Annotated in this window: 57 protein-coding genes and 2 pseudogenes (1 of these 59 only partly in view); 21 read left to right on the top strand and 38 right to left on the bottom strand. The window is 71.2% G+C overall.

Annotated elements, in window-relative coordinates; translation table 11 throughout:
- Positions 1-106: 106 nt before the first annotated feature.
- Together phoP and phoR are read right to left on the bottom strand one after the other, a co-directional pair.
- Positions 107-778 carry a two-component system response regulator PhoP gene (gene phoP / locus ABT288_RS02130; protein ID WP_467163958.1) on the bottom strand — a complete coding sequence of 224 codons (672 nt, stop codon included), beginning with the start codon at positions 776-778 and terminating at the stop codon, positions 107-109.
- 5 nt (positions 779-783) lie between these two features.
- Entirely contained in the window at positions 784-2043 is a 1260-nt protein-coding gene (phoR, locus tag ABT288_RS02135) for a two-component system sensor histidine kinase PhoR (RefSeq protein ID WP_351601663.1), read from the bottom strand.
- Positions 2044-2223: 180 nt separating this feature from the next.
- Here phoR and phoU point away from each other — a divergent pair, with 180 nt between their 5' ends.
- Both phoU and ABT288_RS02145 read left to right on the top strand, forming a co-directional pair.
- Entirely contained in the window at positions 2224-2913 is a 690-nt protein-coding gene (gene phoU, locus ABT288_RS02140) for a phosphate signaling complex protein PhoU (protein WP_055706922.1), read from the top strand.
- A 117-nt stretch (positions 2914-3030) separates the two neighbouring features.
- The gene (locus ABT288_RS02145) at positions 3031-3186 is read left to right on the top strand and encodes a hypothetical protein (protein ID WP_351601667.1); all 156 of its coding nucleotides are present in this window, start codon (positions 3031-3033) and stop codon (positions 3184-3186) included.
- 137 nt (positions 3187-3323) lie between these two features.
- Here the strand turns inward: ABT288_RS02145 and ABT288_RS02150 are convergent, their stop codons facing one another.
- The 3 genes from ABT288_RS02150 to ABT288_RS02160 all read right to left on the bottom strand — a co-directional run bounded on the left by ABT288_RS02150 (position 3324) and on the right by ABT288_RS02160 (position 6338).
- Positions 3324-4490 (bottom strand): GAF and ANTAR domain-containing protein, encoded by a 1167-nt coding sequence (locus tag ABT288_RS02150; RefSeq protein WP_351601670.1) that lies wholly within the window; start codon positions 4488-4490, stop codon positions 3324-3326.
- Between the two features lie 115 nt (positions 4491-4605).
- The gene (locus tag ABT288_RS02155) at positions 4606-5439 is read right to left on the bottom strand and encodes a GAF domain-containing protein (protein ID WP_351601672.1); all 834 of its coding nucleotides are present in this window, start codon (positions 5437-5439) and stop codon (positions 4606-4608) included.
- Positions 5439-6338 carry a GAF and ANTAR domain-containing protein gene (locus ABT288_RS02160; RefSeq protein ID WP_351601674.1) on the bottom strand — a complete coding sequence of 300 codons (900 nt, stop codon included), beginning with the start codon at positions 6336-6338 and terminating at the stop codon, positions 5439-5441. Before ABT288_RS02160 ends, ABT288_RS02155 begins: the two co-directional genes overlap by 1 nt.
- Before the next feature lie 239 nt (positions 6339-6577).
- On the opposite strand from ABT288_RS02160, the gene ABT288_RS02165 reads away from it, so the two are divergent.
- Positions 6578-7189: a response regulator transcription factor gene (locus ABT288_RS02165; protein ID WP_351601676.1), complete on the top strand. Its 612-nt coding sequence runs from the start codon at positions 6578-6580 to the stop codon at positions 7187-7189.
- Between the two features lie 280 nt (positions 7190-7469).
- Here the strand turns inward: ABT288_RS02165 and ABT288_RS02170 are convergent, their stop codons facing one another.
- The 6 genes and pseudogenes from ABT288_RS02170 to ABT288_RS02195 form a co-directional block, all read right to left on the bottom strand.
- Positions 7470-7856 (bottom strand): hypothetical protein, encoded by a 387-nt coding sequence (locus ABT288_RS02170; RefSeq protein ID WP_351601679.1) that lies wholly within the window; start codon positions 7854-7856, stop codon positions 7470-7472.
- A gap of 415 nt (positions 7857-8271) precedes the next feature.
- Complete coding sequence (locus tag ABT288_RS02175) at positions 8272-8493, bottom strand: hypothetical protein (protein WP_351601681.1); 222 nt, start codon at positions 8491-8493, stop codon at positions 8272-8274.
- Between the two features lie 219 nt (positions 8494-8712).
- Positions 8713-9927, bottom strand: a complete 1215-nt coding sequence (locus ABT288_RS02180; RefSeq protein ID WP_351601683.1) for a hypothetical protein — start codon at positions 9925-9927, stop codon at positions 8713-8715.
- A gap of 336 nt (positions 9928-10263) precedes the next feature.
- Positions 10264-10524 (bottom strand): annotated as a pseudogene (locus tag ABT288_RS02185) (sigma factor-like helix-turn-helix DNA-binding protein); the annotation flags it as partial.
- The gene (locus ABT288_RS02190; RefSeq protein WP_351601685.1) at positions 10521-10787 is read right to left on the bottom strand and encodes a hypothetical protein; all 267 of its coding nucleotides are present in this window, start codon (positions 10785-10787) and stop codon (positions 10521-10523) included. The gene ABT288_RS02190 and the pseudogene ABT288_RS02185, both read right to left, overlap by 4 nt.
- 441 nt (positions 10788-11228) lie before the next feature.
- The gene (locus ABT288_RS02195) at positions 11229-11990 is read right to left on the bottom strand and encodes a phosphoglyceromutase (protein WP_351601688.1); all 762 of its coding nucleotides are present in this window, start codon (positions 11988-11990) and stop codon (positions 11229-11231) included.
- Positions 11991-12140: 150 nt separating this feature from the next.
- On the opposite strand from ABT288_RS02195, the gene ABT288_RS02200 reads away from it, so the two are divergent.
- Entirely contained in the window at positions 12141-13397 is a 1257-nt protein-coding gene (locus tag ABT288_RS02200; RefSeq protein ID WP_351601691.1) for an MDR family MFS transporter, read from the top strand.
- 218 nt (positions 13398-13615) lie between these two features.
- Here the strand turns inward: ABT288_RS02200 and ABT288_RS02205 are convergent, their stop codons facing one another.
- A complete protein-coding gene (locus tag ABT288_RS02205; RefSeq protein WP_351601694.1) occupies positions 13616-13861 on the bottom strand; it encodes a hypothetical protein in 246 nt (81 codons plus the stop codon).
- Between the two features lie 227 nt (positions 13862-14088).
- A complete protein-coding gene (locus ABT288_RS02210) occupies positions 14089-14298 on the bottom strand; it encodes a hypothetical protein (protein ID WP_351601697.1) in 210 nt (69 codons plus the stop codon).
- 529 nt (positions 14299-14827) lie between these two features.
- Between ABT288_RS02210 and ABT288_RS02215 the strand changes: the two genes are divergently transcribed.
- Positions 14828-15301: a carboxymuconolactone decarboxylase family protein gene (locus tag ABT288_RS02215; protein ID WP_351601699.1), complete on the top strand. Its 474-nt coding sequence runs from the start codon at positions 14828-14830 to the stop codon at positions 15299-15301.
- 15 nt (positions 15302-15316) lie between these two features.
- Here the strand turns inward: ABT288_RS02215 and ABT288_RS02220 are convergent, their stop codons facing one another.
- Complete coding sequence (locus ABT288_RS02220; RefSeq protein WP_351601702.1) at positions 15317-15793, bottom strand: DUF2000 family protein; 477 nt, start codon at positions 15791-15793, stop codon at positions 15317-15319.
- On the opposite strand from ABT288_RS02220, the gene ABT288_RS02225 reads away from it, so the two are divergent.
- The gene (locus ABT288_RS02225; protein ID WP_351601705.1) at positions 15792-16616 is read left to right on the top strand and encodes a helix-turn-helix transcriptional regulator; all 825 of its coding nucleotides are present in this window, start codon (positions 15792-15794) and stop codon (positions 16614-16616) included. The two genes, ABT288_RS02220 and ABT288_RS02225, sit on opposite strands and share 2 nt — an antisense overlap.
- On the opposite strand, the gene ABT288_RS02230 is transcribed toward ABT288_RS02225, so the two are convergent.
- From ABT288_RS02230 to mshA, 3 genes are all read right to left on the bottom strand, one after another.
- Positions 16595-18271, bottom strand: coding sequence for a glycosyl hydrolase family 28-related protein (locus tag ABT288_RS02230; protein WP_351601707.1), 1677 nt, complete (start codon positions 18269-18271; stop codon positions 16595-16597). The genes ABT288_RS02225 and ABT288_RS02230 overlap by 22 nt on opposite strands.
- Positions 18272-18369: 98 nt before the next feature.
- Complete coding sequence (locus tag ABT288_RS02235; protein ID WP_351601710.1) at positions 18370-18870, bottom strand: type III secretion system chaperone family protein; 501 nt, start codon at positions 18868-18870, stop codon at positions 18370-18372.
- Complete coding sequence (gene mshA, locus ABT288_RS02240) at positions 18863-20200, bottom strand: D-inositol-3-phosphate glycosyltransferase (protein WP_351601713.1); 1338 nt, start codon at positions 20198-20200, stop codon at positions 18863-18865. The genes ABT288_RS02235 and mshA overlap by 8 nt, the downstream gene beginning before the upstream one ends.
- A 720-nt stretch (positions 20201-20920) precedes the next feature.
- On the opposite strand from mshA, the gene ABT288_RS02245 reads away from it, so the two are divergent.
- The 3 genes from ABT288_RS02245 (at position 20921) to ABT288_RS02255 (ending at position 24545) form a co-directional block, all read left to right on the top strand.
- A complete protein-coding gene (locus tag ABT288_RS02245; RefSeq protein ID WP_351601716.1) occupies positions 20921-21706 on the top strand; it encodes a class I SAM-dependent methyltransferase in 786 nt (261 codons plus the stop codon).
- Positions 21707-21895: 189 nt separating this feature from the next.
- Entirely contained in the window at positions 21896-22963 is a 1068-nt protein-coding gene (locus ABT288_RS02250; protein ID WP_351601842.1) for a C40 family peptidase, read from the top strand.
- A gap of 280 nt (positions 22964-23243) precedes the next feature.
- The gene (locus tag ABT288_RS02255) at positions 23244-24545 is read left to right on the top strand and encodes a PP2C family protein-serine/threonine phosphatase (RefSeq protein WP_351601718.1); all 1302 of its coding nucleotides are present in this window, start codon (positions 23244-23246) and stop codon (positions 24543-24545) included.
- Between the two features lie 118 nt (positions 24546-24663).
- Here the strand turns inward: ABT288_RS02255 and ABT288_RS02260 are convergent, their stop codons facing one another.
- The 3 genes from ABT288_RS02260 to ABT288_RS02270 form a co-directional block, all read right to left on the bottom strand.
- Positions 24664-25002 (bottom strand): DUF2516 family protein, encoded by a 339-nt coding sequence (locus tag ABT288_RS02260; RefSeq protein WP_450857007.1) that lies wholly within the window; start codon positions 25000-25002, stop codon positions 24664-24666.
- 117 nt (positions 25003-25119) lie between these two features.
- Positions 25120-25713, bottom strand: a complete 594-nt coding sequence (locus tag ABT288_RS02265; protein ID WP_351601720.1) for a hypothetical protein — start codon at positions 25711-25713, stop codon at positions 25120-25122.
- A gap of 76 nt (positions 25714-25789) precedes the next feature.
- Positions 25790-26266 (bottom strand): helix-turn-helix domain-containing protein, encoded by a 477-nt coding sequence (locus ABT288_RS02270; RefSeq protein ID WP_351601722.1) that lies wholly within the window; start codon positions 26264-26266, stop codon positions 25790-25792.
- Positions 26267-26706: 440 nt separating this feature from the next.
- Here ABT288_RS02270 and ABT288_RS02275 point away from each other — a divergent pair, with 440 nt between their 5' ends.
- The 6 genes and pseudogenes from ABT288_RS02275 to ABT288_RS02300 all read left to right on the top strand — a co-directional run.
- Complete coding sequence (locus ABT288_RS02275) at positions 26707-27672, top strand: cucumopine synthase-related protein (RefSeq protein WP_351601725.1); 966 nt, start codon at positions 26707-26709, stop codon at positions 27670-27672.
- The gene (locus ABT288_RS02280) at positions 27669-28742 is read left to right on the top strand and encodes an NAD(P)/FAD-dependent oxidoreductase (RefSeq protein ID WP_351601728.1); all 1074 of its coding nucleotides are present in this window, start codon (positions 27669-27671) and stop codon (positions 28740-28742) included. Before ABT288_RS02275 ends, ABT288_RS02280 begins: the two co-directional genes overlap by 4 nt.
- The gene (locus ABT288_RS02285; RefSeq protein WP_351601731.1) at positions 28739-30550 is read left to right on the top strand and encodes a carbamoyltransferase family protein; all 1812 of its coding nucleotides are present in this window, start codon (positions 28739-28741) and stop codon (positions 30548-30550) included. The genes ABT288_RS02280 and ABT288_RS02285 overlap by 4 nt, the downstream gene beginning before the upstream one ends.
- Positions 30551-30635: 85 nt before the next feature.
- Complete coding sequence (locus ABT288_RS02290) at positions 30636-31139, top strand: nucleoside deaminase (RefSeq protein WP_351601734.1); 504 nt, start codon at positions 30636-30638, stop codon at positions 31137-31139.
- Between the two features lie 15 nt (positions 31140-31154).
- Positions 31155-31625, top strand: a complete 471-nt coding sequence (locus ABT288_RS02295) for an SRPBCC family protein (protein WP_351601737.1) — start codon at positions 31155-31157, stop codon at positions 31623-31625.
- Positions 31626-31628: 3 nt separating this feature from the next.
- A pseudogene (locus ABT288_RS02300) lies at positions 31629-32354 on the top strand (histidine phosphatase family protein); the annotation flags it as partial.
- Between the two features lie 6 nt (positions 32355-32360).
- Here ABT288_RS02300 and ABT288_RS02305 read toward each other — a convergent pair.
- Positions 32361-33227, bottom strand: a complete 867-nt coding sequence (locus tag ABT288_RS02305) for an RNA polymerase sigma-70 factor (protein ID WP_351601739.1) — start codon at positions 33225-33227, stop codon at positions 32361-32363.
- Positions 33224-33790 carry a carboxymuconolactone decarboxylase family protein gene (locus ABT288_RS02310; RefSeq protein ID WP_351601742.1) on the bottom strand — a complete coding sequence of 189 codons (567 nt, stop codon included), beginning with the start codon at positions 33788-33790 and terminating at the stop codon, positions 33224-33226. Before ABT288_RS02310 ends, ABT288_RS02305 begins: the two co-directional genes overlap by 4 nt.
- A 149-nt stretch (positions 33791-33939) precedes the next feature.
- Between ABT288_RS02310 and ABT288_RS02315 the strand changes: the two genes are divergently transcribed.
- On the top strand, positions 33940-36309 hold the full coding sequence (locus ABT288_RS02315) for an ATP-binding cassette domain-containing protein (RefSeq protein ID WP_351601745.1): 2370 nt from the start codon (positions 33940-33942) through the stop codon (positions 36307-36309).
- Between the two features lie 145 nt (positions 36310-36454).
- Here ABT288_RS02315 and ABT288_RS02320 read toward each other — a convergent pair whose 3' ends face one another.
- Genes ABT288_RS02320 through ABT288_RS02330 form a run of 3 tightly spaced genes read right to left on the bottom strand, consistent with a single transcriptional unit; the run spans position 36455 to position 40301 of the window.
- Complete coding sequence (locus ABT288_RS02320) at positions 36455-38485, bottom strand: HelD family protein (protein ID WP_351601748.1); 2031 nt, start codon at positions 38483-38485, stop codon at positions 36455-36457.
- 50 nt (positions 38486-38535) lie between these two features.
- Positions 38536-39174: a TetR family transcriptional regulator gene (locus ABT288_RS02325; protein WP_351601751.1), complete on the bottom strand. Its 639-nt coding sequence runs from the start codon at positions 39172-39174 to the stop codon at positions 38536-38538.
- Positions 39175-39200: 26 nt separating this feature from the next.
- A complete protein-coding gene (locus tag ABT288_RS02330; RefSeq protein ID WP_450856771.1) occupies positions 39201-40301 on the bottom strand; it encodes a phosphotransferase in 1101 nt (366 codons plus the stop codon).
- Positions 40302-40494: 193 nt separating this feature from the next.
- On the opposite strand from ABT288_RS02330, the gene ABT288_RS02335 reads away from it, so the two are divergent.
- Positions 40495-41355, top strand: a complete 861-nt coding sequence (locus ABT288_RS02335; RefSeq protein ID WP_351601756.1) for an HAD family hydrolase — start codon at positions 40495-40497, stop codon at positions 41353-41355.
- Between the two features lie 302 nt (positions 41356-41657).
- On the opposite strand, the gene ABT288_RS02340 is transcribed toward ABT288_RS02335, so the two are convergent.
- Both ABT288_RS02340 and ABT288_RS02345 read right to left on the bottom strand, forming a co-directional pair.
- Positions 41658-42407, bottom strand: a complete 750-nt coding sequence (locus ABT288_RS02340; RefSeq protein ID WP_351601760.1) for an HAD family hydrolase — start codon at positions 42405-42407, stop codon at positions 41658-41660.
- Complete coding sequence (locus tag ABT288_RS02345; RefSeq protein ID WP_351601763.1) at positions 42407-43288, bottom strand: winged helix-turn-helix domain-containing protein; 882 nt, start codon at positions 43286-43288, stop codon at positions 42407-42409. Before ABT288_RS02345 ends, ABT288_RS02340 begins: the two co-directional genes overlap by 1 nt.
- Positions 43289-43421: 133 nt before the next feature.
- Between ABT288_RS02345 and ABT288_RS02350 the strand changes: the two genes are divergently transcribed.
- Positions 43422-43589: a hypothetical protein gene (locus ABT288_RS02350; protein ID WP_228624419.1), complete on the top strand. Its 168-nt coding sequence runs from the start codon at positions 43422-43424 to the stop codon at positions 43587-43589.
- Between the two features lie 17 nt (positions 43590-43606).
- On the opposite strand, the gene ABT288_RS02355 is transcribed toward ABT288_RS02350, so the two are convergent.
- The 3 genes from ABT288_RS02355 to ABT288_RS02365 all read right to left on the bottom strand — a co-directional run bounded on the left by ABT288_RS02355 (position 43607) and on the right by ABT288_RS02365 (position 46754).
- The gene (locus tag ABT288_RS02355; protein ID WP_351601767.1) at positions 43607-44521 is read right to left on the bottom strand and encodes a GntR family transcriptional regulator; all 915 of its coding nucleotides are present in this window, start codon (positions 44519-44521) and stop codon (positions 43607-43609) included.
- 305 nt (positions 44522-44826) lie between these two features.
- Positions 44827-46065 (bottom strand): GNAT family N-acetyltransferase, encoded by a 1239-nt coding sequence (locus tag ABT288_RS02360; RefSeq protein WP_351601770.1) that lies wholly within the window; start codon positions 46063-46065, stop codon positions 44827-44829.
- A gap of 68 nt (positions 46066-46133) precedes the next feature.
- Positions 46134-46754, bottom strand: a complete 621-nt coding sequence (locus ABT288_RS02365; RefSeq protein ID WP_351601773.1) for an RsiG family protein — start codon at positions 46752-46754, stop codon at positions 46134-46136.
- 170 nt (positions 46755-46924) lie between these two features.
- Here ABT288_RS02365 and dtd point away from each other — a divergent pair, with 170 nt between their 5' ends.
- Positions 46925-47350, top strand: a complete 426-nt coding sequence (gene dtd / locus ABT288_RS02370; protein WP_026085067.1) for a D-aminoacyl-tRNA deacylase — start codon at positions 46925-46927, stop codon at positions 47348-47350.
- 34 nt (positions 47351-47384) lie between these two features.
- On the opposite strand, the gene ygfZ is transcribed toward dtd, so the two are convergent.
- Positions 47385-48350 (bottom strand): CAF17-like 4Fe-4S cluster assembly/insertion protein YgfZ, encoded by a 966-nt coding sequence (gene ygfZ / locus ABT288_RS02375; RefSeq protein WP_351601777.1) that lies wholly within the window; start codon positions 48348-48350, stop codon positions 47385-47387.
- A gap of 9 nt (positions 48351-48359) precedes the next feature.
- On the bottom strand, positions 48360-48797 hold the full coding sequence (locus ABT288_RS02380; RefSeq protein ID WP_351601779.1) for a Fur family transcriptional regulator: 438 nt from the start codon (positions 48795-48797) through the stop codon (positions 48360-48362).
- Positions 48798-48965: 168 nt separating this feature from the next.
- Here ABT288_RS02380 and ABT288_RS02385 point away from each other — a divergent pair, with 168 nt between their 5' ends.
- Positions 48966-49271 carry a hypothetical protein gene (locus ABT288_RS02385; protein WP_351601782.1) on the top strand — a complete coding sequence of 102 codons (306 nt, stop codon included), beginning with the start codon at positions 48966-48968 and terminating at the stop codon, positions 49269-49271.
- A gap of 45 nt (positions 49272-49316) precedes the next feature.
- Here ABT288_RS02385 and ABT288_RS02390 read toward each other — a convergent pair whose 3' ends face one another.
- From ABT288_RS02390 to ABT288_RS02415, 6 genes are all read right to left on the bottom strand, one after another.
- On the bottom strand, positions 49317-49892 hold the full coding sequence (locus ABT288_RS02390) for a heme-binding beta-barrel domain-containing protein (RefSeq protein ID WP_351601785.1): 576 nt from the start codon (positions 49890-49892) through the stop codon (positions 49317-49319).
- A 241-nt stretch (positions 49893-50133) separates the two neighbouring features.
- A complete protein-coding gene (locus tag ABT288_RS02395) occupies positions 50134-51018 on the bottom strand; it encodes a hypothetical protein (protein ID WP_351601788.1) in 885 nt (294 codons plus the stop codon).
- Positions 51015-51878, bottom strand: coding sequence for a hypothetical protein (locus ABT288_RS02400; RefSeq protein ID WP_351601791.1), 864 nt, complete (start codon positions 51876-51878; stop codon positions 51015-51017). Before ABT288_RS02400 ends, ABT288_RS02395 begins: the two co-directional genes overlap by 4 nt.
- Positions 51875-52609: a hypothetical protein gene (locus tag ABT288_RS02405; RefSeq protein ID WP_351601793.1), complete on the bottom strand. Its 735-nt coding sequence runs from the start codon at positions 52607-52609 to the stop codon at positions 51875-51877. Before ABT288_RS02405 ends, ABT288_RS02400 begins: the two co-directional genes overlap by 4 nt.
- 70 nt (positions 52610-52679) lie before the next feature.
- Positions 52680-52874 (bottom strand): DUF397 domain-containing protein, encoded by a 195-nt coding sequence (locus ABT288_RS02410; RefSeq protein ID WP_351601796.1) that lies wholly within the window; start codon positions 52872-52874, stop codon positions 52680-52682.
- Entirely contained in the window at positions 52856-53695 is an 840-nt protein-coding gene (locus ABT288_RS02415) for a helix-turn-helix domain-containing protein (RefSeq protein ID WP_351601799.1), read from the bottom strand. Before ABT288_RS02415 ends, ABT288_RS02410 begins: the two co-directional genes overlap by 19 nt.
- Before the next feature lie 174 nt (positions 53696-53869).
- Between ABT288_RS02415 and ABT288_RS02420 the strand changes: the two genes are divergently transcribed.
- Positions 53870-54032, top strand: the 5' portion of a protein-coding gene (locus ABT288_RS02420; RefSeq protein WP_351601802.1) for a hypothetical protein. Its footprint extends 95 nt past the window's final position; only the first 163 of its 258 coding nucleotides appear in the window; its start codon is at positions 53870-53872; its stop codon lies off the right edge, out of view.

Raw genomic sequence — 54032 nt, forward strand, 5'->3', positions numbered from 1 at the left:
CCGAGCGCCCCCTCCCCCACGCACCCCTCGCACCGCTGCGCGGGCATCGGGTTGCTGCGCCGAACTCCGTCCGGCCGGACAGGGAGCGTTCCCCGCATCGGTTCGATCACGGCTCGAACTTGTAGCCCAGCCCCCGGACCGTCACCAGATACCGCGGCGCGCCCGGGTCAGGCTCGATCTTGGCCCGGAGACGCTTGACGTGGACGTCGAGCGTCTTGGTGTCGCCCACGTAGTCGGCGCCCCAGACGCGGTCGATGAGCTGCATGCGGGTCAGGACGCGGCCGGCGTTGCGCAGGAGCATCTCCAGCAGGTCGAACTCCTTCAGCGGGAGGTCGACCTTGGAGCCGGAGACGGTGACCACGTGTCGGTCGACGTCCATGCGGACCGGGCCCGCCTCCAGCGCGGCCGGGGCGACCTCCTCCGGCTCGCCGCGGCGGCGCAGCACCGCACGGATGCGGGCGACCAGCTCGCGGGAGGAGAACGGCTTGGTGACGTAGTCGTCGGCTCCTATCTCCAGGCCGACGACCTTGTCGATCTCGCTGTCCTTGGCCGTCACCATGATCACGGGGACGTTGGAGCGGCCGCGCAGCTGGCGGCACACCTCGGTGCCGGGCAGACCCGGCAGCATCAGGTCGAGGAGGACGAGGTCGGCGCCGTTGCGCTCGAACTCGTCGAGTCCGTCGGGCCCGGTGGCCGCCACTGCGACCTCGAAGCCCTCCTTGCGGAGCATGTACGACAGGGCGTCGGAGAAGGACTCCTCGTCCTCGACGACGAGCACTCGGGTCACGGAAGGACCTCCGGGGCGGGAAGCGGTTCGTACGGGGATGGGTCGGGGGCGCCGCCGTCCTCGTCATCTTCGTCGAGGTCGGGGTGCTGTTGTGCGCGGTCGCGGGCCGCGCCCGCCTCCGGCAGCCTGAGGGTGAACGTGGAGCCCTGGCCTTCGGCGCTCCAGACCGTGACCTCCCCGCCGTGCGAGGCGACCACGTGCTTGACGATCGCGAGACCCAGGCCGGTGCCTCCGGTGGCCCGCGAGCGGGCCGGGTCGACGCGGTAGAAGCGCTCGAAGATGCGCTCCTTGTCCTTGTCGGAGATGCCGATGCCCTGGTCCGTCACGGCGAGCTCGATCATGTCGCCGCCGGGTGCGCTGACCCGGCGGGCGGCTATGCCGACGCGGGTGCGGGCAGGGGAGTAGTTCACGGCGTTCTCCACCAGGTTGCCCAGGGCGGCCGCGAGCTGGCCGCGGTTGCCCCAGACGTGCAGGTCGGCGGTGCCGCCCGCGGCCATGGTGATCTGCTTGGTGCCGGCCTGGTGGCGGCAGCGGTCGACGGCCTCGGCGACCAGCTCGTCCACGCGGACGGGCTCGGCGTCCTCCAGCGGGTCGTCGTTCTGCACCCGGGAGAGGTCGATCAGCTCCTGGACCAGGTTGGTCAGGCGGGTCGCCTCGATCTGCATGCGGCCCGCGAAGCGCTGTACGGCCTCGGGGTCGTCGGAGGCGTCCATGACCGCCTCGGACAGGAGGGAGAGCGCGCCGACGGGCGTCTTCAGCTCATGGCTGACGTTCGCCACGAAGTCGCGTCGTACGGCCTCGATCCTCCGGGCCTCGGTCAGGTCCTCGACCAGCAGCAGGACCAGGCGGGAGCCGAGCGGGGCCACGCGCGCGGAGACGGCGAGGGCCTCGCCCCGTCCGGTGCCGCGCCGGGGCAGGTCCAGCTCGACCTGGCGTATCTCGCCGTCGCGTCTGGTGTCCCGGGCCATCTGCAGCATGGGCTCGATGGCGAGCTTGCCGCCGCGGACCAGCCCGAGGGCGTAGGCGGCGGAGCTGGCCTTGACGACGGCGTCGGCCTCGTCGAGGACGACGGCCGAGGAGCGGAGCACGGACAGTACGGTGTCCACGCCGGGCGGGAGTACGGGATCGGTGTGCAAAGAAGTCCTGGTCGGTCGCTTCTGGTCGCGTTCGCTCCAACGGAACGCCAGCATGGCGATGACGCCGGTGAGCACTCCGGCGATCGCTGCCGCTGCGGCGACCGCCGCGTTCACGTCCATGCCTCCAGGTTAAGCAGGCCCTACGACATGACCACAGCCGTCCAGGTGGGACCTCGGACACTCGTCGCCCAGAGTTCACCTTGGGGCCAGGATTGGTTCATTTGGGGTGGCGGAAACGGACGCGTGCGGAGCAGAACGTGGGAGCGTGGGGACCAAGCACACCTATGAGAGGGAACCCTGATGCGGGACGCGTACCACGAGGAACTTGACTCGATCGGCGACGGTCTGGTGGAGATGGCCCGGCTGGTCGGGTCGGCGATCGGGCGCGCCACGACCGCCATGCTGGACGCCGACCTGAAGCTGGCCGAGAGCGTGATCGAGGCCGACCAGAAGGTCGACGAGCTCCAGCACGACCTGGAGGCCCGGGCCATAGCCCTGCTCGCCCGGCAGCAGCCGGTGGCGACCGACCTGCGGATCGTCGTCACCTCGCTGCGCATGTCCGCCGACCTGGAGCGGTCCGGCGACCTCGCCCAGCACGTGGCGAAGCTGGCCCGGCTGCGCTTCCCCGAGCGCGCGGTGCCGCGCGACCTGCACGCCACGATCCTGGAGATGGGCCAGCTCGCGCAGCGCCTGATGGCGAAGGCCGCCGAGGTGATCATCACCAAGGACGTCGACCTCGCGCTGCAGCTGGAGCAGGACGACGACGAGATGGACCTGCTGCACCGCACCCTGTTCCAGCACCTGATCGACGAGCGCTGGAAGCACGGCATCGAGACCGCGGTGGACGTCACCCTCCTCGGCCGTTACTACGAGCGCTACGCCGACCACGCCGTGGCCGTCGCCAAGCGCGTCGTCTACCTGGTCACGGGCGAGCACGCGGACGAGCTGCAGGCGGACATCCAGCCGGTGACGGGGGTCGAGGGCGCGTAATCCCGCCGGGGACGGGGCGCGGGGGCGCGGAGGCGCCTCCGTGCGCCGTTGATGCGCCCGGGGAAGCGGGCATGCAATAGGCGAGGGCACCCCTGCCCCAGCGTCTAGGAGGGACCCATGGCCGAATCCCCCAGCACCACGCCCGACCCCACGCAGGAGCGCGAGACCGACCAGGTCGCCGAGACCAGGAGCCTTCCCTTGATCGGCGCGTGCGGCTGCGGCTCGGGCTGCGGCTGCGGCTGCCAGTCGGGCGCCCCCTGCCAGTGCGGCTGAGGGCGGTTACGTCGTCGTAGACCGGTGTCGTAGACCTGTGTCGTAGGGCCAGTGTCAGAGAGCCGGTGTCATGGAGCCGGTGTGAACCCGATTCACACCGGCCCTTTCCGTGTACGGCGGCAGCGCTCGGAGCCCGGTCACGGCCGTTGCGCACGGCCGTGCAGATCCTCCAGGGCGTCCCGGACGGTGGTCGTCCGGTACCAGTCCAGCCACGCTCCCGCCTCCCGGGCGACCCGGTCCAGCGCACCGAGTTCGGCCCCGGTGTAGGCGTGCCCGGGCTGGTCGTGGTGGGTGGAGAACACGCCCTGGGGCCGGCCCGCCGAGCCCGGGATCGGGGTGCACTGCAGCGAGCGGCTGTGGGCGGCGAGCATCACGGCACGGGAGGTCTCGTCGAAGTCCGGCGCGGTGGCGACGTCGTCGACGACGACCCGTTCACGTTTGCGCGCGGCGTGCCCGCACGCGGTGGAGGTGTCGTCGATCACGGCGAAGAAGTGCACGAACTCGGTGGGGAAGCCGCAGTGGGACTCCAGCCACAGCGTGTTGTCACTCGCGTCGATGAGCTGGACATCGGCCATGCCCGTGCAGGTGATGGCGCAGACGGCGTCCCGGAGCGCGTCGAGGAACACCGGCAGCGACGGCGGCCGGTCCCCCGTCCGGCCGACGAAGCCGACGGCGGGCGGCGGAAGCCGGATACGGCCGGGGAACCAGGGCTCGCCGGCACGCGGCGGCGGCGCCTGGGCGAGGGCCACGGCGAGCCGGACGGTGCCGAGCCCGTGTGCGCGGCCCACCGTCTGGAGCAGGGCGGCGGCGCCGCGGGCGCTGCGCAGGCCGTACCGCTCCATGAGGATGCCGTGCGCGCGGGCGACCAGGGCGTGTGCGAGCAGTTCGTGGCGCAGTTCCACGGCGTACGGCCGCAGACGGGGGCCCTCCGGCGCGGAGGCCGAGATGAGGAAGACGCTCAGGGCGTCGGACACCGTCGGATACAGCCCGCACCCGGTACCGCCGGGCGGCCGTGCCCCGGCCAGAGCGGCGGCGGCCTCGGCGGGGCAGGCGGCGAGGAAGAGCATGCGGCCCTGTCCGGCGGCACCCTCGGCGAACCGGAACAGGGCCCGCGCGGCGGCGGGTGACAGCCGGTGCAGTCCGCTCAGGTCGAGGACGAGCTGGGTGGGGCCGGGGGCGTGCAGCGCGGTGTCCAGTTCGGCACCGGAGTCGGCGTCCCCGGACAGCGCGAGTACGGTCAGCCTGCCGGTCGCCAGCCCGGGCATGGCCAGTTCCGCCACGGTCCGGCAGGTGAAGTGCTCCATCTCGGGCCCCTGCCTGCACGCCACAGGACCGCCCGGGTCCCGAGGCTCGGCCCCTCTCCCAGCGTAAGTCGCGGGAACAGGGAGCGAAAATCGCGGGAGGAGGGGCGCCGGCCCTCTAGGTCTCCGTCTCGGTCTCAGCCTCGGTCTCTGCTCCGGTCTCTGCTCCGGTCTCAGCCTCGGTCTCTGCTCCGGTCTCAGCCTCGGTCTCTGCTTCGGTCGAAGCCTCGGTGGCGAGGACGGCGTCGGGGCGCAGGGCCCGCCGGACCAGGGCGTGCGCGGTGTCCACCAGGCGGCGGTGGTGGCCGTCGGCGTAGGCGCGCAGGGCCGCGCGGGCCTCGGCCGGGGAGAGTTCACCGGCCTCGGCGAGCATCCCGGCGGCCATGTCGACGGCGGCCCTGGCGGCGAGAGCGGCCAGGACGCGGTTGCTGACGTCGCTCGGGCGCAGCCGCTCCGGGCGCCAGTTGACCAGCGCGACGGCCGTGACGTCGGTGAGCGCCTGGGCCAGCTCCAGGTCCAGCGGGGGCAGTCCGCCCGGCCGGCGCAGCAGGAGGTTGACGGCGCCGACGGTCTGCTGGTGGACGCGCAGCGGCAGCGCGTGCAGGGAGTGGTACCCGCGCCGTACGGCGAAGGGGGCGACCTGCGGCCAGCGCTCGCCGCTGTGCCTCAGGTCCGGGGCGTCGATCCGGCGGCCCTCGCGGAAGCTCTCCAGGCAGGGGCCCTCGTCGGCCTGGAGCTGGAAGAACTCCAGCGCCTCCGCGTCCTCCTCGGTGACCGCCAGGGTGCGCAGACCACCGCGGCCGGAGACGACCAGGATGCCGACCGCGTCGGCTCCGGTGATGTCGATGCAGTTGCGTGCCAGGCGCTCGACCAGCACCACCGGGTCGATGTCGTCGGCCAGGGAGTCGGCCAGCCCGACGAGCGCCTCGGCGAGCTGTTGTTCACCGCCCATCACCGTTCACCGTCCCTTCCCTCGTCCCCGCCGTCGCGGCCGTCCTCGCCCGCGTAGTTCCTCCGGGCACCGTCGTCCGCCTCCGTCTCCTCCTGGAACCGGAGCTTGCGCGCCAGGACCTCGCGGGACACCTGGCTGACCGTGCGACCCTCGGCGTAGGCGCGGGCCCGCAGCCGGTCCAGGGCCTGCTCGGGATCCAGGTCCAGCTGCACCATCACCATGCCGACCGCCTGGTAGACCTCGGTGTGGTCGGCCTCGGAGGCCGCCACCCAGGACGCCACCCCGTCCTCCGTGTCCGCCTCGGCGATGTCGTGGCCGACTGCCTGCAGGCTCACCAGCGCATAGGTGACCGCGTCGCGCACCCACAGCGCGGTCCGCATGTCCTGCTCGGTCAGCCCGCCGGCCCGTTCGCTGTACAGGTCGAGGGTGCCGATGGCTGCACCGCTGACACCGAGCGGCAGCGAGAAGACGGCCCGGACGCCGAGGGCCACGGCCTCGTGCGCGAAGATCGGCCAGCGGCGGGCGTCGGGGCCGTCGCCGAGGTCGGCCGCGACGACGGGAGCACCCCGGTCGAGAGCGGTCTGGCAGGGCCCGTCCCCCACGGTGTACTGCAGCTCGGCGAGCCGGGCGGCGACCCGGTCGCTGGCGCACCAGGTGACGCGTACGCCTCTCCCTCCGGAGATCGACACCGAGGAACCGCTGATGGGCAGCAGCCGTACGCACGCCTGGCACAGCGCGCCCGGTATCGCGTGCGGGTCGTCGGTGCCCCTCGCCGCGGCGGCCAGCGTCTCGCGGACCCACAGCGGTGCCCTGCCGTCCGGCGGCACACTGTCACCGGCCGGCTGTTCCGACCGCTCGGGCGCCATGGTCATCACCCCCGTCGCGGCGCGCCTCAGCACACATGATCCACCTGTATCCCGTCCGCCACCCCCGGACCGACTGCTCCACACTCCGGGTTCCCACCCCTGGGAGAAACCACCCGGTACGGGCCTCCGGTTGGGTCAGTCCGGCGGGCGGGGGCGGTCCCGGCCCCGGATGCTGGGGATGACCGTGGCCTGCCACCCGGTTGCCCAGCCGGCGTCCGCCCGTGGCCGGCCCCCTGACCACGGGGACCTGGATGAGCCGAGAACCGACGTGTGTGGCGGTCGTCTCCGACTGCCCGCTCCTTCTGCACGGCCTGATCCGCGTCGTCGACGGTGCGCCGGAGCTGCGGCGGCTGCTCGGGGCGGGCACCGGCGGCGCACCGCCGCACGAGGTCGGCGAGGCGGAGGTGGTCCTGCTCAATCTGCGGGTCCCCGTCCGGGAGATCTGCGACCAGGTGGTCCGGCTGCACGAGAAGGGCCGCAGGGTGGTCGTGCTGTCGGCCGCCGCGACGCAGACCGACCTCGTGCTGCTCCTCGAGGCCGGGGCGAGGGGGTACGTGAGTCAGTGGGCGGAGGAGGAGGAGCTGCTGGCCGCGCTGCGTACGGTCGCCTCCGGCCGCAGCTATTTCTCCACCAACTTTTTCGGTGACTTCGATGTGCACAGGAATGCGCCGCGTATCACCGACCGGGAGCAAGAGATTCTGCGACTCGTCGCGAACGGTGCCACCGACCGGGAAATCGCCGCCGAATTGAATATCAGCGAACACACCGTGCATTCCCATCTGGACCGGTTGTGCAGCAAGACCGGTTACCGCCGCCGGGCCGATCTCACGCGGCTCGCGCTGAGGCGGGGGATGGCGGCCGTGGAACCGGCCGAGGAGGGGTAGTTCTCCCCACACCGGCTGGGTTGTTCTGCCTCTGGAGGTTCCACGGACCGGCAGCGATCCTCGTGTACGTCCCGTGTGAACCGAAACCAGGGTTTGGAAAAATGGACAACAAACTCAGGAACATCTGTGTCGCGGTGACGGCCTCGTCCTGCCTTGCGGCGGGCGCCTGGGGCATTTCGGCGACGGACGCCGGTGCGGCGTCGAAGGCACCCGCCCGCACACCCACCGCCAAGGTCATCAAGTGCTACCGAACGCACAAGAATCCTAAGAAAATCGTCTGCTACGAGGTCAGGAAGCGGCATGTGCACCACAACGGTGGCGACTTCATCGTGATCGTCCTCGTGCAGGTTCCCACGCCGAAGAATCCCCCGACGGTGATCGTCGTACCGTCGCTGCCGAACCCGACCACGACGTCGCCGGCGCCGACCACGACCTCGCCGAAACCGACCACGGCTTCACCCACGACAGGCTCCACGCCGCCGACGACGAGCCCCACCTCGAGCCCCACCTCGAGTCCCACCTCGAGTCCCACCTCGGGCTCCGCCGCACCGACCACCGGGACGCCGACCACCGGGCAGACCTCCGGTGGGGCGACCACCAGCGCACCGACCGGTGGCGCCACGGAGACCGGAGCGCCCAGCGCGCCGGGGACCGGGGGTGCGAACACCGGTGGCGCGAACACCGGTGGCGCGAACACTGGCGGCGCGAACACCGGTGGTGCGAACACCGGCGGGCCGAGCGCCAGCTGAGCGCCCTCAGAGCCCTGCCCGGACCTGAGCCGAGTGCCAGGTCCGGGCAGCGCCGTTCACCTGCGTTCCGTCATTCAGGGAGCCGAGCTCCCTTGGGCCGCGCCGCACGCATGCCCGAGGCGGGCTCCTGTGCGTCCTCGAGCGGGAAGGTCTCGTCTTCCCCGAAGTCGGGGGCGCGGAAGGGGTTGGTCGCCGGAGGCGGGGATGCCGCGGTGGAGCAGCGGGGTTGCCCCTCCAGGGCAGAGAACAGTGACGTCAGATCGATGGGAGGACTCTCTTTCGTTACAGGTCCCTGAGATGGGGCCTGGTGTGCCGTGACCGGGCACAGCGGTCCTACAGCTTGGTCATCTTGGCGTACGGGCTCAAGATCCGCTTTTGCGCCGAGCCGAAGTCCACGAGCGCCGCGACTCCGTCCTCGATCCCGATCACTCGGCCGAGGCCGTACATGTCGTGTGTGACCTGGTCGCCCACGGCGAAGTGCTTGAGAGGCGGTGTGACCGGGGCTTTGAAGGGGCTGGTGGGCAGATGACGCTTCGGCGCAGCAGGCTTTGTCATGACTCAGTATGAGCCTACGCGCATCCCCCTTGGCTGTGGCCGTCGGCACAGATCCGTACGGGAACACCCGATTCATGCCACTGACCTGGGGTTTCGCTGCGGCAAGAACCTCAGCCTACAACGGTCGGCCACGATGACAACGGCAGGCAGGGGGCTTGAGCCGGCCGCGGTGCGAGGCCGCCGGCTCCGGCCGGTGAGACCGAGTCGTGTCTCCGCACGTCACTGGGTCCCACGATCTTGTGGGCGATGGCTCCGGGTGATCAGCCATGTCCCGCCGACTATCAGCAGCGCGAAGAGAGCCAGGCCTGCGCCTTGTGCGGCCAGGAGCCACAGACGATCGGACAGCGGGAGTCTGCCGGTGAGGGTGACCTGAAGGGATCCGACGGCGAAGGCGATGGCGGCCGTGAAGACGGCGACGACTTCAACGGCGCGGACCGAGGACGTATGCAAGGAGCGTTCCAACTGCCTGTTGGCTTCCGCCTGTTGTTCCCAGCGGCGTTGCTGCTCAGCCTCTCGCAGGGCCCGCAGACGTCCTTCCTGGATTGCGTCCCGCTTCGTCAGGTACTGGTTCTGCAGAATGCCGAGGCTGGCCGTGGGACTGGCGGCGAGCAAGGCAAGAGCAGTGTCGATGCTCTCCAGCGCCGCGTCGTGCCGGCTGCACATGTGCAACCCCGTGGCCAGGCGCGCGTGAAACATGTGGTCGTCCGGATAGGCCTCGACAGCCTCCTCCGCGTAGCTGCGCAGGAGTTCTCCCTGCCCTTCGAAGGGAGGGGCGAACGCAACCCCGTTGAGGCAGATGTCCGTCGTGTGCCGGGTCCGGCCCGCCGCGGACCAAGCCTGCTCGAGCAGCTCGCAAGCGTACGTGACGGTCAACGTCCTGCTGCCGAAGGCGGCGAACGACTGAAGTGCCACGAAGACGGGTTCTTTGCGGAGGGAGCCGGAAGCCACGGACGAGGGCGAGAACGTAAGGAAGGCATGCAACTCGTCGAAGCAGAAGTTCGCCCGCAGCTTGCCCGCGTGGAACAGGGTGAAGAAGAAGGCGGAGCGCTCTGTTGCGGCGTCCGCACCGCTCTCTCCCACCGCCTCCGCGAAGGCATCCGCGGCCTCCACGGTGCCCCGGTTGAGGAAGCCGTTGCCGAGTGCCCACTGCTCGGCGACGACGCCCCAGCTCTCGCCCCTCACGTGGTCCGACATCCATCGTGCGCACTCAAAGGCTGTCCTGGCTGTCGGCCGCTCCAGGAAGCGGCCGCGCCAGTAGCGGTCGGCACACATGAAGTAGGGATCGGCACGAAGGTCGGCGGAAGACACCTCGAAGAACGGCGCGGTTCCCGCTGCCAGCAACTCCGCGGCCGTCTCATCGCAGATGCGGTCGCGCGTTCTGGAATCGGCCGTACGTGCCCCCTCCAGCCGCGCGATGACGGTTGCCGTGTCCATGCTCCCCCTCGTTCTCCATGCCCCTTCTCAGGGTGATCACCTGAACATACCTAAACGACACCGCAGTTGAGCGAAGGGGACGCTTCCATGGATCGTCACCTTCCGTCACGGTTCCTGTCCTCCGGCTCGCCTCCTGGCTCGGCATGCGTTCTGGCGGCAGGCGTCCGAGCAGTACTTTCTGGGGCGGCCGACCTGTCCCGGCGGCCGTCCGAGAAACCGCATCCTGCAGGGTCCATACGCACAGGGGATGAGGGCTTTCTCGCCGTAGGTACCGGCGATCTCCTGCACCTTTCTGGAGGGTGCGGAGAGGGGGCCGTTGCCCCCGCCTCCAAGGTCATAATCCGCGAGCACCTGGCTGCGGGACCTGTGCCGCAGTTTCGACATCGTCTTCGAGCTGATCTGCAGGACGCGGTGGATGGTGAGGCCCAGTTCCTGGGCGATCACATGGGCCGGGACGCACAACGCGACATGGGCGGTGACCACGTGCGCCTCGCGTTCGCTGAGCGTGTCGAGCACCGAGTCGAGTTGCTCGGCCAACAGGATCCGTACGGCCCGGTCCTCCGCGAACGTGTCGGGCACTGCCCTGCGCCGGGTCATGCCGCACCTCCAGAAGTCCCGTCCTGGTTCTCACTCTGCTCCGCCGACGACGTCGGCGGCAGGGGATCCGGCTGGGCGGGAACGCCGAAGAGCTGGGCGAGTGCGATGAGAACGCGCGCCAGGTCCTGACCGTCGGTGAATTTCTTGAGCACCATCCGGGTGATGGCGTACTTCAGGCATGCCTTGATCAGGGTGATGCCCAGCAGGCCGCTCATGACCAGCAGCAGCACGTGCGGATCGAGCGATGACAGCAGGACGGACACGGGACTCCTCGGTGCGGAAAACACAAAAGGCCCCGCGCTGAGGAGCGCAGGGCCTTCGTGGGCATGAAAAAGCTCCCGTCCGGCAGGACAGGAGCTATGTCGTCACGAGGGCACACTGATCCCCTCGCCGCACCCCACTCTAGCTGATCAACTTCACTTTGTCCGGGGAGAGTTGGAAGACCGAGGACGGAGTGACCGCGGCGTCTCCGCAGGTCGCGTGCAGGCGTCACACGTGCCGAACGATAAGGGGCCCCCGGTTACCGGTTTCGTGACATGCCCCCGGGCTCGCGGTATTCAATGGCCCGATGGCCACGGGCCGACAAGCAGCCCGACGCCCTCGCGGAGTACCCCGGACGCTCGGACCCGGGGCTGACGCCGAAGGGGCACGAAAATGCCTCCCACTCGCACCGTAAGTGCAGGTGGGAGGCATGATCACAAAACCTACTTCTTCTTGCCCTGGTTCTTGACCGCCTCGATCGCCGCTGCGGCCGCCTCCGGGTCGAGGTACTTGCCGCCGGGGGTGACCGGCTTGAAGTTCTCGTCCAGCTCGTAGTACAGCGGGATGCCCGTCGGGATGTTCAGGCCCGCGATGTCGGCGTCGGAGATGCCGTCCAGGTGCTTGACCAGGGCGCGCAGCGAGTTGCCATGGGCCGCGACCAGGACCGTGCGGCCGGTCAGGAGGTCGGGGATGATGTCGTCGAACCAGTACGGAAGCATCCGGTGGACGACGTCCTTGAGGCACTCCGTCCTCGGGCGCAGCTCCGGCGGGAGCGTGGCGTAGCGCGCGTCGTCGAACTGGGAGAACTCGGAGTCGTCCGCGAGCGGGGGCGGCGGGGTGTCGTAGGAGCGGCGCCAGAGCATGAACTGCTCCTCGCCGAACTCGGCCAGCGTGGCCGCCTTGTCCTTGCCCTGGAGGGCACCGTAGTGGCGTTCGTTCAGGCGCCAGCTGCGGTGGACCGGGATCCAGTGACGGTCCGCGGCCTCGAGGGCCAGCTGGGCCGTGCGGATCGCGCGCTTCTGGAGGGACGTGTGGACCACGTCGGGGAGGAGATCGGCGTCCTTCAGGAGCTCGCCACCGCGGACCGCCTCCTTCTCGCCCTTCTCGTTGAGGTTGACGTCCACCCAGCCGGTGAACAGGTTCTTCGCGTTCCACTCGCTCTCGCCGTGGCGGAGGAGGATCAGCTTGTACGGTGCGTCGGCCATGAGTCAGAGCGTAATCCACGCGTTCGGGGCGCCGTCCCGGCCGACCGGTGGGTGGACCGTTGACGGCATCTGTTAATTGAGCGGCCGGCGAAACACCCCGCCTGTAAGTTGTGCCTGCCGCGCAAGCCACTTACCACTGGGGGTCTTGTCATGTTCGCCACCCGTCTCCGACGTGCCGCCCGGGAGAGCGTGTCCGGGCTACCCCGTGAGTTCTGGTGGCTGTGGACCAGCACCCTCGTCAACCGGCTCGGCGCCTTCGTGGCCACGTTCATGGCCCTCTACCTCACCCTCGACCGCGGCTACTCCGCCTCGTACGCCGGTCTCGTCGCCTCGCTGCACGGGCTGGGCGGGGTCGTCTCCTCGCTGGGGGGCGGGGTGATGGCCGACCGGCTCGGCAGGCGGCCGACGCTGCTCATCGCCCAGTCGGCCACGGCCGTCTCCGTCGCGGTGCTCGGCTTCATGGCGAACCCCGTCGCCATCGCCGCCGTCGCCTTCCTCGTCGGCATGGCCTCCAACGCCTCCCGGCCCGCCGTACAGGCGATGATGGCCGACATCGTCCGGCCCCAGGACCGGGTCCGGGCCTTCTCCCTCAACTACTGGGCCATCAACCTCGGGTTCGCTGTCTCCTCCATGGCCGCCGGGTTCATCGCCGAGTACAGCTATCTGGCCGGCTTCCTCATCGAGGCCGGGATGACCCTGGCCTGTGCGCTCGTCGTCTTCCTCAAGGTGCCCGAGTCCCGGCCGTCGGCACACGTGAAGGAGAAGGACGCCGCCGTCAGCCTCGGCACCGTGCTGCGGGACGGCCGGTACATGGCCGTCGTCGGGCTGTCCTTCCTGGTCGCCCTCGTCTTCCAGCAGGGGTCCGTGGGGCTGCCGGTGGCCATGGGGCGGGCCGGGTTCTCGCCCGCCGACTACGGTGTCGCCATCGCCGTCAACGGCATCCTGATCGTCGCTCTGCAGATCCCGGTCACCCGGTTCATCGAGCACCGCGACCCGCGCACCCTGCTGGTCGTCTCCTCGCTGCTCGCCGGCTACGGCTTCGGGCTCACGGCCTTCGCCGGCTCGGTCGGCGTCTTCATGGTCACCGTCTGCGTCTGGACCCTCGCCGAGATCGTCAGCGCGCCGACCCAGACCGGACTCGTGGTCCGCCTGTCCCCCGTGCACGGGCGCGGCCGCTATCAGGGCGTGTACACGCTGTCCTGGTCCGTCGCCGCGCTGGTCGCCCCGCTGATGTCCGGCGCGGTGATCGACCGCTGGGGGGCGGAGTGGCTGTGGGGGATGTGCGCGATGGTGGGGACGGTCGCGGGGGTGGGGTACGGGGTGCTCATGCGGGGGCTGCCGGCGGAGAGCCCGGCGATGGCGGCCCCGCGGGCGGACACCGGGAGCGCCGAGGTCCGTACCGCCTGACAGACTCCTCCGTACCGCCTGAGAGCGTCCGTACCGCCCGGCAGGCTCGTCCCTACCGCCTGGAGAGCGTCCGTACCGCCTTGAGGGCTTGGGCGGCCAACGCCCAGCCTCCGGCCCCAGTACCTCCACCGGGCCGGGCTCACGGCCTGTCCATGGGAATCCCCGCCACTCCCCGCACCGCACCGGGGCGGAGCGGGGAGTGGGGCGCGGCGTGGCCGTCAGCGGGCGTCGGTCCGGTCGAAAATGGATCCGACCTGGCCGAAACCGGACGAACCCTTGCCGGGAGACATGCCCTGGCCGGGATCGGACGAGCCGTGCGAGGTGTTCCCGAATTCACCTCCGGCGCTGCTCGTCCCTCCGACGTTCCCCATGCCGTCGTTGTCGTCGGCGAGGGCCTGGGCCGCGCCTCCGAGCAGAACGGTTCCGGCTAGAGCGATGGCGGCCGGCACGGTACGTGCACGCATAAGCGTCTCCTTCGGTCGGTTTGCGGTCGCCAGAGGTATGCCGCCGGCCCCCGTCCGAGAAGCGGTGCCGTGCATACAAGCACTCGAACAGGCGGCGCACATGGCGCCCAGCCGTGTCGGAGCCCCCGGCCGGGGAGAAGCCGGGATATGGCCGAGCCCCCCACCTGGACTTCTCCACCGGCAGGGGGCTCGTGCAGCGATCGGAACGATCGGAGCGATCAGAACCCTCAGAAGGCGAGGTTGACGCCGATCTGGTGGGGCTGGCCGAGGGCGCCCAGCACCACGCCCTGGACGGCGCCGAGCTGGGACAGCGCGTCGGCGCTGCTCAGGGTGGTGGAGTCGGCGGTGAGGCTGGCCTCGGGGCTCAGGCCACCGGAGACGGTGTCGAGCTCGGCGTCGGAGATCTCGAGGGTCTGGATCTGGTGAGCGGCGTTCATGGTGAAACTGCCCTTCGCATGGGTGGACCACAAGGGGAAGCGGCCCCGCTGGGGACAGACGGCGGGCCGCGGCCGCAGGCGTGCGCCATCCTTTTCAGGACACGTGGCGCGATCCCGGCGGTGCGAGCGATCAAACCACGGAGCCTGCCGGGCATCCAGTCAACCATCGCTCGCCCCGGTCCAGTTGGCCCCGGCAGGTGACTCATCCGTGCGGGTACGGTCACGCGTTGGGGCCAGTTCCTCCACATGCGGCGCCACACAGGGAGGGCGCAGCTCTTGCCGGCGCCACGCCGACCAGGACAACTCCACACCAACGGAATCCGCCGGGCGCGCGGTTGCGGACGCGCTGTGCAGATTCGGTTCACAGATGAATTCGCCCCTCGGGCCGGGTCGCGGCGGGCACCTGGGCGAGCCCGCCTCGACCAGCCGGTGACCCAGGTCACACGCGGCCCCGTCACATCTCCCCGGAGCGATCCGTCAGGGAGGTGTAGCCATCGGAAACCACGCGCAGACCACACGGGAGCACACCATGGACGCTCGCCTGAACCTCTTCACCAACCCGGTCACCGGCAGGTTCTTCAAGCACATCAACTCGGCGGGGAAGATCGTCTCGGACTCCGCCCTCCCCGCCGCGACGCAGGAACTGGTGAAGATCCGGGCCAGCCAGATCAACGGGTGCGCGATGTGCACCGACATGCACACCAAGGACGCCACGGCCGCCGGGGAGACGGCGCAGCGGCTGCACCTGGTCGCCGCCTGGCGGGAGGCCAAGGTGTTCAGCGAGGCCGAGCGCGCCGCGCTGGAGCTGACCGAGCAGGGCACCCGCATCGCCGACGCGGCCGGCGGCGTCCCGGACGAGGTCTGGGCGAACGCCGTCAAGCACTACGACGAGGACCAGCTCGCCGCGCTCGTCGCGCTGATCGCCCTGATCAACGCCTACAACCGCGTCAACGTCATCGTCCAGCAGCCCGCCGGCGACTACCAGCCCGGCATGTTCGACTGAGCCGCGACAAGGTCCTCAGGGGTGCATCCGTGCACCCCTGAGGACCTTGTCCACGCCGTTGCGGGGGCCGTACACCGCCAGCCCCGCCAGGTCCAGCTCCGCCGTCGGGACGGCGCGGACCGCCGCGCGGTTGTCGCGGTCGTTGCCCGTGGCGAACAGGTCCGAGGTGAAGACGGCACGGGGCAGGGCACGGCTCAGTGCCCTGCCGTGGGCCGCCTTCAGGGTCTCCTTGGAGCCCTCGAAGACCAGCACCGGCTGGCGGAACATGGGTAGGTACGACACCCCGTCCGCGTCCTCGTACGGCTCGCCGATCACCTCGGGGACCGTCGCGCCCAGGCCGCTGACCAGGAACGCGGTGACGTTGAGCCGCTGCCAGGGCTCCAGGTCCTCGCGCAGCAGCACGGCGATCTTCGTGTCGAAACGGATGGGTTCAGCGCTCATGGAACGAGACTGCCGACCGCCGTACGACGCCGTCTTGTACGTTCTTTGCATGGCGGTCCGGCGGGAAGGCACCCGGCGCGAGGACACCCGGCAGGAGGTCAGCGCGTGGCGCCCCCGCGTGCCGGGCGTCACCGAGGTCTTCCACGCCCGCTTCACCGAGTACGCCTATCCGATGCACGTCCACGACGCCTGGACGCTGCTCATCGTGGACGACGGGGCCGTGCGGTACGACCTCGAGCGGCACGAGCACGGCACCCCGCACGACACCGTCACGCTGCTCCCGCCGCACGTGCCGCACAACGGCTCCCCGGCCACCCCGGACGGCTTCCGCAAGCGGGTCGTCTACCTCGACAGCAGCCGTCTCGGCGAGGATCTCATCGGGCGCGCCGTCGACACGCCCGATCTGCGGGATCCGGTGCTGCGGCGGCGCGTCGGTCAGTTGCACGCCGCGCTCGCCCGGCCGGGAGACGAACTGGAGGCGGAGAGCAGGCTGACCCTCGTCGGGGAGCGGCTGCGCGGCCATCTGCGGCGGACGGCCGGCACGGCTCCCCGCCCGGATCCCGTGCTCGCCCGTTCGCTGCGGGAGCTGCTCGACGCCCGTGTCGTCGACGGCGTCTCGCTGGAGGAGGCCGCGGGCCTGCTGCACGCCCATCCCGCCCATCTGGTGCGGGCGTTCAGCGGGGCGTACGGCATCGCCCCGCACCAGTACCTGATGTCGCGCCGGGTCGGGCAGGCGCGGCGGCTGCTGCTGGACGGGCTGGCGCCGGGCGAGGTGGCCTCGGCCGCGGGGTTCTACGACCAGGCCCATCTCACCCGGCACTTCAAGAAGCTGGTCGGAGTGCCCCCGGGGCGCTATCGCAGCAGCTCACGCTGAGCCTCGTACAGATTGCGCGGGCGTACGGCGTCCGTGGTGCCGTACAGCTCCAGGCGGGAGTGCAGGTCGCCGGGGAAGTCCGGGACGTCGGTCTGGTCGAACTCGGTCACCGTGTTCAGGCCGACGGTCGCCGAGTACGGGGCCAGGCCGTCGATCTTCATCAGGCCCGCGCGGCCGTTGGTGACCCGGATGTTCCAGTGCGTGAACCGGGCGCCGAACAGCGGGCCCGCGTTGGCGTCTCCGCCGTGGCGGCCGTTGTTGTTCACCGTGATGTCCGTGCGGACGTCGGCGAAGGGCAGGCCGCGGTGGCTGTCGAAGGTGCCCATCTGCATCTCGCCGCGCGACCAGACGTTGTGGGAGGAGAGTCCTTCGACGTTGATGCCGTGCAGCTGGGTGTTCGGCGGGGCCGGGACCGTGCGCTGTTCGACGGTGAAGTCCTCGATCAGGTTGTCGTGGGAGCCCTCGCGGCAGAAGTACGGGTGGTGCGAGCCGCGGCCGGCCACCCGGGTGCGGCGCAGGGTGCAGGCGGAGGCGGCGACCAGGCCGAAACCGTTGTCCACGTCGGTCACCGTGACGTCGTCCACCCAGCAGTCGTAGGCGCACTGCAGGACCACACCGTTGTAGCCCTTGTCGAGCAGGTGCGGGGACTGCGGGGTCTCGACCGCCCGCAGGGTGAGGCCCTCGACTCCCGATCCGGTCAGCTCGGGGACGTGGGTCGTCAGTTGGGGGTTCCACTCGGGGCGTATGTCGAGCGGGAGAGGGCGTTCGAGGGTGATCCGGCGGCCCCGGACGCGGGCGATGCGCACCGGCCACTCGTAGGGGACGTACGACAGCAGCTTGGTCTTGTCGTCCCAGGAGTACGACGCCGGGCCCGGGCCGCCGCCCGCCATGTGCTGGAGCAGGGTGTGCGCGGGGTCGTCGGCGAGGCGGAGGAGGACGAGCCGGCCGGGGTGCAGCCCCTCCGGATCGGCGACGGTGACCGTCCACGAGCCCTGCCGGGCCGGTTCCACCGAGGTCAGCGGCGCCCACTCGTCCCGCCTGTTGCCGGTCCAGCCCTCGAAGGGCCAGGCCCGGGACCGGATCGCCGCCACCAGGGAGTCCCAACGCGCCCTGGGCGCGAGCCAGATCAGGCCGCCGGCCCAGGACCACGCCGACTTGTCGCCGCCGTAGCGGGAGCCGTAGACGCCGATCAGTTCGGTGAGGGACTTCGTCGCGTACAGCGTCGTACGGCCGCTGCCGGCGCCGCGCAGGACGACGCCCGAGTCGCCGATGCGGATCAGGTCGTCGATGCGGAAGGTGCCGGGCGGGATGGTGACCGTGCCACCGCCGGCCCTTCCGGCGGCGGCGATGGCACGGTTGATCGCGGGGGCGCAGTCGGTGGTGCCGTCGGGTACGGCGCCGTGGTCGGTGACGTCGGCGAAGTGGCGGGGGCGGGGGAAGCGCGGGGCTCCGCCTCGGCAGCCGGCACGGCCGACGTAGGGGATCTGGGGGTGGTTGACGGGCGAGCGGACGAACTCACCCCAGATTTCCGGGACTTCGCCCTCTTCGGCGGCTGCCGCCCTGACCGCCGTCCCGGCCGTGGCCGCGCCGAGCGCCACGGCCGTGGCGGCGGTCAGCAGGGTCCGTCTCGTGAGATGCGTACTGCTCATGCCCATCCGCCCCTTCATATTCATGCATATGAACGACGTTCAGGATCGCGTCGGCGGTGAGCATGCCACCGCCCCGGCAGCAGAGGGAAGGGGTCGTACGTAAGTCAGTCAGCGGGACGATCGATCAGATGTCTGAACGCGTCCAGGTTGCGCGTGGACTCGCCCCGGGACACCCGCCAGGCGTACTCCTTGCGGATGGAGGAGGCGAAGCCCAGTTCCAGGAGGGTGTTGAAGGCGCCGTCGGCCGCTTCCAGGACCTGGCCGAGGAGGCGGTCGATCACGTCGGGGGTGACGGAGGCGAGGGGCAGGCGGGCGGTGACGTAGATGTCGCCGAGACGGTCGACGGCGTAACTCACTCCGTACAGCTTGAGGTTGCGCTCCAGGAGCCAGCGGTGGACGCCCGCCTCGTTCTCGTCGGGGTGGCGGACGACGAAGGCGTTGAGCGACAGGGAGTGGCGGCCCACGAGGAAGGAGACCGTCGTGGAGAGCTTGCGGGTGCCGGGGAGCTTGACCACGTAGTTCCCGGGCTCGGGGCTCTCCCACTCCAGTTCGGCGTCCTTCAGGACACCTTCCAGGACCTGCCCGGCCTTCTCGACATCACCCATGGTGGGAGCGTACGCGACGGCGGTGGGACTGGGTCGCGGCCGTGTAGACGTCCGCGGTCTCGGCGGCCGCCCGGTCCCAGCCGAAGGACTGCGCGTGCCGGGCGGCGGCCGCGCCCATGCTCGCCGGGAGCGACGGCTCGTCGACGAAACGGCTCAGCACGCGCGCGTAGTCGACGGGACGGTGGCCTTGGACCAGGAAGCCGGTCTCGCCGTCGCGCACGGCCACCGGCAGTCCGCCGACCGAGGCCGCGAGCACCGGCGTGCCGGCCGCCTGCGCCTCTATGGCGACCAGGCCGAAGGACTCGCTGTAGGACGGCATGACCAGCACGGACGCGGCCCGGAACCAGTCCGCGAGCTGTTCCTGGCCGACCGGCGGGCGGAACCGTACGACGTCCGCGATGCCGAGCCGGGCGGCGAGCTTCTGCAGCCCCTCCGGCTTGGCGAGCCCGCTGCCGCTCGGGCCGCCGACGACCGGGACGAGGATGCGCGAGCGGAGCTCCGGACGCTCGTCCAGCAGCACCGCCACCGCGCGCAGCAGGATGTCCGGGGCCTTCAGGGGCTGGATGCGGCCCGCGAAGAGCGGGATCAGGGCGTCCGGAGGCAGCCCCAGGCGGGCGCGGGCCGCCGCGCGGCCGTCGGCGGGGCGGAAGCGGTCGAGGTTGACGCCCGGGTGGACGACGGCGACCTTCTCGGGGTCGGCGGCGTAGTGCCGTACCAGCTCGTCGGCCTCCTCCGCCGTGTTGGCGATGAGCCGGTCGGCGGCGGCCACGATCTGGGTCTCGCCGATGACGCGGGCGGCGGGCTCGGGGGTGTCGCCCTCGGCCAGGTTGGCGTTCTTGACCTTGGCCATGGTGTGCATGGCGTGCACCAGGGGGACGCCCCAGCGCTGGGCGGCGAGCCAGCCGACGTGGCCGGAGAGCCAGTAGTGGGAGTGGACGAGGTCGTAGTGGCCGGGGCGGTGACCGGCCCAGGCCTGCATCACGCCGTGCGTGAAGGCGCACAGCTGGGCCGGGAGGTCCTCCTTGGCGAGACCCTCGTAGGGGCCGGCGTCGACGTGCCGGACGAGGACACCGGGGGCCAGCTCGACCGTCGGGGGCAGTCCGCCGGCCGTGGCCCGGGTGAAGATCTCGACCTCGATGCCCAGGGCGGCGAGCCGCTGGGCCAGCTCCACGATGTAGACGTTCATGCCGCCGGCGTCGCCGGTGCCGGGCTGGTGGAGCGGGGAGGTGTGGACGGAGAGCATGGCGACGCGGCGGGGGCGGCGGTGCAGTCGTAGCCGTGACGCGGTTGACGGGGAGCGTCGCCCGAGCCTGCTGACGTACTGGCTCACCTGGCGGTCCTCTCCTTGCTGCGGGCATGCCGGACGGAGGACCGACCTCGCCCTCCACGCAGGTGCAACAGCGGGAGGGGGCCGTGCCATTTCCGCACCAGGCCGCTTTACTCAATCATGACCTTCGCTCGACCGGCCGCCGGAGGGTGACATGACCTGGAGGGGCCCAGCGACGCCGACCTGGCCGGGAGCCTGGGTGGTCACCGCCCGGCGTCCGGCCCCCGGCTCCCGGATGCGCCGCCGGGGCTCCCTGGCGATCCACTTCGAGGAACTGCCCGGCGGCGACGCCGGGAATCGGGAACCACGCCGTCCGGACGGACTGACCGCCGAGCAGGCCCTGAAGCAGACCCCGGCCAACCTGGTGAACGGCCGTGGCCACCGCACCAGCCGCCCGCCCCTGACACCGCTGCCGACCAGGCCACCGTCCAGCCCGCCACTCGCGCTCCCCCGGTCACCCGCCACCACCGCCCCGCCTGACCCCCGCGCCGACCGGCCCGCCGGACCCGGCCGACCCCGCCACCGACACCACCACCCCGCCCAGCCAAAGCCGCGCTCCCCCTGTCACCCGCCACCACCGCCCGCGCCCGGCGCCCGGCCCCGCCCGCGCCCGGCCCCGCCCGGGTCGGCGCCGCCCGGTGCCCGCTTACCCTCGTAGGCATGACAGCCCGCGCAGCCTCCCTCCCCCGCTCTCGGCTTCGCTCGAGCGGGGGGAGCCCCGTCGTGGGAACGGTGACGCGCGGGACGACCAATCCCAATCGGCTGCGCCGCATGGACCGCTGGATCGCGGCGACGCACGGTGCCGAGCTGCGGCGCGCCGGGGAGCCGCTGGCGATCGACCTCGGCTACGGCGCCGCCCCGTGGACGGCCGTCGAACTGCTCGGCCGGCTGCGGACGGCCGCTCCGCGCGCCCGGGTCGTCGGCATCGAGATCGAACCGGAGCGGGTCGCGGCCGCGCGACCGTACGAGCGGGAGGGGCTGACCTTCCGGCACGGGGGTTTCGAGGTGCCCGTGCCGGAGCGGCCGATGCTCATCCGCGCCGCCAACGTGCTGCGCCAGTACGACGAGGCCGAGGTCGCCGCCGTCTGGGAGCGGCTGTGCGCGCGACTCGCCCCGGCCGGCGGCGGCTCGCGCGGCGGTCTGCTGGTCGAGGGCACGTGCGACGAGATCGGGCGGCGGCACGTGTGGGTGGCGCTCGGCCCGGAGGGGCCGCGGAGCGTCACCTTCGCCACGCGGCTGGGTTCCCTGGAGCGGCCCTCCGACCTCGCCGAACGGCTGCCGAAGGCGCTGATCCACCGGAACGTCCCCGGCGAGCCGGTGCACGCGTTCCTGCGCGACTTCGACCGCGCCTGGGCCGCCGCCGCGCCCTACGCCTCCTACGGCGCCCGGCAGCGCTGGCTGCGCACGGTACGGGAGCTGAGGGCCGGCTGGCCGGTGACGGACTCCCCCGCCCGCTGGCGGCAGGGCGAAGTGACGGTGGCGTGGGAGGCGTTGGCGCCGCGCGGCTGAGTTCACCCGTTCGGGGAAGCCGGAACGGAACGATCTCCGCGGTTCGTTCGTCACACCGGCGGGGAGAGCGTCATAGCGGGGCGGACGCAGGGGGGGAACACCTGCCTCTGTCGTTTTTCGTCGTGACATGGCACCATCCCCGGGGCACCGTAAGTTACTGACGGTAAATCAGCTTTGGGGGCATCTGTGATGGGCTGGGGCAAGCGCAGCATCCTCTCGGCCGCCGTGACCGTGGTCTGCGCGGTGACCGTGCTGGCGGCGCCCGGCACGGCCTTCGCCGACCCGGCGCCCACCCCGAGCACGTCCCCGACTCCCCCGCCGAGCAAGGACCTCGAGAAGGTCCGCGAGAAGCTCGACCAGCTGTACCACGCCGCGGCCGTCGCCACCGACGCCTACAACGCGGCCGAGGAGAAGACGAAGCAGCAGTCCGCCCAGATCGTCGCGCTGGCCAGGAAGATCGACCAGGGGCAGCAGAGGCTCGCGAGACTCCAGGACCAGGCGGGCGCCGCCGCCCGCGCCCAGTACCGCACCGGCGGCATCCCGCCCACCGCCCAGTTCCTGCTCAGCGACGACCCCGGACAGGTCCTGGACGGGGCCGGACTGCTGCTCCAGGGCCAGCGGGCGACGAAGTCGCTGATGAGCGAACTGACCAGCACCCAGCAGCAGTTGCAGGCCTACGCCGACGACGCGGCCGCGCAGTGGCAGAAGCTGGACGCCGAGAGCACGGCCAAGGCCACCGCCAAGAAGAAGATCCAGCAGCAGATCGCGGCCGCCGAGAAGCTGGAGTCCGAGCTGGAGAAGAAGGACCGGGAGCGGCTCGCCAGGCTGGAGGACCAGGCCGCGCTGAAGGCACAGACCAACTGGCTGGACACCGGCATCCTCAAGAAGATCCACGGCACGGCGTCCGCGGAGGGCGAGAAGGCGGTCGCGTTCGCCGCCGCCCAGCTCGGCAAGCCCTATGTGTGGGGCGCCGAGGGCCCGAAGTCCTACGACTGCTCCGGGCTGACCTCCCAGGCCTGGGCGGCGGCCGGCCACCCCATCCCGCGCACCTCGCAGGAGCAGTGGCAGCAGCTCAAGCACGTGGACATCCAGGACATGCGCCCCGGCGACCTCATCATCTACTTCGACGACGCCAGCCATGTCGCCATCTACGTCGGCGACGGCGCGATCATCCAGGCCCCGCGCCCCGGGCGGACGGTGACGGTCGCGGGCGCCGGCTCGATGCCGATCCTGGGGGTCGTACGCCCGGACGCGTGAGCCAGGTCATCTCCGGCCATGCCGGCGTGATGTGCGCCATGTGACCCACTCCACCATCAACCCCCGCCCAAACCCGGGCCGGACGTGAGCTTCGTCATTCCCGCTCGCCCGGCGGCCTGTCCAACTGCGCCATAGAACGCGGCATATGACGACGGCCTGCGCCTCAGCGACGCGGCTCACACCATTCCATCGGGGCGGGAGCACCCGCTATGGTCCCCGTCGGTGGCATCGAGACCCTCGGCGCCACCATGCCCTCGGGGGGAGGGAAGGAACCCAAGAGATGCCCGTACCCGTACCGCGGCAGAGAGCGATCCCGGCCGTGGAGAGCGGTCAGGCGCAGGCCGCCACCACAGGCGGCGGCCCCCTCAAGGAAGAGGCCCACCGCGACGCCGCGCCCACGACCGGCACCGGCGCCACTCTCACCCTGCTGCTGATCGAGGACGATCCGGCCGGTTCGCCGATCGTGCCCGACCTGCTGGACTCGGCCGGCAAGCCGATCCGTGTGCGTACCGCCCGCAACCTCACCGAGGCCGAGCGGCTGCTCACCGACGACGTCCACTGCATCCTGCTGGACCTGGCCCTGTCGGCGCCGGGCGGCAGCGACGCCGACGACGAGCTGGCCGTGCTCAAGCACGTGCTGAAGCTCGCGCCCCGGCATGCCGTGCTCGCGCTGACCGCCTCCGCCGACGCCGAGCGCGGCGCCGAGGCCGTGCGCGTCGGCGCGCAGGACTACCTCTTCCGGGACGAGCTGGACGGCCGGCTGCTGAGCCGTGCCATCCGGTACGCGGTGGAGCGGAAACGTTCCGACACGGCCGAGCGGCGGCTGGCCGAGGGCCGGCTGCGCGCGCAGGAGAACCGCCGGCTGGAGCGCGGGCTGCTGCCCACGCCCCTGCTGGAGGGCTCCTCGCTGCGCTTCGCCGCCCGCTACCGCCCCGGCCGCTCCCGCGCGCTGCTCGGCGGCGACTTCTACGACGCCGTCCGCACCCCGGACGGCACCGTGCACGCCATGATCGGCGACGTCTGCGGCCACGGCCCGGACGAGGCCGCGCTCGGCGTGGAGCTGCGCATCGCCTGGCGGGCACTGACGCTGGCCGGGCTGTGCGGGGACGAGCTGCTCGGCACCCTCCAGGAGGTGCTGGAGCACGAGCGGGCCGACGAGGAGATCTTCGCGACCCTGTGCACGGTGGACATCGCGCCCGACGGCCGCCGCGCGGGCCTGTGCCTGGCCGGCCATCCGGCCCCGCTGCTCGCCCGCCCCGGCCGGCAGGCCCGTCTGCTGCCGTACGACAACAACGGCCCCGCCCTCGGTCTGCTGCCCGGCGCCCGCTGGCCGCGGATGCAGGTGGAGCTGGGTTCCGAGTGGAGCCTGATGCTCTACACCGACGGCCTGATCGAAGGCCGGGTCGGCGAGGGCGGCGAGCGGCTGGGCCAGGACGGGATGGTCTCGATGATCCGCCGGCAGCTCTCCGAGGGGCTGCGCGGAGAGGAGCTGCTGCGGGCCGCGGTCAGTGAGGTGCGGCACCTCAACGGCGGGGAACTGACCGACGACGTGGCGGTTGTGCTGCTGGACCGGATGCCGTAGTCCGGGGACTCACCGCCGGGGTTCTTCGCCGCCGCCGGGTGCGGGTGCGTTTGCGGCCGCTCGCGCCCACGCGGCGGAGCCGCAGGTCGATACGGCCCCCGCACTCCTTCGGGGCGGTTCAGCGGCCTCCGTTGTACGGCCCGTACGGACCGTCGCTGCTGCTCCCGCGTCCCCGGCGACGGAAGCCCTTCCCGCCCGAGACCTGCTGGAGCGCGGGCCGTACGTCCACGAAGAAGACGATCGAGGCGACCAGGCCCGCGAGCTGCAGGAACAGCATGGGCACGAACAGGTTCACGGCGACCGCGATGCCCAGGATGATCAGCCAGAAGCCCTTGTTCTGCTTGTCCGCGGCGCGGTACGCGTCCTCGCGGAAGATCGCCGCCATCACGAACGCCACGATGGCGAGCGCCAGCATGGCGGTGAAGATCAGCCACATCACTCCGCCGACTGCCGTCATCAGCACAATGCCCACCACCCGAGTCGAGTCCTCCGTAAAGCCACCGTACCCGTACAGCGGGCCGGACACCCCCAAGGTGCCCGGCCCGCTGTCATCTCGTCGCGATCCCGCCGCCGGTCACTTGGCCGGCGGGGTCGTCTTCTTCGCGGGGGTGGACTTGCGGGGGGCCGGCGCCTTCTTCGCCACCGGCTTCTTCTCGGCGGGCTCGGCCGCGGCCCCGGCCGGCTTCGGCTCGTCCGCGGCCTCGGCCGGCTCGGGCTTGCCCTCGACGGCGATCGCGAAGTCCTCGATCTCCTCGGCGGCCTCGCCGCGCCAGCTCTTCACGGCCTGCTCGCCGTGCTCGGCGACCTTCTCGTAGGTCTCGCGGGCCTTGACGGCGTACTCGGCGGCGACGCCGACACCGCGCAGGGCGAGGTCCTGGGCCTGCTCGCCCAGCTTCTTCAGGTCGACGTCGAGGGTGCCGATGAACTCGTTGACCTTGGTCTGGAGGGTCTCCTGCGCCTCCTTGGCCCGGGCGGCGGCCTTCTCCTGCACGGCCTTGGGGTCGGTGTTGCGCACGGCCTCGATGCGGGCCGGCGCCTCGGCGCGCAGCTGCTCGACCAGGGCGGGCACCTTCTTGGCCTGCTGGAGGGCGAGGTCGGCGGTGCCGGCGGCGAAGTAGAGCGGAGTCGGGTCGCTGAGGGTCTTGCGCAGGTCGTCGGTGATGGCCATGGTGATCTGGTCCTCCCGGATTCGCGTTCGGCTGAGGTTGGTGTGGTCCGCGGTGGGAGCCGGCGCCCTGGTCCGGTTATCCGGCCGTCCGCCGCGGGCCTGCATCGGCATCGTGTCCGCCGGCCGTGCCGGTGCCGGGCACGGCGGTGCCGTCGGTGTCCGCTCCCTGTGCGCCGTCCTCGTCGTCGGCGGGCTCGCCGATCCCGAATCCGTTCTCCTTGCGAAAGGACTCGTAGATCTGGAGCAGCACCTGCTTCTGCCGCTCGTTGAGCGAGGGGTCGGCGAGGATGACCGCCCTGGTCTCCACGTCGTCCCGGTCCCGCTCGGCGTCGAGGATCCCGGCGCGGACGTACAGCGTCTCGGCGGAGATGCGCAGGGCCTTGGCGACCTGCTGGAGCACCTCCGCGCTGGGCTTGCGCAGCCCGCGCTCGATCTGGCTCAGGTAGGGATTGGACACGCCGGCGGCGTCGGCGAGCTGCCGCAGCGACAGCTGCGCGTTCCGCCGCTGCTCGCGCAGATACTCACCGAGATTGCCGACGTTCAGCGATGCCATGGCTCCACCATGCCTCACCTTCGCTAACAATTGCAAGCACCCGCTTGCAAAAGTGTGCCGGGTGGCTGGAGCGACTCGGGGCCCCTCGGAGTTTCCTGACGCAGCGTGAGCGACCGGCTCTCGTAGGAACCGACAAAGACCCGGCCGTAGCCTGCGGAGCCTTTCATATCTTCCATTCCTAGCTGACCGCACCGGGCTGCCTGTGTACTCCTCGTAACAAGTTGCGACGGAGCAAGGCGAGTTGCAGCGAACGGGGGATCGCTGCCGCGCGCCGCCTCCAGCCATGCCCTTCGACGGGCCGCTGGAGGCGAGGGCCCGGCATGGCACGCGGTGTTGCATCGCGGGCTGTACCGGCGTGAGGGCTGCCACCGACATGGACCACGGTCGGCCGACCACTGCGCTCGACCCCCTGACCTTTCGTCAAACGAGGGAGAAGAGCCTTGAGCAAGTCGTTGACCGGTCGTCGTATCGAGATCGCCTGGCCCGGCCTGGACATCACCGTCACCGCCGAACTCGACGACCGCAACACCGTGCTGGCCGACGCCCTGTGGGAGTCGCTGCCCTACCAGAGCCTTCAGGGGCACGCGCTGGTCGCCGGCCATCACCTCTATCACGCGGCGCCGATACCCTCGCTGCTGCACCTGCACGGTGCCACGCGCATCGACCGGCGCGAGGCCCCCGACGGCACCGTGTTCTGCTCCGCGCTCCAGCACCTGGGCATCAAGTACGGCACCCTGACCGAGCCGATGTACGCCTCCCCCGTGGGACAGATCCGCGAGGCGGACCTGCCCGCCCTGAACGAGGCCGGGCGCGCCGTGTGGGACGCGGTGTACTCCACGAAGAAGCCGATCCTGGCCGAGGTCCGCAGGGCGGGCGAGCCGGGCGGCCACCGCATCCCGCGGCTGGCGGCCACCGACGCGGACGCCAGGCGGCTGATCGCCGACCTCCACGCCGAGACGGAGCGGATCTGGCTCGCCGAACCCGCCGAGCTGGGCGACCTGCACCGGGGCCTGATCCCGTCCGGCGCCGGAACCCTGGAGACGGTTCTGCCCACGCTGCTGTTCGTCAACGGCGAGACCCGCCCGCTCGGCTACGCCTCCTACGGCGGCCTGGTCCGCGCCGTGCACACCGGCATGCCGACCGAGTCGCTGCGCCAGATGGCCCGGCTGCTGGTCGGTGTCCCGGCCGAGTTCCTCGGCTACTGCGGGCTGGAGAAGCTGTGGGCGTTCACGCAGCGCTTCCTCGACTGCCTCGACCGGCTCGACCGCGACGACTTCCACGCGGTGGCCCACCAGATGGCGCTCTACATCAACTGCCTGGGCGGATGGAACCTGCACCTGTTCCCCTGGGACACCGGCGACCACCTGCGGCAGCAGCGGCCCGCCACCACGGGTGGCCGGCCGTGAGCGGGCTGCCACCGCGCACCGACGTCGTCGTGATCGGCGGGGGAGTCGTCGGCACGTCGATCGCATGCCATCTCGCGGAGGCCGGCGTCGGCACCGTCCTGCTGGAGCGCGGCACGCTCGGCTCCGGGGCGTCGGCGGCGACGGCGGGCGTGCTGCGCACCTACTTCCCCGGCGACCCGCACACCGGCGGCCTGGCCGTGCGCAGCATGGCCGCGTACCGGACGTTCGCCGAGCGGACCGGAACGCCCCTCGGTCTGGAGCGTGTCGGCTTCCTGGTCCTGTTCACGGAAGAGGAGCAGGTGGAGGAGTTCCACCGCACCCGGCCCGCGCAGCGTGCGGCGGGGGTGGAGGTCGAGCTGATCGGCCCGGCCGAGGCGGTGCGGCACAACCCGCTGCTCTGCGAGCGGAGCATCCTCGCCGCCGCGTGGTCGCCGCAGGCGTACGCCTGCGATCCGGCCGCGATCGTGCGGGGCTACGCCGCCGCCGCGCAGGAGGCCGGTGCCGTGCTGTGCACGGAGGCCCCGGTGACCGGGATCGAGCCCGCCGGGCGGGTGCACACCCCCCTGGGCAGCATCGCCGCCGACACGATCGTGTGCGCGGCCGGGCCGTGGGCGGGGCAGGTCGCCGCCATGGCCGACGTGCACCTGCCCGTCACCTCGTACCCGATCGAGCTGCTGCTGACCGACCCGCCCGCCCCGCATCCGGGCACGCTGCCGATGACCCTGCACGCCGCGTCGGGCCTGCGGATCAGGTCCTGGAAGGACCGCATCCTGATCGGCATGGGCCGCCCCCGCCCGGACGAGTCGCGCCGGGCGTGGCTGAAGCGGCTGTCGCAGCAGCTCGGCACCACCTACCCGGCGCTCGACGGCATCCGTGTGCACCGGGGGTGGAGCGGACCGTTCGACGGCAGCCCGGACGGCGCGGCGATCATCGGCCGGCATCCCGCCCGCCCCTTCGTGTACGCGGCGGGGTTCTCCGGCCAGGGCCTGTGCCAGGCGCCCGCGGCAGGAGAGACCGTCCGTGATCTCGTGACCGGCAAGCAGCCCCGGACAGAAGGGAACCGACCGTGATTGTTCTGGGGTGCAACGGTTTCAGCGGCGTCTCCCGGATCTTCGCCGAGCGCTTCGGTGCGGTCGGCACCGAACGGCACTACCTCCTCGGCCACGACGCGGGCGCGGCGCTCCTCGTCGACGGCGAACTGGTCGCGGCCGTGGAGGAGGAACGCCTGAACCGGGAGAAGAAGACCACCGACTTCCCCTCGGCCGCCATCGAGTGGTGTCTCGCCGAGGCGGGGGTGAAGCTCGCCGACGTCGACCTGATCGCCGTCCCGTGGGACTTCTCCACCGGCGTCTTCGACGGGATGCTGTCCGACATCACGGCCGCGCCGGTGCCGCCCGCGGCGAAGCTCGACCTCATCGGCGCAATCGGCGCCCTGTACACCGGGGCCGTCAGCCATGACGCGATCCTCGCCGACTTCGCGGCGCGCACCGGGTTCACACCCGACCCGGACAAGGTGGTGTTCGTACCGCACCACCTCGCCCACGCGACGACCGGCTACTACCTGGCCGGCATGCCCGACGCGGCGTTCCTGATCAGCGACGGCCGCGCCGAACGGTACTCCTCGCTGACCGGTGAGATCCGGGACGGCCGGATCACGGTGTTCGAGGAGTCGGTCATCGGCGCGGAGCACTCGATCGGCCTGCTGTTCGCGGCGATCACCCGCTTCCTGGGGTTCGTACCGAACAACGACGAGTACAAGGTCATGGGACTGGCCGGATTCGCCGCCCCGCCCACACCGAACCCGTTCCTCGAGCACCTCGTCGCACTCCACGACGACGGCCGCTACACCTTCCGCCGGCCGCTGGCCACGGACGACCCGCGCGGCCTGGACGCCCTGTTCGAGCAGCACTTCGGGCCCGTCCGGGACACCGTCGAGTACAAGGCCCGGGTGGCCGCCGCGGCGCAGCAGATGCTGGCCGTGGTCACCGGACACCAGCTGCGCGCGCTCGAAGCGAGGACGGACTGCGACCGTCTGCTGTTCGAGGGCGGGGTGGCGCTGAACTGCCTGAACAACACGCCGTTGTTCGAGGGCTCACGGTTCACCGACATGCACGTCAGCTTCGGCGCCAGCGACACGGGCATCGCCATCGGCGCCGCGGCGCACGCCTGGCTCGAGCGGTCCGGCAGCACCGGCCCCAGCGGCAGGCGGGCCGCGCCGGCGGTGACGCCGTACCTCGGACCGGCATACGACGAGACAGCGATCGAGGAGGCCCTGCGCGAGGCCGGCGACCGGATCACCTGGCGCCGGCTCGAGGACGACGAAGTGGTCGAGCAGGTCGCGCAGTTGCTCACGGGGAAGGTCGTCATCGGCTGGTTCGAGGGGCGGCTCGAGCACGGCCCGCGCGCACTCGGACACCGCAGCCTCCTCGCCAACCCCGGCTTCCCCGACATCAAGGACGTCATCAACACCCGGGTCAAGCACCGCGAGCCGTTCCGCCCGTTCGCACCGCTCGTCCTCGAAGCGGACGCGTCCCTGGTCTTCGAGATGGGCCGCAAGACCAGCTCGCCCCACATGACGTTCGTCTTCCCCGTACGACCCGAGTACCGAGACGTCATCCGCGGGGCCACCCACGTCGACGGCACCTCCCGGGTGCAGACCGTCACCGACTCCGCCACCCCCCGGCTCGCCGCGCTGCTGCGCCGCTTCACCGCCCTGACCGGGGTCCCGTGCCTGATCAACACCTCGTTCAACGTCGCGGGCGAACCGATCGTGTGCAGCCCCGCCGACGCCGTCAACTGCTTCCTGTCCACCGAGATCGACCACCTGATGCTCGGCAACCACCTCGTCGGCAAGACGGAGGTCACAGCCGTCGCCTGACCCCACAGGCCGACCCCTGCCGGGGGCGGCCGCACCCGCCCCCGGCCCGCCACACCCACACCCACCCTCCCCAGAAGGAGCAGTCATGACCGCGTACACCCAAGAGACCGGCGTCCAGGAGCTCGAGAAGGCCTGGCTGGCAGAGGCGATCCAGCTGGCCACCACCAGCGTGGCCAACGGCGGCGGCCCGTTCGGCGCGCTGATCGCCAAGGACGGCGAGATCATCGCGACCGGCAACAACCGGGTCACCTCGACCCTGGACCCGGTCGCGCACGCCGAAGTCAGCGCCATACGCGCCGCCTGCCAGGAACTCGGCGTGTTCATGCTGCAGGGCTACACCCTCGTCACCTCGTGCGAGCCGTGCCCGATGTGTCTTTCCGCCGCGCTCTGGGCGCGCGTGGACCGGGTCGTGTTCGCCGCCGACCGGCACGACGCCGCGGTGGCCGGGTTCGACGACCGCAGGTTCTACGACCTGTTCGAGAAGAAGCCCGCCTCGATGTGGCCGATGGCCGTCGAACGGCTGGACCTGCCCAACCGGACCGCACCGTTCGACGCGTGGGTGGCCAAGGCCGACCGCGTCGACTACTGACAAGGAGCTCCCCAGGTGGAGATCAAGCGGAAACACAGCATGTACCACTCGACGGTTCTCGACGCCGACCCCGACCTCGTCTGGTCCGTCGTCCGCGACCCCATGCAGGTCGTGAGGATCGTGTCCGGGCCGGCGGTGAAGAACGTCGGCTGGGCCGAGGGCGGTTCGGCCGACCGGGTCCCGGCGCGCTACGACTTCACCCTCGTGTTCAACGAAGGACTCGTCCAGCAGGAGGTCGCCGGACGCAACGAGGTGGACCGCTCCTCCACCTACCGGGCCGTCGCCCCGACCATGGGCGTCGACAGCTACGCCGCCACCATCCGGGTCCGGCCGATCACCAACGAGCCGGGCCGCAGCTTCTTCGACTGGTCGCGGGAACTCGTGATCGCCGACGACGCCGAACCCGAGGTCGTCGAGGCGATCATCGCCATGATGGCGAAGCAGACCGACTCCGTTCGGGACCACTTCGCCGCACCGCAGAAGTAGCCGGCGGTGAACCGGGCGACGAACACGACCGAGGGGGCCGCAGCGGTGGCCCCCTCGGGCCGGCCCACCGGCACGGGCACACCGACCACGCTCCTGCTGCTGCGGCACGGCGAAACACCGCTGACGGCCCAGAAACGGATCTCCGGAAGCGGCGGCACGGACCTGGGCCTGTCGCAGGCCGGACGGCGACAGGCCCGCGCGGCAGCAGACCTGCTGGCCGCCCAGGGCGGCGTGCGGGCGGTCGTCACCTCGCCGCTGCGCCGCTGCCGGGAAACGGCCCGGACGGTCGCCGCCCGGCTCGGCCTGCACCCCCGCATCGACCCCGAGCTGCGGGAGGCGGACTTCGGCGCCTGGGAGGGGCTGACCTTCGCCCAGGTCCGCGAACGCCACCCCGACGACCTGGCCGCGTGGCTGGCGTCCCCCGGGGTCCCGCCCACCGGGGGCGGTGAACCGCTGGAGTCGGTCGCCGGGCGGGTGTCCGCGGCACGCGACCGGCTCCTGGCCCAGCACGCCGGGCAGACCGTGCTGGTCGTCTCGCACGTCGTCCCGCTGCGGACCCTCGTACGGCTGGCACTGGGCGCACCGCCCGAGTCGCTGTTCCGGATGGAACTGGCGGCGGCCTCGCTCTCGGCGGTGGCCTACCGGGCGGACGGCGCCGCGTCGGTGCAGCTGCTCAACGACACGCGGCACCTCACCACAGGCGATTCCCGTCCGGCTCACCCGGCCTGAGCCCGCTCACCGGGTGAGAGCGGCCGGCTCGTCCAGGCGGGTCAGCTTGTGCGGGTTGCGCACCACGTGGATCCGGGTGATCCGGCCGTCCTCCACCGTGAGGCTCACCGCGCTGGGCTCGCCGTCGAAGTCGACGCGGCCGGCCGGGGCGCCGTTGAGCCACATCGCCGTCGTCTCCAGCGTGTCCACCAGCCGGTGTGCGCGCGCGAGCACGTCCGCGACCACGGCGGCACCGTGGAACGGCGTCGTGGCGGCGGCCACCACCCCGCCCCCGTCCGTGACCATGACCACGTCCGGCGCCATGATCTCCAGCAGCTCCCCCAGCTGCCCGGTGCGCAGTGCGGCCAGGAAGCGGTCCACCACGGCCTGCTGCTCGGAGCGGCTCACCCTGACGCGCGGCCGCCGGGCCGCCACGTGCTCGCGGGCGCGCCGCGCGATCTGCCGTACCGTGGCCGCTGTCTTCCCGACCGCCTCGCCGATCTCCCCGTACGACAGCTCGAACACCTCGCGGAGCACGAACACCGCCCGCTCGGTGGGCCCGAGGGTTTCCAGGACCGTCAGCATCGCGATCGACACGCTCTCCGCGAGTTCGATGTCCTCGGCGACATCGGGGCTGGTCAGCAGCGGTTCCGGCAGCCACTCGCCGACGTACTCCTCGCGGCTGCGCGACAGGGTGCGCAGCCGGTTGAGCGCCTGCCGGGTGACGATCCGGACCAGGTACGCCCGCGCGTCGCGCACGTCGGCCTGTTCGACGCCGGCCCACCGCAGCCAGGATTCCTGCAGCACGTCCTCGGCGTCGGCCGTCGAGCCGAGCATCTCGTAGGCGACCGTGAAGAGCAGGCCGCGGTGGGCGACGAAGGGATCCTCGGTCATGAGGCCGGCTTCTCCGCACGGGTGGCCAGGGGGATCTCACAGGCGTCCGAAAAGCCCTGGGACCTGACCCCGAGAGCCGTGTTGTTCCTGGTCGCGAAGTTGGCGAAGGCGATCGACGCGGTGATCTCGACCAGCGCCGCCACGCCGAGCCGGTCGAGCAGGCGCGCGGACAGTTCGTCGGTGACGGTGGGCGGCGTGGCCGACATCGCCTCGGCGTACTCCATCACGTCCCGCTCCAGCGGGGTGAAGACGTCCGACTCCCGCCAGCGCGGCACCTGGCTGGCCTTGGTCAGGTCCAGGTTCTTGTTCTGCACCTGGAAGTAGTTGATGTCGAGGCACCAGCTGCAGCCGACCAGGGCGGCGACGGCCATGTGCGCGAACGACTTCAGGTTCTCGTCGGCCACATGCCACGCGTTCACCCGGGCCCCCATCTCCTGGCCCGCCTCGGCGACCTCGGGGTTGTGCCAGGTGGCCTGGAGGGGTTCGGGCACGGTGCCGAACTGCTCGATCACGGCCTTGCTCAGCTCTGCGGGGAGTTCCGCCTTCGGTATGCGGAGCGTCATGGTGTCCTCCTCATGTGCTGACCGGTTCGCCATGAAGACACCGCCGGGCTCCCGGGTGTGACACCCGGCTCGTCGGGTCGTCGGGTCGTCGCGACTGTCGTCAGGATTGGAGAAGCGCCGGGCGGACCGGCCCCGCTACCGTGACCGGCATGGACGACGCCACCGCACCGCACGCAGCCGACAGCCACGACCTGATCCGTGTGCACGGCGCCCGGGAGAACAACCTCAAGGACGTCAGCGTGGAGCTGCCCAAGCGCCGGCTGACCGTGTTCACCGGCGTGTCGGGCTCCGGCAAGAGCTCGCTGGTGTTCGACACGATCGCCGCGGAGTCCCAGCGGCTGATCAACGAGACGTACAGCGCGTTCGTACAGGGCTTCATGCCGACGCTCGCGCGCCCCGAGGTCGACGTCCTCGACGGGATCACCACCGCGATCATCGTGGACCAGCAGCGGATGGGCGCCGACCCCCGCTCCACGGTCGGCACCGCCACCGACGCCAACGCCATGCTGCGCATCCTGTTCAGCCGGCTCGGCACGCCGCACATCGGCTCGCCCAAGGCGTACTCCTTCAACGTCGCCTCCATCAGCGGTGCCGGTGCGGTCACCGTGGAGCGCGGCGGGCAGCAGGTGAAGGAGCGGCGCAGCTTCAGCATCACCGGCGGCATGTGCCCGCGCTGCGAGGGCCGGGGCACGGTCACCGACCTCGACCTCACCCAGCTCTACGACGACTCCCTCTCCCTCAACGAGGGCGCGCTCACCATCCCCGGCTACAAGACGGGCGGCTGGAACTACCGCCTCTACACCGAGTCCGGCCTGTACGACCCGGACAAGCCGATCCGCGCCTTCACCAAGCGGGAGCTGCACGACTTCCTCCACCGCGAGCCGACCCGGATGAAGATCGCGGGCATCAACATGACCTACGAGGGTCTGATCCCGCGGATCCAGAAGTCGATGCTCGCCAAGGACAAGGAGGGCATGCAGCCGCACATCCGGGCGTTCGTGGACCGTGCGGTCACCTTCACCGTCTGCCCCGAGTGCGAGGGCACCCGGCTCACCGCGGCGGCCCGGTCCTCGAAGATCGACGGCGTCAGCATCGCCGACGCCTGCGCGATGCAGATCAGCGACCTGGCCGACTGGGTGCGGGGGCTGTCCGAGCCGACGGTGGCGCCGCTCCTGGCCTCCCTGCGGCACACCCTCGACTCGTTCGTGGAGATCGGCCTCGGCTATCTCTCGCTCGACCGGCCGGCGGGCACGCTGTCGGGCGGCGAGGCCCAGCGCGTGAAGATGATCCGCCACCTCGGCTCGTCGCTGACCGACGTGACGTACGTCTTCGACGAACCGACCATCGGCCTGCACCCGCACGACATCCAGCGGATGAACGAGCTGCTGCTGCGCCTGCGCGACAAGGGCAACACCGTGCTGGTCGTGGAGCACAAGCCGGAGGCGATCGCGATCGCCGACCATGTGGTCGACCTCGGTCCCGGCGCCGGTACGGCGGGCGGCACCGTCTGCTTCGAGGGCACGCTGGAGGGGCTGCGGGCCAGCGGCACCCTGACCGGCCGGCACCTGGACGACCGGGCGGCGGTCAAGGACACGGTGCGCAAGCCGGCAGGGGCCCTGGAGATCAGGGGCGCGACGACGCACAACCTGCAGAACGTGGACGTGGACATCCCGCTGGGCGTCCTCTGTGTCGTCACCGGGGTGGCCGGTTCCGGCAAGAGCTCGCTGGTGCACGGGTCGATGCCGGCCGGCGCGGACGTCGTGTCCATCGACCAGACTCCGATCCGCGGTTCGCGGCGCAGCAACCCGGCGACGTACACCGGGCTGCTGGAGCCGATCCGCAAGGCGTTCGCCAAGGCCAACGGCGTCAAGCCGGCGCTGTTCAGCGCCAACTCCGAGGGCGCCTGTCCCACCTGCAACGGCGCCGGTGTCATCTACACCGACCTGGCGATGATGGCGGGTGTCGCCACGACGTGCGAGGAGTGCGAGGGCAAACGGTTCCAGGCCTCCGTCCTGGAGTACACCTTCGGCGGGCGGGACATCGCGGAGGTGCTGGCGATGTCGGTGACCGAGGCGGAGGAGTTCTTCGCCGCGGGCGAGGCGCACATCCCGGCGGCCCACAGGATCCTCGACCGCATGTCCGACGTCGGCCTCGGCTACCTCACCCTGGGCCAGCCGCTCACCACCCTCTCCGGCGGCGAGCGCCAGCGCCTGAAGCTGGCCACGCACATGGCCGACAAGGGCGGCGTCTACGTCCTCGACGAGCCGACGACAGGCCTCCACCTGGCCGACGTGGAACAGCTCCTCGCCCTGCTGGACCGCCTGGTCGACTCCGGCAAGTCGGTCATCGTGGTCGAACACCACCAGGCGGTCATGGCCCACGCCGACTGGATCATCGACCTCGGCCCCGGCGCCGGCCACGACGGCGGCCGCGTCGTCTTCGAGGGCACCCCGGCGGACCTGGTCGCGGCGCGCTCGACCCTGACCGGCGAGCACCTGGCCGAGTACGTGGGGGCGTGAGGGGGAAGCGCCGTTGAGCTGAGGATCGTCTCCCGGGTGCCGGTGCGTGGTGGGCTGGTCGCGCAGTTCCCCGCGCCCCTGGGAAGTCGCAGCCGACGCGGCTTCGAGGCACCGGCAGCTCACCGTGCGTGCACGCTGTCCCCCGTCAGAAGGGGAGCGGGCGGGCGTGGACCACGTCCAGGCGGGAGACCGCCCGGGTCAGGACCACGTACAGGCGGTGCGCGCCGCGCTCCTCCGCCTCCGCCACCGCCGCCGGTTCCACCGCCACGACATGGTCGTACTCCAGGCCCTTGACCATGCTCGCGGGGACGAGTGTCAGGCGGGCGCCCAGCGCGTCCGGGCCGGCCGGGTCCAGGCCCGCCGCGGTGAGGGCCGATCGCACGGCGTCCAGGTCCGCGTCGGCCGCCACCACGCCCACCGAGCCCTCGTGGGCCAGCGCCTCGCGCACCGCGGTCACGGCGGTGCCCGGCACGTCGTCGGTCGGGCGCATCCTCAACTCGCCGTCCGCGCGCAGGGAGTGGGCCGGGGGTACCGACACGCCCAGGCGGGGCAGCAGGCGGTTGGCCAGGTCCACGACGGCCGCGGGCACCCGGAAGCCGGTGGTCAGCGGGACCACGGCCGCGTCCGGCCGGCCGAGGTGGCGCAGCTGGACGGACCAGTCGCGGGCGGCCCACGCGGTGGTGCCCTGGGCGAGGTCGCCGAGGACGGTCAGTGAGCCGAAGGCGGCGCGGCGGGCGATGGCCCGGCACTCCATGGGCGAGAGGTCCTGTGCCTCGTCGACGACGATGTGGCCGTACCCCTCCGGGTGCTCGATCAGGCCGGAGAGCTCGTCCAGCAGGACCAGGTCGGCGGCCGACCAGCGGGCCGACTTGTACGAGCGGGGCGGGCGGGACCACAGGAGCGCCGCCTGCTCGTCCGGGTCCAGCAGGCCGTCGGCCGACCGGGCCAACTCCCTTGGGTCGGTGAGGAGTCGGGCCAGCACCTCCTCGGGGCGGACCTTGGGCCAGACGAGGTCGAGGTGCTCGGATAGCGGGCGGGCTCGTTCGATGCGGCGCACCCAGGAGGCGGGCAGCACCCCGGAGCGCCGTTCGGCCCGCTCGCGCAGCCGCTGTACGACCCGGGTGCGCACCCGCTCGCGGCCGATGGCGTACGGCGGCTCCTCGGTGCGCACCACCTCGAGGATGGCGGCCAGTTCCCCGGCGGGCACCCGCCACCGGCTGGAGCCGTCCTTCACGGCGAGGTCGGTCACGCCGTCGCTGGTGACCCTGCCGTACAGCGCCCGGCGCAGCACCTCGGCCATGCGGGCGTCGTGCTTGAGCGCCGCCGTGTCCGCGGGGTCGGTGCCGGTGACCGGGTGCCGGGCGATCTCCTCCAGGAGTGTCGACTGCCGTACGCCGGTCTCGCCGAGCGAGGGCAGCACCTCGGCGATGTAGTGCAGGAACGTGCGGTTGGGGCCGAGGATCAGCAGTCCGGCGCGCTGGAGCCGCTTGGGATGCGTGTACAGCAGGTACGCGGCGCGGTGCAGGCCGACGGCGGTCTTGCCGGTGCCGGGCGCGCCCTGCACGCACACCGAGTCGGCGAGGGCGGCGCGCACGAGGTCGTCCTGTTCGGGCTGGATGGTGGCGGCGATGTCCCGCATGGGTCCGACGCGGGGCCGCTCGATCTCGCGGGCGAGGATGTCGCTGGTCCGGGACTCGCCACGGCCCAGGTACTCGTCCTCCAGCCCGGTGAGGTCGGCGGACCCGCCCCGGCTGCCCGGCGCCCAGCCGAACCGGCGCCGTACCTCGACGCCGCGCGGGTCGCGGGCGCTCGCCTGGTAGAAGGCGCGGGAGACGGGGGCCCGCCAGTCGACGACGAGCGGTGGGGCGGCGGGGTTCTCGGTGATGCGCAGGCGCCCCAGGTGGTAGCTCTGCCCGCCGTGCTCCGGGTCGCTGCCGGTGAAGTCCAGGCGGCCGAAAAAGAGGGGGCCGGGCGGCAGTTCGCGCAGCGCCTTGGCCTGGCTGCGCAACCGGTGGCCGAGGACCTCGGCGTCGGCTCCGGAGGCGGAGACGTCCTCGCCGGTGACGACCTGTTCGGCGGCGCCCTCGACCATCGCGGCGAGGGCGGTACGGCAGGTGTCGTGGTAGGCGCGCTCGGTGTGCAGGGCGTCCGTGAGGGCGGGGTCGAGTGACGTCATGCCGCCAGCATACCGCCATAACTTAACCAAGTTACATTTTTAACCCAGTCTCACGAATGCTTCCGGTCCCCGGTCACGGCCGTGCGCCGGAGCTCCGTCAGCCCCTCCCCCAGCCGCCGGAACGCCCGCTCGGCCGCCCGTGCGGCGTCCGGTGCCACCACCGCGATGGGCTCCCCCGCCGCGACCCGCCGCCAGTTCTCCTGGGCGAGGATGCGCTGTACGGCGATGATCTGCCCGGCGGCCAGCCGCGCGTCCAGCCCGCCGCCGAGCGCCTCGGCGAGCGCCGCCTCCGACCGCTCCAGATGGGAGTGCGCCCGCGCCACCAGGGCCGGGGTGCCGTAGAGCAGGGTGTGGAAGGCGAGCACCTGGGGGTGGTCGTTCAGCCCGGTGACCGGATCGCGCCGCTCAAGACCGGCGAGGAAGTGCCGGCGCAGGGCGTCCACCGGGTCGGCCGCCCCGGCCACGACCCGCGCGGCCTCCGTCTCGTGGTCCGCGATCCGGTGCAGGACCAGGTCCTCCTTCGCCGGGAAGTACCGGAAGAGCGTCGGCTTGGAGATCCCGGCCGCCGCCGCGACCTCGGCCACGGACACCGCGTCGAAGCCCCGCTCCAGGAACAGCCGCACGGCGACGTCCGACACGTCCTGGTACATCTTCTGCTTCTTGCGCTCACGCAGGCCCATCTCACCCATGGGGCGAGGGTACGCAGCATTTCCGGTCAGAGGACGGCTTCCGGGCGGGTGCCGTGCTCGCGGCACCAGCGCATCAGCGCCGCCGCGATCCGGTGCGGACCCGGTACCGGGTCGAGGCCCAGCGGTACGGCGGCCAGGGCGAGGACGCGGCGCAGCTTCAGCGCCGCGGAAGCCATCCGCCGCCACCCGACGTCCGGTGCGGCGCCCAGCATCAGGGCGCAGCGGATGACATCGGTGATGACGGACTGGGCCCGCTTGTAGCCGAGCAGCAGCGGCAGATCGTCGTGCCAGCCGTTCCCGCTGCCGTGACGCACCTCCTCCACGGTGGTGTGCCACAGCTCGGCCACCCTGCGCGCCTGCCCTGCCGGGTAGCGCATCAGATGGAGATGGGTCGCCAGCTCGTAGAGCGGATCACCGACCATGGCGAGTTCCCAGTCGATGGTCCACAGGCGTTGTTCGGCGTCCACGATGAAGTTCTCGCGGTGCAGGTCGGCGTGGAGCAGGCAGAACGGCCGCCGGGTGAGGCCGGAGACGTGCTTGCGCAGGTGGGCGAAGGCGTCGTCGGCCACACCCAGCTCGCCGAACAGCCCCTCGAACCGGTCGAGGTTGTGCCGGTAGACCCGGTGCTCGGTGAAATGGACGAGCCGCTGGAGGAAGCCCTCGGTGTCGCCGTCGTCCGGGCGGTCCTCCGGATCGCACCGGCGCGCCGCCCGAAGACCCGTGGGCTCCACGGCGGCCAGCTGCCGGAAGAGCTCGACGATCTGACGGTGGTAGACGTCCGGAACGGGCATGCCGGAGGTGTGGAGGGAGCCGAGCGTGCGGCCCTCGATGAAACGCATCAGGCTGATGCCGCCGACCTCGGCGATCTCGGGAATGCCGCGGATCCGCCCCTGGAGATCCTGCAGCAGCTGCTCCTCCGAGACGAAGCAGCGCCGGTCGAACCACAGCAGATCGGGCCGCGGCTCCCGGCACTTCCACCGCCCCGGCTGCACCCGGCCCGCCTCACCGAGCAGCGGGAAGACATACGTCTCGTGGTGATACCCGTGGAGCGGGCCCTCGACCAGACTCTCGTCGCCGCTCACCTCGACCGCGTGCAGTCGAGCAACCGAAGCTGATTGGGGGGACATTGCCCGTTTCTCTCGCCTTGCCACCGCTGGAGGGTGCGGAAGTGGCAGCACGCTACTCCTTCCACGGGCGTGCATCGTGTCAGACGCCGTCGACTGATCGAACCGGGTCGCCCTGGACAGCTACCGGACGCACACTTGTGCCCCGCACGGCGCCCCGCGCCCGCGCTCCCGCATGACCTGCGGTGCTGGCAGCGTGGCCGCCCGCGCCGTGCTGCTCGACTTCGACGGACCGGTCACCGACCTGTTCGGCGACGAGTCCACCGCGCCCGTCGCACACGAGATCAAGGACGTCGTACGCGGGATCTGGGGCGGCCTGGGCCGCGATGTCGAGGAGTGCGACGACTCCCACGGCATCCTCCGGCTTCTCGGAAACATGTCCGACCGGCCGGCCGCCCACCCCCGCGACCCTCGCGCGCCGGCCGAGGCCGAGGCCATCGTCACCCGGTACGAGTACGCCGCGGTCAAGGCGGCCGAGCCGACCCGGGGCGTCGTACGTCTCGTGGACGCGCTGGCCGGACTCGGGCTGCGACTGGTGATCGTCAGCAACAACTCCGCGGGACTGGTGCGGGAGTTCCTCGAGAACAACGGCCTGCGGTCGAGGTTCGAGGCCGTGGTGGGCCGGGATCCGCAGGAACTGCGGCACATGAAGCCCGACCCGTACTCGGTGCACCGCGCCCTGGAGATCCTGCGCCTGCCGGCGGCCGAGGCCCTGCTCATCGGCGACCAGCTCACCGACCTCCAGACCGCCCGGGCCGCGGGCACCGCCTTCCTCGGCCACACCCCGTCGGCGGAACGCGCCCGGCAGATGAGAAGCCGGGGCGCGGACGCGGTCGTGCACACGCACGCCCCGGTCATCGAGGCCGCGAGGTCCCTGGCGGCCGCCGGGGTCAACCAGCCGCCGGACAACTGGGCGCCGGGCTCAACTGGGCGTCTGCGCCGCGCCGTTGGTGTGCGGGTGCGGCCCAGCGGGCATCACCCTCCCGCACCGACGGCGCGCACGGGGGGTACGTGTGGCATCTCGCACTGCGGGCGACAACGGCCCGAGCCGGCTTGAGCGGGCCCAGGGTCAGCCCGCGCCGGGACCGGCTCGCCCGGGGCACCGACGACTGGATGCGCTGGTTTCTCGCCACCCGCGTGCCCCTGCCCTGCCGGGACTCGGTCCAGCCCTCGCCGAGCAGCACCCGCAGGGCCCGCTGCACGGTGTCCCGGGAGATCCCGAACGGTAGTTGCCGTCGGCCATCCGCGCCCGCAGCTCCTCCGCGACCCGGAGAAACGCGCGGCCGCCGGCCCGGTCCTCCCGCTCCCCCGTCACACGCGGTACGTACCTCCGGCGCGCCGGCGGCAGACTCCGGGCGGTCACCAGCCCCGCAGGGTCCGCAGCAGCGGCTCCAGCGACGCGACCACGCACCCGGCCCCGGCCTCCCGCAAGAGCTTGCCCTTGCGTTCGTTACGCGCGTAGCCGAGAAACGGCACGCCGGCGACGTTGGCGGCGGCGAGGTCGGAGGGCGAGTCGCCGATCATCAGGGCCGCCGAGGGGGCGGAACCCATCGCGGCCAGGGCCCGGTTGAGGCAGTGCGGATCGGGCTTGAGGAGGTGCAGCTCGGTCGTGCGGCCGTAGATGTGAGGGGCGAAGCAGGCGGTGAGACCGCGGTCCCGCAGGTAGGCGCGGACCACTCTGGGGGAGTTGTTGGAGGTGATGGCCAGGCGGGCGCCCACCGCGGTCCAGGTGCGTATCAGCGGGTCGGCGTACGGGGTGGGATACGCGGAGCCGGCGGCGCGCAGCTCCTCCTGGGTGAGACGTTCCTCCAGCTCGGTCACGAGGTCGCTGCCGGGGTGCCGGAGGTCCACGGCACGCAGCACCTCGTGCGGGTCCAGCGAGTCGCGCTCGGAGTCGCTGAGCAGGTTGTGCAGTCCGCGCCCGGCCAGCCACTCCACCAGCTCGGCCGCCACCCGTTCCGCCGTGTGCCGCGCGAACAGACGGCAGATCGGTCCGTCGAAGTCCCACAGGACCACCCGGGCATTTTCGATCAGATCACGGAGCTTCTCGATCTCGTTCGCGCTCTGTTCGGTCTGCGTCGTCTCAGTCTGCGTCGCATCAGAAGTCACTAGGAGAGTGTCAGGTCCGTGGTGATGGTTTCCCAGAGGGCGTCGAACCACTTCTGCGATTGCTCCACGAACGCCGCGTCCCGCTGTCCGGCCCGCTGCTCGAAGGAGAACAGCAGGGACTCCGAGCCGAGGGTGTCCCACATCTGAAGCGTCCCGCTCTCGGTGGGCTCCTCCCGTCGCGCGATCATGTAGTGCGCGAACAGCGCCTCCACCCCGTTGAGCAGGTACAGCTTGACCGGAGGGGTGAACGGCAGCGCCCGGAAGGTGACATGCACGTCGATGTCGTGGGTGCTGCGCAGCGCCTGGAGGTTGTACTGCAGCACCTGGCCCTGGGCGTTGCGCATGGCCAGCCAGCGCTGGTGGACGGCGTCGTCCTCCTCGCTGCCGGCGTCGACCGAGACCGGGAAGGCCAGGTTGATGTCGCGGGACGGCAGCAGGACGCGGGCGTCGATCCGCTCGGGGTGCAGCCGGCCCTCGTGCACCAGGCGCAGCGGCTCGCCGAGCGCGGGGATCAGGCTCTGCGCGGTCAGGCAGACGGCGTCGATGCGCACGTGCGGCGCCGAGAACGCCTCGGTCAGCCGGGGCGCGAGCGCCACCATGGTCGGCTGCGGCTCCCCCTGTGCGGGCGCCGGTTCGGCGACCCGCGGGGGGCTGCCCTTGCTCACGTCGGCGAGCAGCCCGTCCTCCTGGAGCACCCGCAGCGCCTGGCGTACGGCGCCCCGCTCGACGCCGAACTCCCCGGCCAGCTCGGCCTGGGTGGGCAGCCGCTCGCCGGGCTGCAGCTCGCCGGTGCGGATCCGCTCGCGCAGGGTGCCGGCGATCTCCTGGGGCGTGAGCCTCCTGCCGCCGTTCACTGCCACATGCTCCTGAGTCACGACCAAACGCTACAACTTTGATCCATCTTTGGGGAGTTACCCGGAAGTTGTTTATGAGCTGGGACCAAGTGGAAACAACTTAGGTGGAGTTGGTTGCCAACTTTTTCGAGTTGGCCAATCTTCGTTAGGGGGAACCGCCGTGCCTGCCCTCGCTTTCCTCATCGAGCAACTGGTCCAGTGGAAGTACGGCGTCGTCGGCGCCGTGGGCATGCTGCTGTTCACGGGCGGCATCGAGACCAGGAGCCACAAGGCCACCTCCGCCGGCGCCGTCCTGCTCGCCGTGCTCCTCGCGGGCCCGGCGCTGTGACCCGCCGGGGACCGGCCCTATGAATGCAGCAGCAGATCCGAACTGATCGTCTCCCAGAGCGCGTCGAACCACCGCCGCGACTGCTCCACGAACGCGGCGTCCCGCCGCCCGGCACGCCGCTCGAAGGCGAACAGCATCGAGCGCGTGCCGTCGGCGTCGTACAGCTCCAGGTGCTCGTGCTCGATCTCCCGCTCGCGGCGCTTCAGCGTGTAGTACGCGAACAGCGCCTCGGAGCCGTTGAGCAGGTACAGCTTGACCGGCGGGGTGAACGGCAGGGCACGGAAGGAGACCCGGACGTCGACGCCGTGCGTGGTGCACAGGGCCAGCAGGTTCTGCCGCAGCACCATGCCCTGCGCGTTGCGCTGGGCCAGCCAGCGCCGGTGCAGCAGGCCGTGGTCGTCGGCGGCCACCGGGGTCGGGAAGGCGAGGTCGATGTCACGGCTGGGCAGCAGCACCCGCACGTCGATCTTGGCCGGTTCCAGCCGTCCCGCGTGGATCTGTCTGAGCGGCTCGCCGACGGCCAGCGTGAGCGAGACCGAGGTCAGGCAGAGCGCGTCGATCCGCACGTGGGGGGCGGCGAAGGCCTGCGCTATCCGGGGTGCGAGGCCGACCGTCGTGGGCTGCGGCGGCGCCCCCGGTCCGGCCGGCAGCCGGGCCGGCCCCGGCACCGCCGCCACGATGGCCGGGCTGCCCTTGGAAACGCCGGCGAGCAGGTGCTCCGACTGCAGGATGCGCAGGGCCTGGCGCACGGCGCCGCGTTCGACGCCGAACTCCACGGCCAGCTCCGCCTGCGTGGGCATGCGCTGGCCCGGCCGCAGCACACCGGTCCTGATCCGGCTGCGCAGTTCGTCGGCGATGTCGCGATGGGACGTGTGGGGCCGCTGTGGCCTCGTCCGTCCACTGACGGAGGCGTGCTCCAGGTCCACGGACAAACACTACAACTTCCCGCCAAGTTGCGGCAGTTCGTCGACAGCTGGTTATGAGCCGCTTCCCAACGGAGATAAGTACAGTGAAGTTGGCTGCCAACTTGTATGACATGGTCAAGCTTCCCGGTGGTTGGCCGACCGGGCTCCCTTCCGGAGGGGAGCCGGGAGCCCGGACAGGGGACGGCCGACGAAAGCGCACAGTCACAACTGAACACGTCATCGCACAGCCACAACTGAACACCGTCAGCACAGCCACAACTGAACAGCTCGCTACGGATGCACAGTCGGTGTCGCCGGAGAGAGAGGAGACTTCAGAACATGTCCGGGCACCAGGGAAGCCCGGGCGAGCGGAACAGGGCGTCGGCCTTCCGGGCGGCGCCCTCTCGTTCTTCCTGGACCCGGCCGAGCGCCGCGAGCCGCAGCAGCGACTCACCACCGAGCCAGACCGAGGCCAAGTCGCCGATGTCCAGCGTCAGATCGGCGCTCCCGGTGCCCGTCGGCACACAGGACGCCCCCTCCGGCGAGGCCTCCAGCCGGAACCGTCCGCCGGCCATCCCGGCGCCGTCCACGACCTGAAGGACGAGCACCCCCGACCCCTCGTACGTCCGCGCCTCCAGGGCCCGTACGACGTCCAGGATCCGCACCCACAGCCAGTCCCCGTGCCCGGTGACCCGGGCCGCGCGCGGGTCCGGGAGGTGGAGGGGAAGCAGGTCGTCGGGGCCGCGGAAGCCGGTCCTGACCTTCGTGATCCAGTCGATCGAGCACAGGTAGTGCCACAGGGCGCGCTCGGCGGCCGGCGTGGTGGCGATGAGCCCCCGCACAGTGGCGGTCTGGTCGGGCTGCTTGCCGTCCCACCTGTCGTCGCACGTGTACGTCACCAGGCCCTCGACCTCGCCGGAGGCCGCGCGGTAGACGGCGTGGAACGGCTCGGTCCAGTCGGCGTGGATGCGGACCACACCGGTGGCCACCTGCCACCACAGCTCGTCCCGGTCGATCGCGCCGGGCTGGGCGCGACGGAACCGCTCGAACAGCTCCGGACCCAGCTTGCGCACGTCCTCGCCGTCCACCAGATCGATCCGGCCGCCGTCTTTGGGGCCCGACCAGCGCGGGTCGAGGCCCGCACGGGGCACCTCGATCGTCCACTCGGTCGACCAGGTGGCCGGACCGAAGCCGTACCGCCCGTAGATCGGGTACTCGGCCGCGATCAGCGTGGCGACGACGTCACCGCGCTCCTTCGCCGCCGCCAGGTCCTGCGCCATCATGCGGCTGAGCAGCCCACGGCGGCGGTGGGTGGGGGACACAGTGACGCCGGAGATGGCGTCGGCGGGCACCAGGCCGCCGCCCACCGCGGTCAGCTCCTGAGGGAAGGAACGGAAGGTGGCCACCCACCGGTCGCCGTCGACGGCACCCCGCCAGCGCCCCGGCCGGAACAGCCGCCGCCGGGCGTCGAGTTGCTCGCGCGCCAGGACCGGTGGGCGGGTGAAGCCGGTGGCCAGCGCGCGCTGCCAGTCCTCGAAGTCGGCCTCGGTGACGATCCGGACGTCGCTCATGGGGCCACGGTAGGTGACCCGCCCACCGGGCGTCCTCCCGTTTTCCCGCCGGAGCGGCTCGGAGCGGATCAGATCAGCAGGTCGTCCACCTGCGCCTCGCCCTCCCGGTACCGGCGGGCGATCTCCGCGCTGCAGTCGTCGGTCGTGCGCTGCAGGCGCTGACGGCGCTCGGAGACCTCCTGTTCGTAGCGGACCAGGCGCCCCATGGCCGTGGTCAGTTCGAGATCCGTCCGCGCCTGGAGGTCCGACAGCTCGACCTCGGCGAGCATCTCGGCGGCCAGCTGCCGGTACTCCTCGTTGTGCGGGGTGCCGAGCGTGACATGGCGGGCCGAGGAGCGGTGCCGGGCCGGGGCGTCCTTGAGGATCTCCGGGAGCCGGTCGACCACGGAGGCGTCCGCGGGCGCCGGCAGGGACGCGCGGCCGCGCCGGCACAGCTCCGCGCGCAGGATGTCGATCCGCCCCTGCAGCAGCCGCCGCACATAGCTGAGGTCCGCCTCGTCGCGCTGGGCGTCGCGGCGCAGGGTGCGCAGTTCGGGCAGGCTCAGCCGGGCCAGTTCGGGCTCGGGCGGCTCGGCGGGCAGCGCGGTGCCCGCCGGGGCCGGTGGCGCCGGCGGGGTGTCGGCGCGCTGGGCCGGCGGCCGGTACGTCCCCTGTGTCCCCACCGGCCCGCTGATACTCGGTGTGCTCATGTGCTTCTGACCGTCCCCTCGACCGGCGTGTGGAAGCATCGTGCCACCCCAACTGGCCACTATGTGACCGAGTGCCCCCGAACGGCCCCAGATGGGCGTTAAGGGATTCATAAGGGATCTATGATGGGCGCTCTGTGTCCGCGTACCGGGCACCCGGCATGATGGTTCGCATGCGTGCGGTGGTGCAGAGGGTGGACGGCGCGAGCGTCGTCGTGGACGGAGAGACGGTCGGCGCGATCGAGGGCGAGGGGCTGTGCGTCCTGGTCGGGGTGACCCATGAGGACACCAAGGAGAAGGCGGCGCAGCTGGCCCGCAAGCTCTGGTCGATCCGCATGCTGCAGGACGAGAAGTCGTGCAGCGACATCGACGCCCCGCTGCTCGTCATCAGCCAGTTCACGCTGTACGGCGACGCCCGCAAGGGGCGCCGCCCGACCTGGAACGCGGCGGCGCCGGGCGATGTCGCCGAGCCGCTGGTCGACGAGGTGGTGGCCCAGCTGCGGGCGCTGGGCGCGACGGTGGCGACGGGGCGGTTCGGCGCGAGGATGCGGGTGTCCTTGACGAACGACGGCCCGTTCACGGTGCTGCTGGAGATCTAGGGCGCGGTCGGCGCACCCAGGAGACACGCCCCGGCTAGGGCTCGACCACGACCTCCTGCGCCGCCGCCGTCTCTCCGGCCAGGAGCCGCGCATCGAGCGGCACGTTCCGCTTGACCAGGGCCAATGCCACCGGCCCCAGCTCGTGGTGGCGCACCGACGTCGTCACGAAGCCGATCTTGCGGCCCTCCGGGCCCTCGTCCGCGAGCCGGATCTCCGTGCCCGGCACCGGCAGATGGACGTCGCTGCCGTCCAGGTGGAGGAAGACCAGCCGGCGCGGCGGCTTGCCCAGGTTCTGGACGCGGGCGACCGTCTCCTGACCCCGGTAGCAGCCCTTCTGGAGGTGCACCGCCGTGCCGATCCAGCCGAGCTCGTGCGGGATCGTCCGGTGGTCGGTCTCGAAGCCGAGCCGGGGCCGGTGCTGCTCGACGCGCAGCGCCTCATGGGCGAGGAGGCCGGCGGCGGGCCCGTGCGCGGCCGCGAAGGACTCCAGATCCTCGCGCGGCAGGAAGAGATCACGGCCGTACGGCGTCTCGCGTACGACGACGCCCTCCGGCACCTCGGCGATGGACCCGGCGGGCAGGTGGACCACCGCGAAGTCGGCCGTCCGGTCGGCGACCTCCACGCGGTAGAAGAACTTCATCGACTCCAGGTAGGCGATCAGCGCGTCCTGCGTACCGGGCTCCACGTGCGCCCAGACGGTCGTGCCGTCGTCCACCAGGTACAGCGCGTGCTCGATGTGCCCGTGCGCGGAGAGGATCAGGGCCTCGGTGGCCTCACCGGGCGGCAGCTCGCTGACGTGCTGGGTGAGCAGGAGGTGCAGCCAGCTCAGCCGGTCCTCACCGCTGACGGTGACGACACCCCGATGGGACAGGTCGACGAAACCGGTGCCGTCGGCGAGGGCGCGCTGCTCGCGGAACAGGTCGCCGTAGTGGGCGGCGACACCTTCGTCCACACCCTCGGCGGGGACGGCGCCGGGCAGGGACAGCAGAGGGCTCTTCATACCGCCAGCCTACGACGTGGTAGTTGAACTCTTCAGCGAACAGTCCTTACACCGGCCGAAGATCGCGAAGTGCTTCATGTCGGTGTCGAACCCGAACCGCTGCCGCAGCTTGGCGGTGAACTCGGCGGCCACGTCCACGTCGGCCTCGATCACGTTCTCGCAGTCGCGGCACACCAGGTGCAGATGGTGGTGGCGGTCGGCGAGGTGGTACGTCGGCGCACCGTGCCCGAGGTGGGCGTGGCTGACCAGGCCCAGCTCCTCCAGCAGCTCCAGCGTCCGGTAGACCGTGGAAATGTTGACCCCCGACGCCGTCTTCCTCACTTCGCCGAGGATGTCGTCGGGGGTCGCGTGCTCAAGGGTGTCGACGGCTTCGAGGACAAGCTGGCGCTGCGGCGTCAGCCGGTAGCCGCGCTGCCTGAGGTCGCTCTTCCAGTCGGTGCTCACCACGTGGCCAAGTCTAGGACCGACGGGTCCGGACTCGCCTGGGCGCCTTGAGTTCAAGGGATAATCTGACAGTTTTTCTGCCGTACGTGCGGTTGGTTCGATAAGCGGTTATTCGGGGGGAATGCCGGGGTAGCTTGGCGGCGACTCGTTGTCCCAGCTGAGGAGGAAGCCATGCGCGCACGCAGAGCCCTGGCCATCGCGATCACCACCCCGATCCTGCTCGCCGCGATCGGCATGAGCGGCGCATCCGCGGCGACCCGGCCCGGACCCGTCGCCGACCGGCCCGGTCCCACGGCCGACCGGTCGGCCCCTACGGCCGACCTGCCTGTGCCTGCCGCTGACAGCAGGCACAGCAGACCCAGCAGGCACGCCGAGGCTCAAAGAAAGGCTGCCGAAGACGAGATGGACCCGGAAGAAGGTCTCATCGGAGGTCTCGCGGGTGAACTCCTGGGCCGGGTGGGTCCCACGGATTCCTAGGCGCCGTACGCCTTCCGGCGGGGCACCGGCCGGCTCACGTCCGGCTCACCTGAAGAAGGCGATGCCGTCGTCGGGCATGTCGTCGGGCAGGGCCTTGGCCCAGCGCTCGACGTCCTCCGGGGTGACGACCTTCTTCAGGTGGGCCGACATGTAGGGGCGCAGCTCGACCTCGGGGGTCTGCTTCTCGCCGACCCACATCAGGTCGCTCTTCACATACCCGTACAGCCGCTTGCCACCGCTGTACGCCTGCGAGGCGGCCGTCCGGGCGACGGCGTCCGTGACCAGGTCGATCTGCGGCTTCTTGTCGGCCATCTCGCCGTACCAGATCTCGATGACACCGTCGTCGCGGGTCATCGTCACCTCGACCTTGCGGTCGGCGTCGATCCGCCAGAAGCCGGACTCCGACTCCAGCGGGCGGACCTTGTTGCCGTCCTGGTCCAGCACCCAGGTGTGCGAGTGGTACTCCAGGAAGTCCCGGCCGTCGTGGGTGAAGCTGACCTCCTGCCCGAAGTTGCACTTCTGCGAGCCGGGGAAGTCGTGCACGCCCGCACCGGCCCAGTTGCCCAGCAGAAAGGCGAGCGGGACCAGGTCCTTGTGCAGGTCGGACGGGATCTCGATCATGAGGGAAACTTCCTAGAGGTGGTTCAGCGCTGGCCCTGGTACAGCTTCTTCACGGTCAGACCGGCGAAGGCGAGCACGCCGACGCAGACCAGGACCAGCAGGGTTTCGAAGAAGATCTCCACGGGTGCTCCTTGAGCGAGGGTGGGCATACGACAGGGCCGGGGCCCAGCTTACGCGGCCGGGCGCCGACGCTCTTGACGAGGTGGGCCGTCAGGAGCTCACCCTTCCGGCCCCCGCAATCTCAGTCGAGCAGCTGCACCTGCAGGACCACCGTCTGCTGGAACGGGATCTCCTTCGCGCCGCCCTTGCGGGACTGCACGACGATCCCCACGACGTCGCCGGAGTTGATATAGGCCTGCCGGACCTGCTCGGCGCCGTACGGCTTCTGTTCCGCGTAGGCGTTCAGCTCGCTGTGCCCCAGGGTGCCGGCGTCGGGGAACGAGTCGTCCCTCTTGTTGTAGGGCGCCCCGCGCAGGACGTGAGACGGGTCGTCGTAGCCGGAGAACTCGTCCCGCTGGACCTGGCCGGCGATCAGGCCGGTCTCGAACTGGAGCAGGTAGATCCGGGTCCGGGTGCCGTCCGGCATGGTCCAGCCGCGCGCGGCGACATGCCTCAGGCCGCGGTCGATGAGCTCTCCCTGGAGACTGTCCCGGTCGTCCTTGCTCGCGTATTCCGCGAGGAACACCTCCGGCTTCACCCATCCGTGGTCGCCCGCGAGCGCCGGATCAGCCGTGGCGCCCTTCGGCGCGGGCAGCACCAGTTTGCGCAGGTCGGCGTAGTGGACCATGGCCGGGTTGCCGTCGGCGAACGGGGCCGGGCTGCCCGCGGCCAGCGGCGGCCGGACGATCTGCGGGTAGTCCCAGCGGCCGTCCGCGCGGGTGGCCAGGCCGGGCAGGTCGGTGCGCTCCATCCGTGTGACGCCGTACGCCGTAGACGCGCCGGTCGCCGCGAAGACCACGAGGGCCGCGGTCCAGCGCAGGACGGTCCGCAGGACCCGGCGGTCCTTGGGCGCTGCAGAGCCCGGGGCCCCCATGGGACCGGCGGGAGTGACCGTGAGGGGCGCCGCCTCGGGCATGGGCTCCGTGTCGGGCGCGGCTCCCGGTGCGGGAATCTGCTGCTCGGTCATACGGCCTTCCCCGGGTCCTTGATGCGGTCGAGCTGTCTGCCGATGAAGTCGGCGATGTCATGCGTGGCGAGCGGGAGGGTTCCGGACACGTTGACGGTGACCAGTACGTCACCCACGTAGGCGGAACAGAACATGCGGCCGAGCTTCTCGCCGCCCACCTTGGGCGTCAGGAAGCAGGCCGCGTTCTTGTGGCCCGCGATCGCCGGGCCCTTGGGAAAGATCCGGAGGGCCTGGAAGAACTCGTCCCGGGCGGTCGCGATGTCGCGCACGGAGGCGCTGTTCTCCATCCGGACCAGTTCGAGGGTGAGGGTGAAGGGCTGCTGGACGCCCTCGTAGCCGTTGAAAGGCGCATAGCTCCGCATCGCCATGCCCTTGATCCGCTCCTTGTCGATCAGCCCTTCCAGTTTCTGCCGGGTCTGGGGCGGCAGGTCGCGGATCTCCTCCTTCCGCAGGGCGGTGGCCTCGCGCCCGCTGAGCGCGGCATCGGAACCGAACTCGCCGATGTCGGGCCCCCGGCCGTACCCGCGCGAGATCGTGTCGTACGGCAGCAGCAGTCCACGCAGTCCCGAAGCGTCCTTGCTTCCCTGGCCCGCCTGGTCCTTCTCGGAGTACGAGGGGAACCTCCAGACGGGGTTTCCGGGATCACGGTCGGCACCGCTGACGCGCATACCGGTGAACCCGACGCCGCCGACGACCGCGACGGCCAGCAACCCGAACGCGAGCATCCGCCTCTTACGCCGGGGGATGGGTGCATAGGCGGATTCGGTGGGTTCGGCGGGTTCGGCGGGTTCGGCGGGTTCGGCGGGTTCGGCGGGTTCGGCGGGTTCGGCGGGTTCGGCGGGTATGGAGAACTCGTTCACAGCCGGGCCGCCTGTCGCTTCGCCAGTTCCATGATGTCCGCCTCGGGGACCGGCTTGGTGTCGGTGATCCAGATCTCCATGACCAGATCACCGCGTGAAGCCATCGCCTCGGCCACGTATTCGGGCAGGTAGCCGCTCCTGGTCCGGGGTGTGTGGTGCACGTACACCATGCCGTCGCCCGTACCGGGCAGGGGCCGGCTGCTGGTGTCCGGCTTCTTCTCGGCGAACGCGCGCTGATCCTGCACATGCTCCGAGGCCGCCTCGTCCGCCACCTGGTGGTACTGGACGAGCCGTGTCTCGACGACGTACGTGCTGCCGATCCGCCAACTGGCGTCGGCCGCACGCCGGAACTCGCTTTTCAGCTCGTAACCGAAGGCCGAGGCCGGCTGCTCGAAGGTGTCCGAGTAGTCGGCCAGATCCATCCAGCCGTCGACGCCCGCGGAGTCGGCGTCCTGTGCGCCCCTGGGCCGCGTCAGCAGCAGCTTGCGCAGGTCGCCGTCGGTCTTCACCCGGCGGTCCTGCGCCGCCGACAGGGGCTCGACATCACCCGTCGCCTGATGGACGACGGGCTGCGACAGAGAGGGCAACGCGGTGGGCGGGCGGCCTGCCTGGACGACATAGCCCGTGCAGACGCCCGCGACGACACCGAGCACGGCGGCCCCCGCGATCAGCGCGGCGGTCCGGCCCCGGCCCGGCGTCTCGGGTCTTTCAGGTCTCTCAGGTGATTCCAAGACGTCTCCCTACGTGTTTCACAGGAGACTCATGGCATGAGAATGGAGTTGTAGGAGAGCTGATAACGATTCAGCGCTTGACTTCGTCGACGAAGGCGGCCCAGGCGACGGCGCCGAACAGCAGGGGAGTGCGGGTGGTGTCCTTGCTGTCCCGGACGGGGACGAGGGAGGACACGTTGCGGGCGACCTCGAGGCAGGCGCCGCCGTCCTGGTTGCTGTAGCTGCTCTTACGCCACGTAATCGTGCTCAGATCGATGGCTTGCATGGCGCTTCCTCCAGCATGCGTTCGATGAACTCCCGCGATTTGTCTGGGGTTAGAGCCAAATCGCGCACTCGATCGTATCGGAGCTGGAGCTGCCGGACGGCTGCACCTTCCTGTACCAGTTCGCCCGAGTAACCCGTCTCCACCCAGGCGACCGTACCGCCGATCCCCTGCAGCAACATGGTGTCGGTGTTCGTCAGTCCGTGCAGCCCTTTGACCCATGGCAGCACCTGGATGGTCACGTTGGGGCGCTCCCCCATCACCAGAAGATGGCGCAATTGCAACTGCCAGTCCTCCGAATCACGCAGTGGGCTGCGCAGCACCGCCTCGGAGAGGATCGTGCGGAACTGGGGCCCGTCGTCGGCCAGCAGCAGTTCACGCCGCCCCATACGAGCAGACACCTGCTTCTCCAGCTCCGCCCCGGTCAACCCGCCCTGCGTGAGCAGCTCCGTGGCGTACCCGGATGTCTGCAACAGGCCATGGACGATGCTCGGCGCGTAGTGCCAGATGCCCACCGCCCCGGCCTCCAACAACATGTACCGCCGATACCGCTCCCTGAACTGCGTCGGGTCGGCGACGGCGAGCTCCCACAGCGTGAGCAGCATCTCGTTCGTGCCGTAGTACTGGTCCAGCGCCTGCACCACCTCCGGTCCGCCCAGCGTCTGGCCGTTCTCCATCTTTCCGAACAGGGACGCGTCCCAGCCCGCCACCTCCGCCAGAGCCCGCAGGCTCACCCCGCGCTCGGCCCGCAGCAACCGCAGCTCCTCGGCGAAACGAGCCCTCGGCTCCTGGCTCCGCCCCGTGATCACCCTCCGCTGCGGCACCGCACCCTCCCCAGATTGTGGAATTTGTGGAATTTGGAGCGCCCACTGTGGAACTTGCGGCCGTTCCGCTCGTATCCGCCTCCGCACTGGGCCATCCTCGTATCAGCCCAGGAGCACGCAGAGTAGTGCGACTGTCGCATTCCGTATAGATTTTGGAGGAAGGGAACAAACCTCATGGGAACGGATCCGGCCACCCCGCTGTACGACCCCGCACGCCTCCACGCCGACGTCCGCGCCGCGAACCAGCGCGCCCAGGCCCTGCCTCCCGATCCCGAGGACCTCAGCCGGCCGCCCCGGCCCGTCCCCGGCTGCTCGGTCTGCCTGACGCTCGCCGAGC

It is taken from the genome of Streptomyces sp. NPDC001093 (assembly GCF_040298985.1).
Taxonomy (GTDB): Bacteria; Actinomycetota; Actinomycetes; order Streptomycetales; family Streptomycetaceae; genus Streptomyces.

Coding starts and splice junctions, on each gene's coding strand:
- phoR (WP_351601663.1), bottom strand. CDS start 2,043: ATGGACGTGAACGCGGCGGTCGCCGCAGCGGCAGCGATCGCCGGAGTG.
- phoU (WP_055706922.1), top strand. CDS start 2,224: ATGCGGGACGCGTACCACGAGGAACTTGACTCGATCGGCGACGGTCTG.
- ABT288_RS02145 (WP_351601667.1), top strand. CDS start 3,031: ATGGCCGAATCCCCCAGCACCACGCCCGACCCCACGCAGGAGCGCGAG.
- ABT288_RS02150 (WP_351601670.1), bottom strand. CDS start 4,490: ATGGAGCACTTCACCTGCCGGACCGTGGCGGAACTGGCCATGCCCGGG.
- ABT288_RS02155 (WP_351601672.1), bottom strand. CDS start 5,439: ATGGGCGGTGAACAACAGCTCGCCGAGGCGCTCGTCGGGCTGGCCGAC.
- ABT288_RS02175 (WP_351601681.1), bottom strand. CDS start 8,493: ATGACAAAGCCTGCTGCGCCGAAGCGTCATCTGCCCACCAGCCCCTTC.
- ABT288_RS02180 (WP_351601683.1), bottom strand. CDS start 9,927: ATGGACACGGCAACCGTCATCGCGCGGCTGGAGGGGGCACGTACGGCC.
- ABT288_RS02195 (WP_351601688.1), bottom strand. CDS start 11,990: ATGGCCGACGCACCGTACAAGCTGATCCTCCTCCGCCACGGCGAGAGC.
- ABT288_RS02200 (WP_351601691.1), top strand. CDS start 12,141: ATGTTCGCCACCCGTCTCCGACGTGCCGCCCGGGAGAGCGTGTCCGGG.
- ABT288_RS02205 (WP_351601694.1), bottom strand. CDS start 13,861: ATGCGTGCACGTACCGTGCCGGCCGCCATCGCTCTAGCCGGAACCGTT.
- ABT288_RS02210 (WP_351601697.1), bottom strand. CDS start 14,298: ATGAACGCCGCTCACCAGATCCAGACCCTCGAGATCTCCGACGCCGAG.
- ABT288_RS02215 (WP_351601699.1), top strand. CDS start 14,828: ATGGACGCTCGCCTGAACCTCTTCACCAACCCGGTCACCGGCAGGTTC.
- ABT288_RS02225 (WP_351601705.1), top strand. CDS start 15,792: ATGGCGGTCCGGCGGGAAGGCACCCGGCGCGAGGACACCCGGCAGGAG.
- ABT288_RS02220 (WP_351601702.1), bottom strand. CDS start 15,793: ATGCAAAGAACGTACAAGACGGCGTCGTACGGCGGTCGGCAGTCTCGT.
- ABT288_RS02230 (WP_351601707.1), bottom strand. CDS start 18,271: ATGGGCATGAGCAGTACGCATCTCACGAGACGGACCCTGCTGACCGCC.
- ABT288_RS02235 (WP_351601710.1), bottom strand. CDS start 18,870: ATGGGTGATGTCGAGAAGGCCGGGCAGGTCCTGGAAGGTGTCCTGAAG.
- ABT288_RS02250 (WP_351601842.1), top strand. CDS start 21,896: ATGGGCTGGGGCAAGCGCAGCATCCTCTCGGCCGCCGTGACCGTGGTC.
- ABT288_RS02255 (WP_351601718.1), top strand. CDS start 23,244: ATGCCCGTACCCGTACCGCGGCAGAGAGCGATCCCGGCCGTGGAGAGC.
- ABT288_RS02260 (WP_450857007.1), bottom strand. CDS start 25,002: ATGACGGCAGTCGGCGGAGTGATGTGGCTGATCTTCACCGCCATGCTG.
- ABT288_RS02265 (WP_351601720.1), bottom strand. CDS start 25,713: ATGGCCATCACCGACGACCTGCGCAAGACCCTCAGCGACCCGACTCCG.
- ABT288_RS02270 (WP_351601722.1), bottom strand. CDS start 26,266: ATGGCATCGCTGAACGTCGGCAATCTCGGTGAGTATCTGCGCGAGCAG.
- ABT288_RS02290 (WP_351601734.1), top strand. CDS start 30,636: ATGACCGCGTACACCCAAGAGACCGGCGTCCAGGAGCTCGAGAAGGCC.
- ABT288_RS02305 (WP_351601739.1), bottom strand. CDS start 33,227: ATGACCGAGGATCCCTTCGTCGCCCACCGCGGCCTGCTCTTCACGGTC.
- ABT288_RS02310 (WP_351601742.1), bottom strand. CDS start 33,790: ATGACGCTCCGCATACCGAAGGCGGAACTCCCCGCAGAGCTGAGCAAG.
- ABT288_RS02315 (WP_351601745.1), top strand. CDS start 33,940: ATGGACGACGCCACCGCACCGCACGCAGCCGACAGCCACGACCTGATC.
- ABT288_RS02320 (WP_351601748.1), bottom strand. CDS start 38,485: ATGACGTCACTCGACCCCGCCCTCACGGACGCCCTGCACACCGAGCGC.
- ABT288_RS02325 (WP_351601751.1), bottom strand. CDS start 39,174: ATGGGTGAGATGGGCCTGCGTGAGCGCAAGAAGCAGAAGATGTACCAG.
- ABT288_RS02330 (WP_450856771.1), bottom strand. CDS start 40,301: ATGTCCCCCCAATCAGCTTCGGTTGCTCGACTGCACGCGGTCGAGGTG.
- ABT288_RS02360 (WP_351601770.1), bottom strand. CDS start 46,065: ATGAGCGACGTCCGGATCGTCACCGAGGCCGACTTCGAGGACTGGCAG.
- ABT288_RS02365 (WP_351601773.1), bottom strand. CDS start 46,754: ATGAGCACACCGAGTATCAGCGGGCCGGTGGGGACACAGGGGACGTAC.
- dtd (WP_026085067.1), top strand. CDS start 46,925: ATGCGTGCGGTGGTGCAGAGGGTGGACGGCGCGAGCGTCGTCGTGGAC.
- ygfZ (WP_351601777.1), bottom strand. CDS start 48,350: ATGAAGAGCCCTCTGCTGTCCCTGCCCGGCGCCGTCCCCGCCGAGGGT.
- ABT288_RS02385 (WP_351601782.1), top strand. CDS start 48,966: ATGCGCGCACGCAGAGCCCTGGCCATCGCGATCACCACCCCGATCCTG.
- ABT288_RS02390 (WP_351601785.1), bottom strand. CDS start 49,892: ATGATCGAGATCCCGTCCGACCTGCACAAGGACCTGGTCCCGCTCGCC.
- ABT288_RS02395 (WP_351601788.1), bottom strand. CDS start 51,018: ATGACCGAGCAGCAGATTCCCGCACCGGGAGCCGCGCCCGACACGGAG.
- ABT288_RS02410 (WP_351601796.1), bottom strand. CDS start 52,874: ATGCAAGCCATCGATCTGAGCACGATTACGTGGCGTAAGAGCAGCTAC.